At 36.2% G+C, this 57,671-nt stretch carries 40 protein-coding genes and 1 pseudogene (1 of these 41 only partly in view); 32 read left to right on the top strand and 9 right to left on the bottom strand.

Translation table 11 applies throughout. From position 1 onward, the window contains the following. A protein-coding gene (locus tag ACQKNX_RS16075; protein ID WP_427429753.1) for a hypothetical protein crosses the window boundary here: on the bottom strand, window positions 1-472 show its 5' portion. 1,103 nt of this gene lie to the left of the window's left edge; only the first 472 of its 1,575 coding nucleotides appear in the window; the start codon lies at window positions 470-472; its stop codon lies beyond the left edge, outside the window. Between the two features lie 228 nt (window positions 473-700). On the opposite strand from ACQKNX_RS16075, the gene ACQKNX_RS16070 reads away from it, so the two are divergent. From ACQKNX_RS16070 to ACQKNX_RS16020, 11 genes and pseudogenes are all read left to right on the top strand, one after another. Next, window positions 701-1,165 (top strand): transcriptional regulator, encoded by a 465-nt coding sequence (locus ACQKNX_RS16070; protein WP_427429752.1) that lies wholly within the window; start codon window positions 701-703, stop codon window positions 1,163-1,165. A 191-nt stretch (window positions 1,166-1,356) separates the two neighbouring features. Further along, window positions 1,357-2,205 carry a flagellin gene (locus ACQKNX_RS16065; RefSeq protein ID WP_427429751.1) on the top strand — a complete coding sequence of 283 codons (849 nt, stop codon included), beginning with the start codon at window positions 1,357-1,359 and terminating at the stop codon, window positions 2,203-2,205. A 265-nt stretch (window positions 2,206-2,470) separates the two neighbouring features. Continuing rightward, window positions 2,471-3,544 (top strand): nuclease-related domain-containing protein, encoded by a 1,074-nt coding sequence (locus ACQKNX_RS16060; protein WP_427429750.1) that lies wholly within the window; start codon window positions 2,471-2,473, stop codon window positions 3,542-3,544. 168 nt (window positions 3,545-3,712) lie between these two features. After that, window positions 3,713-4,984: a nucleotide sugar dehydrogenase gene (locus ACQKNX_RS16055; protein WP_427429749.1), complete on the top strand. Its 1,272-nt coding sequence runs from the start codon at window positions 3,713-3,715 to the stop codon at window positions 4,982-4,984. Then, window positions 4,981-5,697 (top strand): WecB/TagA/CpsF family glycosyltransferase, encoded by a 717-nt coding sequence (locus ACQKNX_RS16050; protein ID WP_340820952.1) that lies wholly within the window; start codon window positions 4,981-4,983, stop codon window positions 5,695-5,697. The genes ACQKNX_RS16055 and ACQKNX_RS16050 overlap by 4 nt, the downstream gene beginning before the upstream one ends. Before the next feature lie 461 nt (window positions 5,698-6,158). After that, the gene (locus tag ACQKNX_RS16045; protein ID WP_427429748.1) at window positions 6,159-9,683 is read left to right on the top strand and encodes an S-layer homology domain-containing protein; all 3,525 of its coding nucleotides are present in this window, start codon (window positions 6,159-6,161) and stop codon (window positions 9,681-9,683) included. A gap of 879 nt (window positions 9,684-10,562) precedes the next feature. Continuing rightward, window positions 10,563-12,458: a hypothetical protein gene (locus ACQKNX_RS16040; protein WP_427429747.1), complete on the top strand. Its 1,896-nt coding sequence runs from the start codon at window positions 10,563-10,565 to the stop codon at window positions 12,456-12,458. Between the two features lie 450 nt (window positions 12,459-12,908). Beyond that, window positions 12,909-14,738 (top strand): annotated as a pseudogene (locus tag ACQKNX_RS16035) (bifunctional metallophosphatase/5'-nucleotidase); the annotation flags it as partial. A gap of 91 nt (window positions 14,739-14,829) precedes the next feature. After that, window positions 14,830-19,566, top strand: a complete 4,737-nt coding sequence (locus tag ACQKNX_RS16030) for an endonuclease (RefSeq protein ID WP_427429746.1) — start codon at window positions 14,830-14,832, stop codon at window positions 19,564-19,566. Window positions 19,567-19,891: 325 nt separating this feature from the next. Further along, complete coding sequence (locus ACQKNX_RS16025) at window positions 19,892-20,443, top strand: DUF3990 domain-containing protein (protein WP_427429745.1); 552 nt, start codon at window positions 19,892-19,894, stop codon at window positions 20,441-20,443. Then, the gene (locus ACQKNX_RS16020; protein ID WP_427429744.1) at window positions 20,430-20,651 is read left to right on the top strand and encodes a hypothetical protein; all 222 of its coding nucleotides are present in this window, start codon (window positions 20,430-20,432) and stop codon (window positions 20,649-20,651) included. Before ACQKNX_RS16025 ends, ACQKNX_RS16020 begins: the two co-directional genes overlap by 14 nt. Before the next feature lie 100 nt (window positions 20,652-20,751). Here ACQKNX_RS16020 and ACQKNX_RS16015 read toward each other — a convergent pair whose 3' ends face one another. Beyond that, the gene (locus ACQKNX_RS16015; protein ID WP_427429743.1) at window positions 20,752-20,946 is read right to left on the bottom strand and encodes a hypothetical protein; all 195 of its coding nucleotides are present in this window, start codon (window positions 20,944-20,946) and stop codon (window positions 20,752-20,754) included. A gap of 203 nt (window positions 20,947-21,149) precedes the next feature. Between ACQKNX_RS16015 and ACQKNX_RS16010 the strand changes: the two genes are divergently transcribed. Then, window positions 21,150-22,148, top strand: a complete 999-nt coding sequence (locus tag ACQKNX_RS16010) for an acyltransferase family protein (RefSeq protein WP_427429742.1) — start codon at window positions 21,150-21,152, stop codon at window positions 22,146-22,148. Between the two features lie 201 nt (window positions 22,149-22,349). Here the strand turns inward: ACQKNX_RS16010 and ACQKNX_RS16005 are convergent, their stop codons facing one another. Continuing rightward, window positions 22,350-23,438, bottom strand: a complete 1,089-nt coding sequence (locus ACQKNX_RS16005; protein WP_427429741.1) for an NAD(P)-dependent alcohol dehydrogenase — start codon at window positions 23,436-23,438, stop codon at window positions 22,350-22,352. Window positions 23,439-23,560: 122 nt separating this feature from the next. On the opposite strand from ACQKNX_RS16005, the gene ACQKNX_RS16000 reads away from it, so the two are divergent. Beyond that, the gene (locus ACQKNX_RS16000) at window positions 23,561-24,457 is read left to right on the top strand and encodes a LysR family transcriptional regulator (RefSeq protein ID WP_427429740.1); all 897 of its coding nucleotides are present in this window, start codon (window positions 23,561-23,563) and stop codon (window positions 24,455-24,457) included. Window positions 24,458-24,726: 269 nt separating this feature from the next. On the opposite strand, the gene ACQKNX_RS15995 is transcribed toward ACQKNX_RS16000, so the two are convergent. Then, the gene (locus ACQKNX_RS15995; RefSeq protein ID WP_427429739.1) at window positions 24,727-25,908 is read right to left on the bottom strand and encodes a DHHW family protein; all 1,182 of its coding nucleotides are present in this window, start codon (window positions 25,906-25,908) and stop codon (window positions 24,727-24,729) included. 10 nt (window positions 25,909-25,918) lie between these two features. After that, window positions 25,919-27,343, bottom strand: a complete 1,425-nt coding sequence (locus ACQKNX_RS15990; RefSeq protein ID WP_427429738.1) for an MBOAT family O-acyltransferase — start codon at window positions 27,341-27,343, stop codon at window positions 25,919-25,921. A 569-nt stretch (window positions 27,344-27,912) separates the two neighbouring features. On the opposite strand from ACQKNX_RS15990, the gene ACQKNX_RS15985 reads away from it, so the two are divergent. The 3 genes from ACQKNX_RS15985 (at window position 27,913) to ACQKNX_RS15975 (ending at window position 34,884) form a co-directional block, all read left to right on the top strand. Continuing rightward, window positions 27,913-30,960, top strand: coding sequence for an S-layer homology domain-containing protein (locus tag ACQKNX_RS15985; protein ID WP_427429737.1), 3,048 nt, complete (start codon window positions 27,913-27,915; stop codon window positions 30,958-30,960). Window positions 30,961-31,217: 257 nt separating this feature from the next. Further along, the gene (locus ACQKNX_RS15980) at window positions 31,218-32,711 is read left to right on the top strand and encodes an S-layer homology domain-containing protein (RefSeq protein WP_427429736.1); all 1,494 of its coding nucleotides are present in this window, start codon (window positions 31,218-31,220) and stop codon (window positions 32,709-32,711) included. Window positions 32,712-33,036: 325 nt separating this feature from the next. After that, on the top strand, window positions 33,037-34,884 hold the full coding sequence (locus ACQKNX_RS15975; RefSeq protein ID WP_427429735.1) for a tetratricopeptide repeat-containing glycosyltransferase family 2 protein: 1,848 nt from the start codon (window positions 33,037-33,039) through the stop codon (window positions 34,882-34,884). A 150-nt stretch (window positions 34,885-35,034) separates the two neighbouring features. Here the strand turns inward: ACQKNX_RS15975 and ACQKNX_RS15970 are convergent, their stop codons facing one another. Beyond that, complete coding sequence (locus ACQKNX_RS15970; protein ID WP_427429734.1) at window positions 35,035-36,291, bottom strand: HlyD family secretion protein; 1,257 nt, start codon at window positions 36,289-36,291, stop codon at window positions 35,035-35,037. Next, entirely contained in the window at window positions 36,288-36,812 is a 525-nt protein-coding gene (locus ACQKNX_RS15965) for a hypothetical protein (protein ID WP_427429733.1), read from the bottom strand. The genes ACQKNX_RS15970 and ACQKNX_RS15965 overlap by 4 nt, the downstream gene beginning before the upstream one ends. Before the next feature lie 528 nt (window positions 36,813-37,340). On the opposite strand from ACQKNX_RS15965, the gene ACQKNX_RS15960 reads away from it, so the two are divergent. From ACQKNX_RS15960 to ACQKNX_RS15940, 5 genes are all read left to right on the top strand, one after another. Beyond that, on the top strand, window positions 37,341-40,832 hold the full coding sequence (locus tag ACQKNX_RS15960) for a hypothetical protein (RefSeq protein ID WP_427429732.1): 3,492 nt from the start codon (window positions 37,341-37,343) through the stop codon (window positions 40,830-40,832). 79 nt (window positions 40,833-40,911) lie between these two features. Further along, window positions 40,912-41,568, top strand: a complete 657-nt coding sequence (locus ACQKNX_RS15955) for an S-layer homology domain-containing protein (RefSeq protein ID WP_427429731.1) — start codon at window positions 40,912-40,914, stop codon at window positions 41,566-41,568. 191 nt (window positions 41,569-41,759) lie between these two features. Next, on the top strand, window positions 41,760-42,842 hold the full coding sequence (locus ACQKNX_RS15950; RefSeq protein WP_427429730.1) for an S-layer homology domain-containing protein: 1,083 nt from the start codon (window positions 41,760-41,762) through the stop codon (window positions 42,840-42,842). 139 nt (window positions 42,843-42,981) lie between these two features. Then, a complete protein-coding gene (locus ACQKNX_RS15945; protein WP_427429729.1) occupies window positions 42,982-43,281 on the top strand; it encodes a hypothetical protein in 300 nt (99 codons plus the stop codon). A 333-nt stretch (window positions 43,282-43,614) separates the two neighbouring features. Then, the gene (locus ACQKNX_RS15940) at window positions 43,615-45,000 is read left to right on the top strand and encodes a sigma-54 interaction domain-containing protein (RefSeq protein WP_427429728.1); all 1,386 of its coding nucleotides are present in this window, start codon (window positions 43,615-43,617) and stop codon (window positions 44,998-45,000) included. Window positions 45,001-45,308: 308 nt separating this feature from the next. Here the strand turns inward: ACQKNX_RS15940 and ACQKNX_RS15935 are convergent, their stop codons facing one another. Both ACQKNX_RS15935 and ACQKNX_RS15930 read right to left on the bottom strand, forming a co-directional pair. Beyond that, window positions 45,309-45,809, bottom strand: coding sequence for an Abi family protein (locus ACQKNX_RS15935; protein WP_427429727.1), 501 nt, complete (start codon window positions 45,807-45,809; stop codon window positions 45,309-45,311). Continuing rightward, a complete protein-coding gene (locus tag ACQKNX_RS15930; protein WP_427429726.1) occupies window positions 45,796-46,332 on the bottom strand; it encodes an Abi family protein in 537 nt (178 codons plus the stop codon). The genes ACQKNX_RS15935 and ACQKNX_RS15930 overlap by 14 nt, the downstream gene beginning before the upstream one ends. A gap of 882 nt (window positions 46,333-47,214) precedes the next feature. Here ACQKNX_RS15930 and ACQKNX_RS15925 point away from each other — a divergent pair. The 11 genes from ACQKNX_RS15925 to ACQKNX_RS15875 all read left to right on the top strand — a co-directional run bounded on the left by ACQKNX_RS15925 (window position 47,215) and on the right by ACQKNX_RS15875 (window position 57,245). Further along, the gene (locus tag ACQKNX_RS15925; RefSeq protein WP_427429725.1) at window positions 47,215-47,991 is read left to right on the top strand and encodes an SDR family NAD(P)-dependent oxidoreductase; all 777 of its coding nucleotides are present in this window, start codon (window positions 47,215-47,217) and stop codon (window positions 47,989-47,991) included. A 22-nt stretch (window positions 47,992-48,013) separates the two neighbouring features. Next, complete coding sequence (gene gcvPA / locus ACQKNX_RS15920; RefSeq protein ID WP_427429724.1) at window positions 48,014-49,402, top strand: aminomethyl-transferring glycine dehydrogenase subunit GcvPA; 1,389 nt, start codon at window positions 48,014-48,016, stop codon at window positions 49,400-49,402. 22 nt (window positions 49,403-49,424) lie between these two features. Further along, window positions 49,425-51,011 (top strand): aminomethyl-transferring glycine dehydrogenase subunit GcvPB, encoded by a 1,587-nt coding sequence (gcvPB, locus tag ACQKNX_RS15915; RefSeq protein WP_427429723.1) that lies wholly within the window; start codon window positions 49,425-49,427, stop codon window positions 51,009-51,011. A gap of 11 nt (window positions 51,012-51,022) precedes the next feature. Continuing rightward, window positions 51,023-51,769, top strand: a complete 747-nt coding sequence (locus ACQKNX_RS15910; protein WP_340820924.1) for an SDR family NAD(P)-dependent oxidoreductase — start codon at window positions 51,023-51,025, stop codon at window positions 51,767-51,769. 27 nt (window positions 51,770-51,796) lie between these two features. Beyond that, window positions 51,797-52,618, top strand: a complete 822-nt coding sequence (locus tag ACQKNX_RS15905) for a transporter substrate-binding domain-containing protein (RefSeq protein ID WP_427429722.1) — start codon at window positions 51,797-51,799, stop codon at window positions 52,616-52,618. A gap of 115 nt (window positions 52,619-52,733) precedes the next feature. Next, window positions 52,734-53,429, top strand: a complete 696-nt coding sequence (locus tag ACQKNX_RS15900; protein ID WP_340820922.1) for an amino acid ABC transporter permease — start codon at window positions 52,734-52,736, stop codon at window positions 53,427-53,429. Beyond that, on the top strand, window positions 53,404-54,126 hold the full coding sequence (locus ACQKNX_RS15895) for an amino acid ABC transporter ATP-binding protein (RefSeq protein WP_403058106.1): 723 nt from the start codon (window positions 53,404-53,406) through the stop codon (window positions 54,124-54,126). Before ACQKNX_RS15900 ends, ACQKNX_RS15895 begins: the two co-directional genes overlap by 26 nt. 29 nt (window positions 54,127-54,155) lie before the next feature. Further along, window positions 54,156-55,805, top strand: coding sequence for a M20/M25/M40 family metallo-hydrolase (locus ACQKNX_RS15890; protein ID WP_427429721.1), 1,650 nt, complete (start codon window positions 54,156-54,158; stop codon window positions 55,803-55,805). A gap of 410 nt (window positions 55,806-56,215) precedes the next feature. Beyond that, window positions 56,216-56,860 (top strand): sigma factor-like helix-turn-helix DNA-binding protein, encoded by a 645-nt coding sequence (locus ACQKNX_RS15885; protein WP_427429720.1) that lies wholly within the window; start codon window positions 56,216-56,218, stop codon window positions 56,858-56,860. Continuing rightward, window positions 56,841-57,002 (top strand): YvrJ family protein, encoded by a 162-nt coding sequence (locus ACQKNX_RS15880; RefSeq protein WP_427429719.1) that lies wholly within the window; start codon window positions 56,841-56,843, stop codon window positions 57,000-57,002. Before ACQKNX_RS15885 ends, ACQKNX_RS15880 begins: the two co-directional genes overlap by 20 nt. Before the next feature lie 6 nt (window positions 57,003-57,008). Continuing rightward, window positions 57,009-57,245 carry a helix-turn-helix domain-containing protein gene (locus ACQKNX_RS15875; protein WP_427429718.1) on the top strand — a complete coding sequence of 79 codons (237 nt, stop codon included), beginning with the start codon at window positions 57,009-57,011 and terminating at the stop codon, window positions 57,243-57,245. Window positions 57,246-57,671: the final 426 nt, after the last annotated feature.

The raw sequence follows: 57,671 nt of genomic DNA, 5'->3' as shown, positions 1-57,671 counted from the left end.
AGCCTTCTAAAATGCGACCAGACGGTAACAGACGTTTCATTACTTCATCGACCATCAACTGCCAGCTTTCAGGGCTACGTTCATCAGCCAATGATTTTAACTGCACTGATTTTTGGGAGCGCCAAGCACTAGACCAGTTTTGTACCGAATCAAAGTACTGATAGAGAGCAAGTAGTGCGCCAACCTGATGTCGACACCATTTTTGTTGGGGACAGTTACAGCTTAAAGTCCCGTGAGCAAAATCAATTTCTACAGTTGCAGGTCTCACATCCTGTACGCTTGCATATAATATAGAACTTGCTCCATTAAAACGATCAAATACGATAGATTTGTTACGTACAGAAAAAACTGCACGACGCATAAGTTCCTCGTCTTCGCTAGAGGACGGATGTAAATCCTGCTCAGCTTCTTTTAATTTAGCAAGTATAAATTGTTGATATTCCTTAGCTAGTTGCGAAATAGACAAAGCCATAACCTCACTCCTCTCAATTGCATTGGCCAATGACTTTAGCTTTAATTTGGATGATAAAAAATGTCATCCGTAGTATTAAGGAAAAAAGACTGTCTTTCCATTATACGATTAAAATGCGGACATGATAAGCTGAATGATCAGAAAGAAAAAATTTGAACATAAGATGGTTAACAAGTACGTTTATTTGTGTTAAAATCTGAATAATCAGATAACGAGGAGGGATGAAGGATGATGCAGGTTCAGTACATGAAGCCGTTCTACACGAAAATTTCTGGAGATAAATTGCGTCTCGTATTTGCTTATCAATATTTCTCAATATTAAAAGAGAATGAGATTTTTCATTTCATTCCAATCGAAGGGAAAGAAATGATTATCAACTTGCATACACAACAAATCGAAAATTTATCTGAGGTATTTGTTTTCCAAAAAGGGAATCGTTTTATTCGATTACCACTTTATCAACTATTACTCATTACAAATGTTCATGAACATTTAACACCAATTCTTGAAAGCGCTACACCAAAGCCACAATTACCCCTTGTCTCTTCCGCAACTGTTGGTGAGATAGATCAGCTTATTACAGAAATTGAGCAAAGAAATATTGATTATTTAATAGATCAAGCATTATTAGATTACAATGAAGCTCTCTTTTTTGAGCTATTACAACAAAAGAGCACACAATTCGGAGGTTAACAAAAATTGAATACTAGGTACAGCAAATGAGCACCCACTTTTCACGAAGAAGAAGCGGGTGCTTTAACATATTAAATGGAGTTTTAAACGTCTCTTTATCTTCAATTATTTGGATTTATTACCAATAGTACTTAAAAGCGATTGGCTGACACCGATATAAATAAAAATATTGTTCGCATGGGGGTGGGGAGATGTTAGGAAAGTGGTCTGCTACGGGAATGTCAATATTAAATAATATGAATAATCATTATAGTGCAATGAGTAAGGCGATGTTGCGAATTTCTTCGGGCTACCGCATTAATAGTGCAGCCGATGATCCGGCGGGTCTTGCGATATCTGAAAAAATGCGCGCCCAAATCCGCGGATTGAATATGGCATCGAAAAATATCCAAGATGGAATTTCACTTGTGCAAACAGCTGAAGGTGCGCTTAATGAAACGCATGCAATGATTCAAAGAATGCGAGAGCTAGCAGTACAAGCATCCAATGATACACTAACCGATAGTGATCGTCAGCAACTCGATAAGGAATTTCAAGAACTAAAAAAAGAAATTCAGCGTCTTTCAAGAGATACAGAATTTAATACAAAGACATTATTGAATGGTGATCATGCGACCAATGGCATCAAGATTCAAGTAGGTGCAAATGCAGGCCAAAACATTGAGTTGTTCATTAAAGATATGGGATCGGTGGCACTTGGTTTAGACGACACAACTTCCATTGCAACACGGGATGATGCAAACAAGGCAATTTCAACGATGGACGAGGCATTAAAGCGAGTATCATCGGAACGTTCAAATCTAGGTGCAATGCAAAATAGACTTGAGCATGCATATAATGCGAATATGAATACAGCAGAAAACTTAACCGCTGCGGAATCACGAATTCGCGATGCTGATATTGCGAAGGAAATGATGAATATGGTGAAATCACAAATTTTGCTACAAGCTAGCCAATATGTACTGGCACTTCACATGCAACAGGCACATTCAATTTTAAAATTGCTAGAAAGCGGAACAATAAGGAATCCCAGATACTAATGGCGATTCCTTGTTGTTTTTTGTTTTAGATGGAATCGCCGATAGAATTGCACGAATCGCCGATGACCCGGAAGAAATCGCCGATAGAAGTTGGTGAATCGCCGATGACCCGGAAGAAATCGCCGATAGAAGCCCACGAATCGCCGATAAACCATTTGTTTTAACAAGTTTAGTACCCGTAAACCACAGTAAATTTTTAATTTCCAACAACCTATTTTTCTACAACTTTTATGCTGTTATAGTAAAAAGAAAAGGAGTGAAGTTATTGATTGTTAAACCTTTTGCGCCATCATCGCTGACATTGGGATTGCAAGCGCTTGTTCGACGATTGCATCCTTCACATCCACAGTTCACAACCTTACAACAGGAGCTGAAAAATAAGGAAGCTGGCGATTTTGCAGAATATTATATTTTGAAAGAGCTAGAAAAGTTGCCACAGCTAAGTGACTGTCACATCTTCCACAATGTTATGCTTCCTACGGTACTCCCCATGCAAATCGACATTTTAGTCATTACATCAAGCGGTATTATTATATTAGAAATTAAAAATATACGTGGTACTGTCCATTTCAAAAATGACCCACGCCAGTTAATTCGTACTTTAGATACAGGAGAAATTCAAGTTTTCACGCATCCTGAAATTCAGCTAGAACAGTATATTCAGGCAATGCACTATTTTCTGAACGAGTATCATATTACAATACCGATATATGGAGCAATTGTTTTTCCTTTTAATAATGTAGAAATACATCGAGAAGGTGAAGGGCTACCAATAGTAATGGGAAGAGAACTCCCAATGTATTTGCATAAGTTATTAGCGAATAATAAGGGGATAGCTACAACTGAAATAACAAACATTATTCTGTCACAATTACAACATAGTAAGCCTTATCCGCTTTGCAGATATTATCAAATTGATCCTAATGCTTTGCAAAGAGGCGTTTTTTGCGAAAATTGTGGGCACTTTGGGATGGAAAAACGGAAAAGAATTTGGTTATGCCAGAGATGCCAGCACCGATGTACTGATGCACATGTACAAGCACTAAAAGATTATTACATGCTTGTTGGAGATACGATAACGAACAGGAATTGTCGGGAGTTTTTGAAAATCGAATGTAAACATGTCACAAAAAGATTATTGCAAAAAACATTACAACCAAGTTGTAATTCAGGCAAACTTACAGAGTATAACTTGTCGTGTTTATTGGAAACGCCAATAAAAGTTACTGAATCGCCACTAAAAGTGAGAAAATCGCCACTAAACGTCCCGAAAACGCCACTAAAACCTAAACAATCGCCATCAAAAACCAATCAAATCACTTCCAAAAAGCTACGATAAACCCAACAAAATGTAAAAAGCACACAGAAAATACTGCGAAATAACAAATTGATTCACACTTTCCCTTGAAAGATGTATACTATAATGCAGAACAAAAATGTGAAAATGCATTTTATTGACCATATAAAAATTTACTACTCGTTTTTGAAACGGAAGGAAGAATAGAGAATGACGAAATCAATTTGTGTCGTTGGACTTGGCTATATCGGATTACCAACGGCTGTAATGTTTGCCAACCACGGCATAAAAGTACATGGGGTTGACGTAAACCCAGCAGCAGTAAAAAGTATTCAAGAGAAAAAACTTCATATTGAAGAAAACGGTTTACAAGAACGCCTAAATAAAGCAGTAGATGAAGGATTCTTAACAGCGTCAACGACACCACAAGAAGCGGATGTTTTCATTGTGGCTGTACCATCGCCAATTAACCCTGACAATACAGCGAATTTAGAATATGTACGTCAAGCAACGGCATCGATTGTGCCTTATGTAAAAAAAGGAAATTTAGTAATTCTTGAATCGACAGTACCACCGAAAACAGTAGAGCACATTATGCTACCTGAACTAATCAAAGCAAACTTGGAGTTCGGCGTTGATTTATTTGTAGCACATTCACCAGAGCGTGTAATTCCTGGTCGCATTTTTGAAGAATTAGTGAACAACGACCGTATCGTTGGTGGGATTGATGAAACATCTTCTCAAATGACAAAAGAGCTTTACCAAACATTTGTAAATGGCACAATCCATTTAACTGATGCAACAACAGCTGAATTAGTAAAAGTAATGGAAAACACATACCGTGATGTCAATATTGCTTTTGCCAATGAGCTTGCAAAAATGGCTGAAAAATTAGACGTAAACATTTGGGAAGCAATTAAATTTGCTAACTATCACCCACGTGTGAATGTACACTTCCCAGGTCCTGGTGTAGGTGGACACTGTATCGCAGTAGACCCATGGTTCTTAGTTGAGCTAGGTGGCGAGCAAGCACAAATTATTCATATGTCACGTAATACAAATGACAGCATGCCAAGATTTACAGCACAAAAAACACAAGCGATTTTAAATGAAAACAAAATTGCAGGTGGCAAAGTAGCTGTGCTTGGACTAGCCTTCAAAGGAAACGTTGATGATATGCGTGAAAGCCCATCAACAATCGTTATTGATGAGCTACAAAATCTAGGCTTAGACGTGATTTCTTATGATCCACACATTAAAGAAAACAAACATGCTACACAAACACAAAGCTTAGAAGAAGCAACAAAAGATGCGGACATCATTGTTGTGCTAACAGATCACAATGAGTTCAAAGCATTTGATGCAGCGAACATTACTGTAAAAACAAAAATCGTCTTTGATACGAAAAACTGCTTAAACCGTGAAAAATGGCAAGAGGCTGGCTTCCAGTTCCACTTACTAGGGGATGCGAAAAACCGATGAAAGAAACAGTACTTGGCATCAACGTCAATACGGAAGGCTACGATGAATTAATGGATATGGCATTTGAGCGCATTGAAAACAAACAAAAAGCGCTCGTCGTTGCCATCAACCCAGAAAAAATTATCAAGGCAAAAGAAGACCCAGCACTAAAGAAGCTATTAAATGAAGCAGAATTTCAAATTCCAGATGGTATTGGTGTTATTCTTGCTTCGAAAATTCAAAAAGGGCAAATTCGTGAACGTGTTACAGGCGTCGATATGATGATGAAGCTTTGTGAAGAAGCGGCAAAAAGAAGCAAGCCAATTTTCCTTTACGGAGGTAAACCTGGTGTTGCCGATGCAGCAAAAGCAAAGCTAGAATCACTATTTCCTTCTATTAAAATAGTTGGCGTACAGGACGGCTATGAAAAGGACGAACAAAAGGTCATCGATCGTATTAATGAAGCACAACCGGATTTACTATTTGTCGCGATGGGCAGTCCAAAACAGGAAAACTGGATTAACACTAATCGAGACCGATTGCACCCAACGATTTATCAAGGAGTTGGTGGATCGTTCGATGTGCTGGCAGGTACAGTAAAACGTGCTCCGGAAATTTTCCAAAAGTTTGGTCTTGAATGGTTTTACCGTTTAATGAAAGAACCTAAGCGCATCAAGCGTCAGATCGCACTACCACTTTTCTTATTGGAAGTGGCAAGGCAAAAACGTCAATAATTTTTAAAAATTGGTATTGTCGTTTTAAATTGAAAGTGTTAGACTGTAGGTGTATAGGAATTTCCTCTATGAAATAATAGAATTCCCTGCAAGGAAACAACGGTTGGTAGCCCAAGCGAAAAAAGCTCAAGCATTTATATGCTTGAGCTTTTTTCGTTTTATCAAATAACTTAATTATCCAATATTTTATATCATTCTAGAAAATATGAACAATAGAATGGAAGAAAATTAGATTTTGTTGGAAAAGTTGCATATTTTCACTTGAAAAAAAACGCCTAATAGCCGACAATGGTAAAAGAGAGTTCGATGTCCACTATTTTCCGGAAGTGAATTAGTAATTTTCCCAAAATATGATTGACAACTTTTAGGGATACAACTATACTTTTATGTGTAGTTGTTTATTTACTACATAACTATGTAGTAGAGACATAATTTTTTAACTTAGAGGAGGAAATTTTTCTATGGCTAACCAACCAAAGAAATACAAAAAATTCGTAGCTACGGCTGCAACGGCTACTTTAGTAGCTTCTGCTATCGTACCAGTGGCTTCTGCAGCAGGATTCTCAGATGTAGCAGGTAACGACCACGAGGTAGCAATCAACGCACTTGCTGATGCAGGTATCATCAATGGATACGCTGACGGCTCATTCAAACCAAACCAAACAATTAACCGCGGTCAAGTGGTTAAATTATTAGGTCGTTATTTAGAAGCACAAGGCCAAGAAATTCCAGCTGACTGGAATTCAAAACAACGCTTCAACGATCTACCAACAACAGCTGAAGCTGAATTAGTTAAATATGCTGCACTTGCTAAAGATGCAGGCGTATTCAACGGTTCAAACGGCAACTTAAACGCTGCTCAAACTATGCAACGTCAACAAATGGCAGTAGTTTTAGTACGTGCTATTAAAGAAATCGCTGGCGTAGACTTAGTTGCTGACTACAAAAAAGCTGGTTTCGTAACTGAAATCTCTGACCTAGAAAAAGCTTACTCTGCTGAACAACGCAATGCTATCGTTGCTTTAGAATACGCTGGTATCACTAACGTATCTAACTTCAACCCAGGTAACAGCGTAACTCGCGGACAATTTGCTTCATTCTTATACCGCACAATCGAAAACGTTATTAACACTCCTGAAGCTGGTGTTGCTGCAGTTAAAGCTATCAATAGCACAACTGTTGAAGTAACATTTGACGAAGAAGTTGAAAACGTACAAGCTCTTAACTTCTTAATCTCTGATCTTGAAGTTAAAAACGCTGCTATTAAACAAACAAACAAAAAAGTTGTTGTATTAACAACTGCTGCTCAAACAGCTGACAAAGAGTACACTGTATCTCTTGGCGAAGACAAAATCGGTACATTCAAAGGTATCGCTGCTGTAGTACCTACTAAAGTAGATATCGTTTCTAAATCAGTACAAGGTAAACTTGGTCAACAAGTAACTGTTAAAGCACAAGTTACTGTTGCTGAAGGTCAATCTAAAGCTGGTATCCCAGTAACATTCAACGTTCCTGGTAACAACAACGATGCTGTTAACCCAACACTTACTGGTGAAGCGGTAACTAACGATGAAGGTATTGCAACTTACACTTACACTCGTTATACTGCAAAAACTGACACTGTAACTGCTTATGCAACTGGTGATCGTTCTAAATTCTCAATTGGTTATGTATTCTGGGGAGTTGACACAATCCTTACTGTAACTGATGTAAATGAAGGTACATCTGTTAACAACGGCGCTAACAAAACTTATAAAGTTACATTTAAAAATTCAACAACTGGTAAAGTTGAAGCTAATAAAACATTCAACGTTTCTGTTCTTGAAAACATTGATGTTACAGCTGATAAATTACAAAATGTAACTGTAAATGGTACTGCTGTAGCTCAATTAAGTAACGGTACTGTAGTTAAAACAGCACAAATTACTACTGATGGAAATGGCGAAGCAACATTTACAGTATCAGGTACAAATGCTGAAGTAACACCTGTAGTTTATGAAGCGGCAGCTATTTATGATGTAAATAATAAAGTATCTTCTTATTCTTCAAAATATGAAGCATCAGCTTTACAAGCAACAGCTTCTAAAGTGAAATTTGGTGCACTTCAAGCAGAATACACTATTGAACTTAAACGTGATGGTGGAGAAGTTGCTGCTATCGGAGATACAAACGGTGGACGTAAATATAACATCGTTGTAAAAGATAAAGATGGTAAAGTTGCTAAAAATGAAATTGTAAATGTTGCATTTAATGAAGATATTGACGGAGTAATTGCGACTAATACTAAAGCTAAATTCATTAAAGTAGATTCTGATGGAGTTCAATCATTCTACGGAGATGTTGCTGATAAAGATGGCAACAAAGCTAAGCAAATTGTTGTAAAAACAAATGATAAAGGTGAAGCTTCATTTGTAATCGGAAGCACTGAAGTTAATGACTATGTTACTCCAGTTGCATGGATCGATATCAACACATCAAATGCTGCAGATGGAAAATTAGATAAAGGTGAACCATCAACTCTAGGTTCGATTTCTTACTTCCAAGAACAATATCTAGATGGTGCAAAAATTTCTTCTTATGATGCTACTAATAAAAAAGTAGATAAATTCAAAGATAAAGAAGAAGCAACATTTAGACCATCTTTAACAAACCAAAGTGGTAAAACTTATAACGCAACATCTGTTGATTTCAAGTCAGTTACTTATACTGTTACAAACACTGGTGCAAATGACATTGAGGTACTAGACATTGCAGACGGAAAATGGAAAGTAGTTTCTCCAAACCGTAACTTCACAACTTCAACAACATCAACATCAACAACAACTGATTTGAAAGTTCGTTCAGTAGACGGAAAAACTAATTCTGTAAAAGTATTAGCTACTGGTAATGCTAAATATACTGAAAGAAATTCAACAAATGAAAAAACGTATGCATTTACTTCTAAAGAAGCTACAGCTTCATTCGTAAAAACAAGTGAAGTTGGAAACACTTATACAGGTATTGTAAAATCAATCAATACTGATAAAGAAGAACTTGTAATTAATGACAAAGATGCAGTGAACTATGATGGTGAATCTGGTAAAACTTATGTTTATAAAGGTTTAGGTGGATCAACAATTAGTGATGTTGATGCATTTATCGAAATTCTTAAAAGTGCAGAAGTTACTGTAACTTACAATGTTGAAGGTAGCACAGTAACATTCACTATTATTAATATTAATTATAATGGAGCTAAACCTGCAGATACTGCTGAAAAAGATAGAGTAGAGGCTGGAAAAACTTTAACTAATGCGATTCAAGCAGAAACTACTGCTAATTTAGTTGAAGCAAATTATACACCTGCATCTTGGAAAGTATACTCTGAAGCATTAGCAGCAGCAAAAGCTGTAAATGTAACAACTGCTTCAACTAGTGCTATTAAAAAAGCTACAACTGATTTAGCTAATGCTAAAAAAGGATTAGTACTATCTGGCGCAGCAGAAGCTGCTAAAGAAGTATCTAAAAAAGCTTTAAGTGATGCGATTGCTGCTGTAAAAGCAGATGAGTATTATACATCTGTTGCAGCTGTAAAAGCTCTAGTGAAAGTGGCTACTGATGTATTAGCTAATGCTTCTTCTACAAAAGCTGATTATGATACTGCAAAAACTGATTTAGAATCAGGTCTTAAAGCATTAGAAAAAGCGGCGGCAGTGGCTCCAACAGCTATAACTTCTGTAGATGGAAATGTTGTTACATTCACTTTCACATCTAACGTTTCAGTTGCTGCAGGTACAAAAATCACAATTGGTGGTCAAGAAGGTACTGTTGCTTCAACTACAGATTCAAAAGAATTAAAAGTAACATTTGCTACTCTACCAACAATTGATAGTACAGCTAAATTTGATGTTAAAGTAGCTTCTACTCCTACACATTTAGCTGGAGATTTCAATTACACTGTGACATTCACGGCGGCAGGTTCAACTTGGACAGTAGTAAAAACTTCTTAATAAAACTAAACGAAACGTTACTTTATAAACTAGCTTGCTAGTGAAATAAGTGGATTTAGACCCTATAGGAAGAACTTTAATTAGTTTGGCTCTATGGGGTCTTCTTCTAACTATCGTGCTTGTATTCATCAGGGTAGTTCTGATGCGTGGGAAACAGTTCCGTTTGCTCACGAGCCTAATCCTCCTGCATCCAATGCGAGTGTCTATCCGCTCAAAGGGATGAAGTCAGGTGAAGTCGTACTTAGGTGAAATTCCTAAGGCGGGGCTCTTTAAAAAACGACTATGGCTAGGACAACGAATCCATGTAGGCTGTATGTGTCGATTATGCGTGCGAAATTGCTAGGGGTTCATGTATAATTCTGTCATCTGTAATGATGATTGGGTCATCTGTATATAATTTGGAACTGTTAAACGGATGGTGTGCATACTGTATAGTGGGAGCCTAAGGTCTTTAAAATGAGGGAACAAGTCGATGGAACGTTTGAAGTCTTTTCAGAAGAGGTTCGGTAGAAAACCTATGATACTGAAAAGATGGCAGCAGGTTCATAGTAGTGTTGATTGCTAGCCGTTTGGACTTGTATGGTAACATACGAGAAGGGTAAAACTAGCAGGAGCGAAGGAACCTAGTCAGTAGTAGTTCAATAAGAAACTTATTTCCCCAAAAAATTTGTTTCTTACAATCAGTAATTTCATAGGAGTAATCACATATATGTGGTTACTCCTTTTTTTAAGTTGTAAATACTGAATAGTCAGACTATTATTGAGCACGCCGTATGCGGTGAAAGCCGCTTGTCCGGTGTAGGCTCGAATCGAAAGCCATTGTACATGGTATAAGACGAGAATAGCGCAACCACTTTCAATGTAAATAATGCACTATCATTGTCTACAGCAATCTCAACTGTTAAAGATGGAGACACTATTAAATTAACAGGTTCTTTCGCAACTAGTCCCATCACCATTAGTAAATTAGCACACTTAAATTTAAATGGTTATACTTTGACAGGTGATGTAATAATCTCTAGCAATACAGCAGGAACGCTAAATATCTCTGCAGGAAATATTACTGGTAATTTAACAGTAAATACTGCTAATGCTACTGTAAATAATGCTGCAACTGTTACTGGAACTATCACAATCAATAATGTAAGTGGAAACACATGGAATGAGAATGTATCAGGGAATAACTTAATATTCAATGATCCAGATGCAGGTACAAAACTTGTATTAGGTGCAACGGCACGTGTTGCAAGTATTACATTAAATAGACCTGCTGTAGTAACTATTCCTACTGCTGCTTCAGTTGGGACATTAATAGTAAATACCGCAGGATCAACAGTAAATAATGCTGGAGCGATTACCGAAGTAGAAAAAAATGCGGATGTTGTAATTAACGGAAATGCACCTGCAACGGTTAAGCCAGGTCCAGGTGTTGTTACATCGGTAGGAACTCAAGCCGAATTAGAAAGTGCTCTAAACAATGCAGCAGTTCACAACATTAAATTCACTAAAAATATTGTAACTTCATCACAAATTCTTGTGAAACAAGCAAATAAAAAGATTGATGGTGGAAACTTTCAGTTAATTGCTAAGCAAGGTATGACTTATGTAGAACCAAACAAATCAGTGTTAACGGTTCTAGATGCTACAGGTGTGTCGATTTCAAACCTTACTGTAGATGCATCGGCTGTAAATACTGCCAACAAGTGGGATGGGCTCTACGCTCTTCAAGTGTATAATGCAACTGACGTCAACCTTGATAGAGTCACAGTTAAAAATGCAGATGCAGGGCTGTTAGTAAATGGTTCACAAGTGAAGGTCAATGCCATTACGACATCTGGTAACGAGTTTGGTGGTATTGAAGTATCACAAGGAAAAGATGTTACTTCATCTTCTACATTAACTGTTGCTGGAAACAGTACACATACGAATGAAAATATCTACATTTGGACAGTTGGTAATAATGCAACTGTAGTAGATGCTGCGAACCAATATAAATTTGCTAAAGATATTAGACCAGGCAAAGAGTTATATACAAACTATATTCTTGCTTCAGAAAATAGAGATATACCTTTTACCGTAATAGAGGTGCCAAAGAGTTTTACAAGTAAAACACTAACAAATCTAGATTTTTCTACTGTACAAGCAACACAAGCACAACTAGTTAGTAAACCCGTTACAGTAGGTGATTTTACTGGTAGTAAAAAAGATTTTACGATTCGTGTGCAAAAAGGAGCACGAGTGGATGATATTCCTGTAACTGTTTCTTGGAAGCTATCAACTGATTTCTCAAAAGGATTAGCTATGGGAAGTGTAGTAGAAAGTGCAATTCAACAATTTTATGTTGATAAAGACATGGCGAATGGCGATTCACAATATACAGAGTTAATGTCTCGCCCAGTAATGGCGACAGGGAATTATGAAAATGACCAATTTTATATAGGGACATTTTCTACAGGTTCTCAGGCATCAATTACATTACTAGGAAACGATTGGGCGTATTTCTTTGATAATAATCAAGCGCATGGAACAGATGTCGATAAATCTAAAAATCGTGCATTTACAATTAGTGATAAGACAAATACAGTAACAATTAATTTGGCTTCTAATTTTGCGACGATTGATGACTTAGTAAAATATATAAATAATCGTCTGAAAAATGCAGATGTAAAAGCAAATGCAGAAAAAGTAGGTACTGCACAATTTAAAATTACATGTACATCAAATCAAGGAGACTTAATAATTGAGGGTCTAAACAAAAATGATTTCTTTGAATAAATATTAATATATTTAGTGCCTATTAATAGATAATGATAGTTTAAGCCCTAACATCAACTACAGGTGTTAGGGCTTTTTTTAACTAACAAATTTAGTAGCAAATGTTCAATGTAGGATGTTTGACAACATTATATAAGTGCTAGTTGGAGATAGTGAAAAAGCGAAATCGTTACCTACTTATTATTTAGGAAAAGTGAAGCTACAGTTAACAATTGCACTATTTTTCCATGTTCATGTATTACTAAAAATAGTATAAATTTACAACTTATAAATATTTTTTAAATAGTGCATTAACACTAATATGGTTTCATATATATGTACTGGGGAAATAAGTTTTACTACTATTGATGGCACGCCGTATGCGATGAAAGTCGCTTGTACGGTGTAGGCCCAAACCGAAAACCGAGATAGAGAGATAGAGAGATGGTATAAGGTGGGAATAGCAAAGGTAATTTTAATTTGTCGTTAATGCATTCTAACGACACTCATGCGAATTTAACTAATATTGCTAGAAAGGTGACAGCAGTCAAGGAGGTTAGAGCGAAAAAACCAAATGCATTACTAGTAGATGCTGGAGATGTATTTTCTGGATCTTTATACTTCAATGAATTTAAAGGAAAAGCTGATTTGGCGTTTATGAACTTAATGGGTTATGACGTGATGACGTTTGGTAACCATGAGTTTGATTTAGGATCAAGTCCTGAAGGGCATCAAGCGTTAGTAGATTTCATTAAAGGCGCTCAATTCCCATTTGTTTCAGCTAACGTTGATTTTTCTAAAGATAATAAGTTTACTGGGTTGTTCTCAGATTTAATTTCAAGTGATCCGAAAAACGGCAAAATCTACAATGGGATCATTAAAGAAATTAACGGTGAAAAAGTTGGTATTTTTGGTTTAACGACTGCTGAGACAAAAGATATTTCTTCTCCTGGTAGTATCGAGTTTGAAAACTATATTGAAGAAGCGAAAAAAGCAGTTAAAGCTTTTGAGGATAAAGGCGTTAATAAAATCATTGCCCTAACGCATATCGGTTACGACGATAATCCTGCATATGATAACGACCTAATATTAGCGAAATCAGTAGCAGGCATCGATGTGATTGTCGGTGGTCATAGCCATACGCAACTTGATAAACCTGTTGTAGTCGATAAGAATATGAGTGGACAAGCGAAAGATAAGACAATTATTGTACAAGCGTATCAATACAATGATTATTTAGGAACATTGGATGTTACCTTTAATCCACAAGGTGTAGTCATTGCACATAATGGGGCTTTATTAAAAGTGGCAGAATATGCAGAGGATGCAAATGCTGTGGCGACATTAAAACCATTTAAAGATAAAGTTGATGCGGTTTCTAAATCTGAAACAGGTGCAATTGCAACAGTAGCGCTTGAAAATCCACGTGATAATGGTGATACGGCAAAGCCGAGTGTTCGTAAAAATGAAACGCCGTTAGGGAATGTTATTACAGATGGCATGCTTGCAAAAGCGAAACAATACAATCCAAATGTAATTATGGCGCTACAAAATGGCGGAGGTATTCGTACAGCGATTAATCAAGGACCAATAACGGTTGGTGAAGTTATTTCAGTTCTACCATTTGGTAATACATTAGCAACGGTGACTTTAACTGGAGCGGAATTAAAACAAACATTTGAAAAAAGTGTTTCACTTTATCCACTTGAAAATGGTGGTTTCCTTCATGTTTCAGGTGCAAAGGTAGAATTTGATTCTTCTAAACCAGCAGGTCAACGTATTGTCAAAATCTCTTACAAAGATGCTCAAAATAACGATATTGCAATTCAAGATAATAAAACGTATACAATCGCAACAAATGCATTTACTGCAAAAGGCGGAGATGGCTTTGATGTTTTGAAAAAGGCATATGAAGAAGGACGCGTAACGGATTTAGGTTTATCAGACTGGGAAAATCTCGCTGAGCATTTAAAATCTTTAGTTAATGTCAATCCGAAAGTTGAAGGTAGAATCGTAGACGTCGCTAATAGTCAACAGCCTGATAAAAATGTTGATGGCGCTGATTTCTCTGGAACTGCTGGACAACCTAAAGTTTACGAAGGAAATGTAACAGTAAGTATCTCAAATATTGCTTCTTTAGGAAATGCAGTTGTGAAAGGGAATTTAATTTTAACTGGCACTGTGCCAGCGCAATTCTCATTTAACAATCTACAAGTTGGAGGCAATCTTGATCTTTCAAAATTAACTGGGGATCTCTTTAATTTTGATGGAGTTACTGTAACTGGAGATACAATTCTATAAGTATTGCAAAGCCTTCTCCTAGTGGGATGGAGGCTTTGTATTTTAATGTTAACTACACTCGTTTGTCCATATTGAAAGGGGAACTTTTTGGATGTATAAAAAGAACTGGAGAAAACCAATACATGCTTTTTTAGCGACAAGTCTAATTGCGAGCGCTGTTGTTCCTACAGCAGCACCCCTAAATGTCAAAGCCGCTACGTTAGCAACTGATTTAATTATTTCGGAATACATTGAAGGCAGCAGTTTTAATAAGGCGATTGAAATTTATAATGGTACTGGTGCAACAATCGATTTAGCAAATTATACGTTAGAGATGCATACAAATGGTGTAGCAATTGCTGATAAAACAGTGGCGTTATCAGGAACATTAGAACATGGAGCTACGTATGTGGTGCATCATAAAGATGCAAATGCAGCTATTAAGCAATTTGGAAATATGGAAAATTCGACTGTTATTAATTTCAATGGAGACGATCCAGTCGTATTAAGAAAAAATGGGGCAATAATTGATTCTATTGGGCAAGCAATTGGAGTAAAAATAAATTTTGGTGTGGATGTCACATTAGTTCGAAAAAGCTCAGCCACATCTGGAGATACAATCATTGACGATGCATTCAATCCTAGCGAGTGGGATGTGTATCCTAAGGATGACTTTACACATATAGGCAAACATTCAATGGAAGGCGGAGAAGTAGGGCCGATTGTTAAGGTAGGCGCAGTAACAGCTTCTACACCTTCTGGAACGGTAGCGACTGGTACTGCAATTGCATTAGCTTCAGCAACGGAAGGCGCAACGATTTATTACACAACTGATGGTACAGAGCCGACTTCGAACAGCACTTTATATTCGCAACCAATTGTTATTGATAAAACAACAACAATAAAAGCAATTGCTGTAGCAGAAGGATTAGATAATAGTGATGTACAAACTTTCAATTATACAGTAGTTGGACAAGAAGATATTCTTTCTATCGCTGATGCAAGAGCAAAAGCTAACGGAACATCAGTAACAATCAAAGGTGTTGTGGCAGGGAAACTGAAAAATTCAATTTCTGTGCAAGACAGCACGGGTGGTATTGCGGTTCGCCCGACTAGCTTAAATGCGAATGTTGGTGATGAAGTAACGCTCAAAGGTACGTTAGCTGATTACAGAGGATTGCTGCAATTAGATGGAGCACAAATGATCGATAAAGTAGCGGGTGTTGGTGAGCCTACTGCGAAACTGGTAACAGGAGCAGAGGTAAAGGAAGCCAATGAATCGCAACTCGTTACTGTAAAAAATGTCACGCTGTCAGCGGTGAGTAGTGGAAACTATACGGCAAGTGATGGTAGTAATTTCATTGTGCGTGATGAAAATAATATACTTGGCTTAACTGTAGGCACAACATATGAATCGATTACAGGTATTTTGCAACAGTTCGATAATGATTACCAACTGATTCCTCGTTCTGCATCTGATATTGTGGTGGATAGCGCAGCGTTAAAGCCTGCTATCGCATCTCCTGGAAGTGGAACATTTGTGAATAAAACTACAGTTACTTTAGCTACATCGACAGCAAATGCAGAAATCTACTACACAGTAGATGGCTCAAATCCAACTGTAGGTGGTACGAAATACACAACGCCAATCGAGATTACTCAAAACACAACATTAAAAACAGTTGTAAAAGCGAGTGATGGTAAATTTAGCGAAATTATGACATATGACTATGAGATTACAGATGCTTTGCAGATTCATAATATTCAAGGGGAGGGGCATACTTCTCCATTTGTGGGTAAAACAGTTGAAGGTATTCAAGGAATCGTGACGTATTCATTTGCTTTAAACGGAAGTACGTATTATACGATTCAAACGCCTGATGAATTGGCGGATAATAATCCAAATACATCTGAAGCTATCTTACTTTATAGTGGGAAAAATGCTTGGCCGATTCAAGTAGGGGATTTAGTATCTGTAACAGGTAAAGTCGATGAATATGCGTACGATGGCTATAGTGATGCAAACCAAACAGATTTAAAAACAACGCAAATCAATGTTCGTAATGATCAAGGTGGGAAAGTAGAAAAAATAAAGAGTAGCGTAGCATTACCAAAAGCCATTAAAATTGATGAATTAAAAATGTCATTTAGCAACATTGATAGTGACAATCTTCAAATATTCAACCCAACAATTGATGCCATTGATTTTTGGGAAAGTATTGAAGGTATGCGAGTGGAAGTGGGCAATGTCAAAGCTGTCTCTCCACAGGAGCACGGGGATTTAGTGACGGTTCTAGAAAGTGAACCAACGAATACACTTCATGGTGGCGTCTTGTATGAGGAAGGGAAGACAAACCCAAATCGTATTCAATTCAGATTAGAACCAAACGGAACAGCTCGTGATTTCGAAGTTGCAACAGGTGATAAGTTTAAGGGACCTATTACGGGTATCGTTGGCTACTCTTATCAAAACTTTAAAATCTATGTGCCACTAGATGAGATGAAACAAGCACATGTAAAAGGGACTGCAAAACCTGAGACAACAAAGATTGTTAAAGCGGAAGACAAGTTAACAATTGCTTCTTATAACTTAGAAAACTTCTCTAATAATAAAACGTCGACATCAGATGATAAAGCACGTAAATTAGCACGCGCAATTGGTGTCGATATGAAAACGCCGGATATTGTAGGAGTAACGGAAGTACAAGATAATAACGGCGAATCGACTGGTGATTCGAAAGCAGATCAAAGTTATAAACGATTGATTGATGCCATTAAAGCTGCAAGTGGCGTTGAATATAAGTATGTCAATATTGACCCGGTGAATAATGCAGACGGTGGTGCACCAAACGCAAATATTCGTGTTGGATTCCTTTACAATCCAGAAAGAGTGAAGTTGAAAGAAGGTATCCCAGCAGGCGATGCGACTACTGCCGTTAGTTATCAAAACGGTAAGTTAACGTTAAACCCAGGTCGAATTGATCCTACGAATGAAGCATTTAATAGTAGCCGTAAACCGTTAGCTGCACAATTTGAATTCCAAGGTGAAGATGTGGTCGTTATCGCTAACCACTGGAATTCTAAATCTGGTGACACGCCATTATTCGGAGCAAAACAGCCACCGGTTTATGGAAGTGAAGTGCAACGTAAAAAAATCGCAACGATTGTAAATAACTTTGTTAAAGACATTAAATCAAAAAATGCAGATGCAAACATTGTATCTTTAGGTGATTTTAATGACTATCAATTTGCTGATGCGCTTAAGATTCATGAAGGTGCTGAGATGACAAATATGATTAATAAAGCGGAAGACGCTGATCGTTACACGTATTTATATCAAGGGAATTCGCAAGTATTAGATCATATTTTAGTTTCTAATAATCTTAAAGACAATACAATCATTGATATTCTTCATATTAATGCAGACTTTACTGATATGGCAGGCCGTGCAAGTGACCATGACCCTGTAATGGTCCAAATTGACTTGAAAAAAGGTTCTACTGTTGAACCGATTGAAGTTGAGATCACTTATAATTTAACAAACTTTAAAACAAACAAATTAACAATCACAAAGCCTAGTGTGGCATTACATTTAGATGCTAAATCTGTTATCACTGAGGGCGTGTTCCTAAAAGGGAAATATGCTGAGCTTCACGGTGAGGGCTTTAAAACGACAAATGTTATCATCAATCCAGATCAAGCAGGTGCCATTGTTGACTTAAAAGGCAATACCTTTAAAAAGATCACGATTGACGGTAAAAATGTAAGTGAAATTAGAGGCGCCGACAAAATCGACTTAAAATTGATTGAACTGAAAAATGGTGCAACGTTTGACCAAATTAAATTTACGAATTCTAAAGGGGATCCCATTGTGGATCCTTCTTTACCTTCTGAGAACAAGCAACCAATCATTAAAAAACCTTTTACAAATAAAACAGTAGCTGTAGGTACGGCAATTACAATCGATTTAACGGAACATTTCGCTGATCCGGATAATGACGCACTGACATTTACAGCTACAAAAGGTACTATAAATGGCAACATATTAACGCTAAATTTAGAAGCGGGTAGCCATATTGTTGGCATTACTGCATTCGATGGCAAGAAAAGTATCACTACCAATTTTAGTGTTACAGTAAACGCTAACGACTATTATGCAGCTGCCTATGACAAGGAAGGTCAAGCGCTAAAAAAAGCCCTTCACGATATCATTTCTAAACAAAAGGTACTGTCATATGATGATGCTTGGGATGCATTAAAATATACAGATGAAGATCCAAATAATTTAAATAATGTACTGTTATTTTACTCTGGGAAATCAAGCCCTAAATCAAACAATGGCGGAAAAGTAGGAAACTGGAACAGAGAGCATACGTGGGCAAAATCACATGGTAATTTTGGAACGAGCAATGGACCAGGAACAGATATTCATCATTTACGACCTACAGATGTTTCAGTGAATAGCTCGAGAGGAAATTTAGATTTTGACAATGGTGGCAGTCCAGTGTCGGGTTGTAATGGTTGCTTGAAAGATTCGGATTCATTCGAGCCGCCTAATAATGTAAAAGGTGATGTAGCACGTATCTTATTTTATATGGCAACTCGTTATGAGCCAGGCGATAAAGTTGACCTTGAATTAAATGAAAAAGTTAATAATGGGACAGCTCCTAATCATGGTAAACTTTCTGTCCTTTTACAATGGCATCTACAAGATCCCGTAGATGAATTTGAAAAACGAAGAAACGACAGAATATATGAAGTTCAAGGTAATCGCAATCCATTTATCGATCACCCGGAATGGGTAGAAACGATTTATGGTAAAAAAACGGCATTACAGATGGCGAATTAACCAGAATAATCTATTGGTAGCCCACTTTAATTGGATGTGAAGTGGGCTTTTATTTTTTTAGGACAAGTACCTGACTGTTATATGGATGAAAAATTATAAACCCAAATCTTCTGGAAGATATGGAGAGCTTCAAATTAAGCGATTTAACAGGAATATGAGCGGCAGGTAAAAGTACAATTGAAGTGAATTTCTCAAGGAACAATGTTGGGAATTTTCTATACTGTTCCTTTTGTATGATATTTTAGAAGTATTTCAGAATATGATATAATATGGGCAAAATACGAGTGGCTAGCGTTCGTAAATAAACGGTTATTATAGGGTAGAAATGATGGAATCTTATTTATTTTGCTATCACGGTACAACTAAACGAGATGGAGTAAATATTGAGCAGAGTATAGATTTGTCGAGAGTGCGTTATCGTACAGATTTTGGAAAAGGCTTCTATGTAACGAATAATTTGAAGCAAACTAAAAAGTGGGCAATTGGAAGAGCTAAAGATGAAATGGTTGATGGACGATTGCTGGCTGGTACTGAACCAGTAGTTGTGTATTTCCATTTAGATATTAAAAAGTTAATGAGTTTAACTACTAAGCAATTTGAGCAACCTACAAAGGAATGGGCTGAATTTATTTTCAATTGCCGAAGTACTGGCTTCAAGAATGAACTATATCACGCTTTTGATTATACGCTCGGACCACTTGCAGATGGGCGTACCAATATTCTAGTGCGAAAAATGCTTAACGGAATAATTACTCTCGATGAATTTTTTGATAGTATCAAGCCATTGTATATAAAGAATTCACAGTTAGCGCTACATACAGAAGCAGCAATTGAATGTTTAAAAATGGTGAGGGTGAAGGAAATTGAAATGGACTGATTATACATTTAATGAATTAGATTTGGAGCTTGTCTTTTTGATTCGAGATGAGTTAAAAAAAGTTTTAGGTGAGCAAGCTGATGAAGCGCTCATGACATCAGGTTTCCTCCATCGTTTACAGGAGGATCCGATCTATGTTCATCACTTTGACGAAGACTATTGGGTGAGCCATATTATAAAGCGATTTCAACAATCGATAGCAGGTTAGATGAAAAAAGTGTTAGATTGACTACGGTCAATCTAACACTTTTTCGTTCTCTTTTAATGTAATAGTGACTGGCACGCTTATCGCGCTTCTACTAATTTCTTCAAATAACTTCGACGCGACGGATAATGAAGAAGCTTCCTATAAAAAGTAGTAAAAATATACTGATGCCGATTGCGGTCATTTCATAAAATGACGTTGAAATCAAACTACGCATTGCCAACATCACACAAGCTAATAGAATGCTTGCAAATGTAAAAGGGATAAAAACGAGCATTGCCAATTCTTTTGTCACCACGGAACTTACCTCTTTCACAGAAAGACCAATTATCACTAAATGTTTTCAATATACTCCAATTTTTTCATATTTGCTATCCTATACGAAAACATTGTGAAATGAGTTAAAAAGCTTGCTGTAGTAGATGCCAAGTACGACCATTGCATTAATCGACATTATATGACATGCTTAATAGAGATATAAAGTACTAGGAGAATGTTGTAGTGATTAAAGAATGGGATTTACTACGTGTGGTGGCATGCCTATCCATTTTACTATTGCATACATCATCGTGGGTAATTATGGAGGTTGGGGCAGAACCTGAGCAACCGTTGTATTTGTTTTTACGAATTGCGCTGTGCTATGCAACACCGACGTTTATTGTGTTATCCATTTTAATATTGTCGAATCGTTATCGTGAAAAGCTACCGACTAATTTTTGGTCGAGTCGCATTCAATATATTTTTGTGCCTTTTTTAGTGTGGGCTTTTTTAGATGCGTTATTGGTTGAGTCAATTTACCAGAAGGGCTTGCTATGGGACAAGTATTATCACAATGTTGTGTCTGGCGAGTTTGTTGGCTGGTTTGTCGTAGTCATTATGCAGCTGTATATGGTGATTGCGCTGATAAAGCGTTTCAAGTGGTCGATTGCCTGGTTTTTACCCCTTAGTGTATTGATTACACTTGTTCATCATGCAATCATTTTATTGCCGTATCCAATATTTGAGGACAATGTGATGGTTATACGCTTGCTGTTTACGGGCTGGCTCGGTTATTTTGCTGTAGCATATGCGATAGGCGTTTATTATGAACAATTAGCCGTGCTGGCAAAGAAGTATCGCGGAGCGACCATTGTTTTTGTCATACTATCTGCGCTGTTCTTATATATTCGTGTGCAACTTGGCTACATAGAGGTACACTCGAGACGGCTCGATTTAGTGCCACTTGTCGTAAGTGTTGTACTTTATGTGATTGCTTGGGGACAGTTAATACCATCGACGAAAGTTGTACGGATTATTAGTCAATATGGATTTATGATTTACCTTATCCATTGGGAGGTTTTACGCCTATCAACAAGCTGGTTCGTAGCGCATTTTGATAGCACACTGACGCGTGTTCCACTGCTTATGCTGTGGACGCTTGTTGTTTGTATTGGGCTGACAAAGCTACTGTCATACCTGCCATTTAGTCAATGGATTGTCGGAAAACTAAAGAAACGGTAAAAGCAGTGATTTCTAAAGTAGAAAGCACTGCTTTTTTGCTTGTGGGGGCGAGTCACTCGAGAGAAACGCCGGTAAACCCGAGAGAATGGCCAAGAACCCTGTGAATCGCCACTAAACATGGGTGAAACGCCACTAAACTCAATCAAATCGCCACCAAACCTGAGTGAAACGCCACTAAACACCGAACAAGCACTGAAACCTTTATTGAATACGTAAAATCGGTTTAATTGCCTCGCCATTTTTTGATGCTAAAAATGCTTCATTGATTTGGTCAAAATCATAGAATTTCACCAATTTATCGAATGGGAATTGCCCAGCTTTATAGTAGTCCACTAATTGAGGGATAAATACATTTGGTACTGAATCACCTTCAATTACACCCATCATTGTTTTACCTTCAGCCATGATATCATTGTGCACATCGATAGTCATTTCTGGTGTTACACCAACTACTGCTGCAACGCCTAGTGGACGTAGGGCTTGTAAACATTGACGAACTACTGGAGGAACGCCTGTTGTATCGACTGCGTATTTTGTACCACCGTTTGTTAATTGTTTAATTTCTTTTACAACATCTACTTTTGTTCCATTAAATGTATGTGTTGCACCTAACTCTTTTGCTAATTTTAAGCGTGAATCGTGTACATCCACTGCAATAATTGTTTTACAGCCTACAATTTTTGCAGCCATAATAGCACTTAAACCTACAGCGCCAGCACCATAAATAGCAATTGTTGAGCCGAACTCGGGCTTGATTTTATTTAAAACAGTGCCAGCACCTGTTTGTATACCACAGCCTAAAGGTCCAAGTAATGCTAAATCCACATCTTTATCTACTTTTACAACATTACGTTCATGTGAGATTGCATAAGTACCGAACGAAGATTGACCAAAGAATGTTGAAAGTGGTTGGCCATCTTTAGATAAACGATGTGTGTAATCATCATGTGTACCGCCAAAGTTTAAATCGTTGAATGTTTCACAAACTGTTGGATGACCTGTTAAACAGTTATCACAATGTCCACAATGCGCAAATGAAAGTACAACGTGATCACCTTTTTCTAAACGAGTTACACCTTCACCGACTTCTTCAATAATTCCTGCTCCTTCATGTCCAAGAACAGCAGGTAGTGGGGCGATTGCTGCATCACGTGCAACAGCATCTGTATGGCAAACACCCGTACTAACAATTTTCACTAACACTTCATTCGCTTTTGGACCTGCTAGTTCTACTTCTTCAATAATAAAATCTTGGCCTTGACCAGGCGTAACTGCTGCTTTAATTTTCATATATTCATTCTCCCTTTAGTACAGATTATTGAAATTCGCTATCATTGTAATCGTTTGCAGAAATCGCTACAATATATTCAAATCTATATCTATATTCATTATGATTCATAAGGGGAAATACTATGCAACTTTTACAGTTACAATACTTTTTAGCTGTGGCGAGGACGGAGCATATGTCTCAGTCTGCACTTTCTTTAAATATTACACAGTCATCATTAAGTAAAACGATTGCCAAATTAGAAGATGAAGTAGGTGTCCCTTTATTCGATCGAAATGGTAAGAAAATTCGTTTGAATAGTTATGGAAAGTATTATGCGCAGGAAGTAGAGAGAGCATTAAAAATCTTACAAGAAGCACATGAAGAAGTACTAGAAATGGCTGATATAGAGGAAGATCGTGTTTCTATTAGTGTGATGAGCTCTACAATCCTACCGCCCATATTTAGAAGTTTCTATGATCGTAGACCGAATATTCGAATTCAGCAATCCATTCTCCCCGATTCAGTAGCAAAGGAACGTCTAATTAGTGGGGAAATTGAGTTGTGTGTTTCCAATACACCGATTACAGGAACTGATATTGAATGGCTTCCTGTTTTAAAGGAACGATTAGATTTAATTGTTCCTAAAAATCATAGACTTGCACAATTTGATGAAATTGATTTACTAGAAGCAAAAGACGAACGTTTTATAGGATATAAATCTGGATTAGAATCGGTTAGCATGTTTGAAAAATGTTGTTTACAAGAGGGGTTTACCCCAAACATTGTCTTTGAAGGAACGGAAATGTCGATTGTTTTACAGCTTGTAAATGAAGGACAAGGGATTACATTTTATCCGCAGTATTCATTTTTAGGTGAACAACTAGCGAATACTAAAATCATTCGCTTGAAAAATAGCCACTGTTATCAAATGGTAGGGTTTGCTTGGTTAAAAAACAAAAAGTATTCCTATGTATCAAAGCAATTCCGTCAACATATGATTCAAGCTTTCATAGACATTCATAATAAAAATAATAGATAAGAAAAAGGCGAATATAGTATTCGGCTTTTCTTAATTAATATATTCGATAGAACCCGGAGAATCGCCGATAAAATCATAGAAATCGCCGATAAAGTCGACGGAATCGCCGGTACCTCGGCAGAAATCGCCGATAGCATCGTGGGAATCGCTGGTACCTCAGCAGAAATCGCCGATAGCATCGCGGGAAACGCCGGTACCTCGGCAGAAATCGCCGATAGCATCCCGAAAATCGCCGATACCCCTGTGCTAACTAAAAATCAAACTAATTTTTATTCAGGCATTAATTTTAAATTGCGATCATTATAGGCAAGGACGACATAATCTGGTTGCATGCTTTGTAAGTAAGAAATGATGTCCTTTTCCAAATAACGTAAGTCTAAAATGGTTACGGTTTTAAAGTGACTTGCTACATGAAATTGGATGGTGTTAAAGTATGAATCTTTAATGACGACGAGATGTTTGTCGCTGTCATAGTTTTGGTTGACGAGAGTGAGCTCAGCGAAGTCGCGACTGTATGCTTCAGCGTAGTTTACAATTGCATCGGGACTCATCTGTTTTGCGCGACCGTACACTGCTTCGTATGGTGCAGTGACTCCACCTTCAATCGTACCGTCATAAATAGTAAACTGTGTTGCGAACGAAGCGGGCTCGTTGTAGCAAATTTGTTCATTATTATCGACGGTCATATACAGTATTTTATTCCAAGAGCCGGCGAATTTATTTGGTAAGCAAAATGTATTGGCCTCATCAAATGGAATTGTTGGTATCGTCTCGCCAAGTCGTTTGCTTAGTGTATTGATTAGTGCCTCGTAACCGGAGTATGCACCTTGTATTGTCCAGTGATGATCTGTTTTAAAGAAGTTGCGCTCTGCAGAAAAGTCGTCCTGCATTTCATCATATAGACGAATATTGTCTACACCAGCAGCTGTGACAAGTTTGTGCAGTTTGGTGTTATTGGCAATACCAGCGTCTTCAGGCATATAGCTTGGACTTGGCTCCCGTGAATAGGTTGCCTTCGCCGGTAGTGAGTAAAATGTAAACGGAATATTTTTTTCGGCTAGCCCTTCGCTTAAACGTTTTAAATCAGAGGCAAAGGAAGCTAGCTCTTCTTCAGTTTTTGCTGCGGCTGGTTTGGAAATAATCCAGCCACTTTTATCATCTACTGCGTACTTATCATTTAAATAAGTTTTGCCCACAACACGCTGAAAGTTAACATAATTGCGCATCCATGTATCTCGAGCAGGAAATTGATCGGAAATATAAGATTCTACCTGTTTGGACCATTGCCCCGAAAAGATTTCCTGTGGACTTGGCGTGATATTGGCAGATTCTAATGGACGGTTTTCCATCTCTGATTGCGGACGATCCACTGTTAATACATGCACGACGAAGCCACCGAAAATGATGCAAAAAAATGTAATTGGTAAAAGTAACGTTTGTATTTTTCGCATGATGTCCCACCTAAAATCTAAAGTAAATGAATGGATTATGTGTTGCGTTCACTAAAAACATCGTGATAAATAACAAAAGAGCTCCATAGTAAATTGTTTGCGTAATGCGTAGCCCCCAGTCAAATGATAGGGAAGCGGTAGCTTTTTGTTCGCTCCAATTTTGATAAAGTTTATAGATTGGCATCGCAAATATAATAGCGATAACAAAGTAAATAGCATAATCCTTCGTCAGTAAAATCGTTTCATAGTTGTACAGTGCAGCGTCTGATAACCCAAATAACGTTTTGATAAATGCAAATGCATATGTAAAGTCATTTGCTCTAAAGAAAACCCAGCCGATCATGACAATAATAAGAATATACATATGTCGGACTACACGTGGAATACGCTCCAACCATTTCAACAATACCCATTTTTCCAAGCAAATTAATATCCCATAGTAAAAGCCCCATGCCATAAAGGTCCAGCTTGCACCATGCCAAAAACCGGTTAGTGTCCAGACAATAAGTAAATTACGATATAACTTCCATTCGTGGCTAACGCGACTTCCACCAAGTGGGAAGTAGACATAATCTCTAAACCAACTGCTGAGTGAGATGTGCCAGCGACGCCAGAAGTCTGTAACTGATTGAGCGATATAAGGATAGTTAAAGTTCTCTTCAAATTTAAAGCCAAAAATACGTGCTAACCCAATTGCCATATCACTATAGCCAGAGAAGTCGAAGTAGATTTGTAGGGAGTATGCAAAAATTCCAATCCATGCAGTACCAGTTGTTAAGTCCCCACCAGATAAACTAAATACGTGATCGGCTACTTCGCCCATTGGATTTGCGATAAGTACCTTTTTCGCTAAGCCTTGTACAAAGCGACGCGTCCCAATCATCCAATCGTCTGCTGTAGAGAGTCTTTTTTTTATTTGCTCAGCTACCGTTTGATAGCGAACAATAGGACCTGCAACGAGCTGTGGAAATAATGTAATGAAAAGTGATAAATCTAAAAAGTTGCGCTGTGCCTTTACGTCCTTGCGATAAACATCGATAACATAGCTAAGTGCTTGGAACGTGTAAAACGAAATGCCGATTGGCAGAGGTACAGCCTGCCATTCAATGGGCTGTGCCAAATAATTGTTAATAATGTCTACGAAAAAGCCAGCGTATTTGTAATAGCCTAAAATGGCTAAATTACTAACAATAACTAACCAAAGAAGTGTTTTTCTCTTAGACTGTGAAACTGTATTTTCAATGACAATGCCTAGCACATAATTGAGCACAATAGACAGCATCATTAAAAGCACATATTTCGGTTCACCCCAAGCGTAAAAGAACAAACTAGCCAACAGTAAAATCGTATTGCGTAGCATCTTTGGAGAGATGAAGTACACAACAATTACTAATGGCAAAAAGACATATAAAAAAATAAGACTACTAAATACCATTTCTGTCAAATCCCCATCTCTGTAAATGATAGAACTTTGCGAATTGCCGAGGTCGTTGATAGCGCGGCGAAATCGCCAATAACCCCAATCGAATCGCCACAAACCCTTTTTAAATCGCCACAAAACCCAGTCATACCGCTGATTGAAGCCCATTAAATCCTAATAGAATATAGTGACTGTCACTATATTCTGGTTTCCATAAAATCTTAATCCAGTTTTCCAAGGGAATTAATGAATAAATTACCTATATTATTGTAACGTAAATTCATCATTTGTTCACTATTCCTTTAAGTGAGAAAATTGTCTTAGCTAAAAATATATGGAAGGGAAAAAGTCTCAATACCTATGGGTAAAATGGTATATTTTTCGCATAAAAGCAACGCTTGTCTACTAATTGTTGGATGGTAAAACAATATATATAAAACTAAAAAATGTATGTATAACCAATAAAGTATTACTGTTACCACATCTTTCATTCCAGATATTTCACATAGATATGTATGTTCTACTTCTCTTATAATAGAATCGTAGTCATAAAAGTGGCTAATTTATCTAGGAGGTTTTTAGACATGAAACAAAAATATAGCAAATGGGTTGTCGGCGCAGCATCAGCAGCTCTAGTAGCATCAGCAATCGTACCAGTAGCAAGCGCAGCAAGCTTTTCTGATATTGAAACAAGTGATCACAAGGACGCTATCTTAGCATTAGCGGACGCTAAAATCGTAGGAGGTTACACTGACGGTACATTCAAACCGAACGCAGTGGTAACACGCGGTAACGTAGCGAAATTCTTAGGTAAATGGTTAATTTCTGAAGGATATGAAATTCCAGCTGATTACAAAACAGAAGCTCGTTTCACTGACCTTCCAACTTCAGCTCCAGACCAAGAATTACTACAATATGCAGCACTTGTTAAAGATGCAGGCGTATTTAAAGGTTCTAACAACCAATTAATGTACACAAACAACATGAACCGTGAACAAATGGCAGTAGTATTAGTACGTGCTATTAACACTGTTTATGGTGTAGATTTAGTAGCAGATTACAAAGAATCTGACTTCAAATCTGCTATCACAGATTTAGACAAAACTACAGCTACAGAAAACCGTGAAGCGATTATCGCTTTAGAATATGCTGGACTTACAAACGTTAAAGCGTTCAACCCTAAAAACTCTTTAACTCGTGGTCAATTCGCATCATTCTTACACCGTACAATCACAAACGTTGGTGAAGCTGTTTTAACTGTTAAAGAAGCTAAAGTTGTTGACGCAACTACATTAGAAGTAACTCTTTCTGATGACACTAAACACACTGTAAAATTAGAAACTCCACTTGTAGAAAACAAAGAAACTAAAGTAGAGTTCGAAATTGACGGTAAAACTTATTCAGCTGTAGTTACATATGAAGTAACTGAAGTTAAATTAGAAGCAGTAAAAGCAGTAAACGCTAAAACAATCGAAGTACAATTCAACAAAGCAGTAGAAGATACTACTAAAGCTAAAGTTGAATTACTACGTGGTACTTTCAAACAAAACGTAACTCTAGTATGGTCTGAAGATAAAAAATCAGTTCAATTAGTAGGCGCTACAAACTTCCAAGCAGCTGATTACACTGTAAACATTGCTGGTTTAACTGAAAATGTATTAACTAGCACAGTTAAAATCGAAGCTCAAAAAGTAACTTCAATTGAAGTTTTAGACGAAGTAGCTGTAGTTGACAAAGCAGTTCAAACTGACGGTACATTCGCTACTGGCACAACTGCAACTGTTGGTTATGTAGTTAAAGACCAATACGGTACAGACATTACAAAAACTACTGCTTTAAAAACAAATGATAACTCTAATGCAACTGTTGCTGCTGATTCAGCTAAAGGTGTAATTAAATTATCAGGCGCTGTTGTAGAAGGCAAAAAAATCGGTGATATCGTACCAGTAGTATTATTTGATGCTGCAACAGGTACATCAGTTTCTAAAACTGTAAAATTATCAGCTGAATCTACAGTTTCTTCTATCGAAGTAGCTGGTGTTTATAACGCTAAAGGTGAAGAAGTAGTTTTAAATGATTCTTCTAAAGCTTCTGATGCTTATATCGTATTAAACCTTAAAGATCAATATGGTAAAGAAATTACTGATGCTGCTAAAGCAACAGGTTTAGTTATCACAAACACAAACACTACAAACTTAACAATTGCTAACACTGTTTCTAAAGTAAAAATTGGCGATAAAGATAAATTAGTAGTTGCATTATCTTCAATCTTAAAAGCTGGCGACACTGATGTGTTATTAATTTCAACAACTAACGGTCAAACAGCTAAATATACTGTTAAAGTTGCAGAAACTTCTACAACTAATGCAATCTCTGTTTCTCAACCAGAAATCGCTGTTGCTGAAGAATCTACATTAATCCCATTAACAGTTACTGATAAAGAAGGCAACGTAATCACTAACAAAAAAGTATTAGCTGATGCTAACAAAGGTATTAAAGTTGGCGGTACTACAGTTGCTGAATCAGCTCTTGAAGTGAAAGATGGTCAAGTTTACTACAAAACTACATTCAACACTGCTGGAACACAAGCATTAGTATTCCAAACTTCAACTTTCAAAGTTGCTACTATTACTGTAGATGTAAAAGCTAAAGCAGTACCAACTGTAGTTCGTGGACTTAAAACTCCTTTAGTTATTTCAACTTCTAAATCTCCAGTTACAATTACAGCAAAAGATCACTTAATCATCGAAGACCAATATGGTCGTGAAATGAAAAACTCTGCTGAACCTGTAAAAGTAACATTAGTTGGAACTTCAGACGTAGTATCAGTAACTGGAAATCAAGTAACTGCACTTAAAAACGGAACTGCAACATTAAATGTGGCACTTACAACACAAAATGGCACAATTGATTCTGCTGTTGAAGTTAAAGTACAAGTTACTGATGGTACTGAATACAATGGTTATGAAATTGCTGAAATTGGCAAAACTAAAGTAGCAACAGCTAAAGATATTACAGTTAACGGTTTACTAAACGGTGGTAAAGTAGCACTTGCTGACAGTGAATATACTGCAACAGTACAAGGTGGTAAAATTACTTCACCAACAGCAGTAACTGGTGGTAAAGTAACGATCGCTGATACAGATTTAAACACTGATTCAGCAACACCAGCTAACAAAATTGACACAGAATTCACATTAAAAGTAACAATTAATGCAACTGGTCAAGTGTTAGAACAAAAATTTGTTGTTTCAGCTGACACAGAGAAAACACAAGATTTCTTCTTCACAGCATCAGAAACAACAGCTGACTACAACTTAGCTAAAGCTATTACAGAAGCTTCATTAGTATCTGGTTCAACTGTAGCAAACTTAAAATCTACTGGTGATGCACCAGCAGTAGTAAACGTTGCAACTGTTGACCAATATGGTAACAAAGTAATTTCTGCACTTGTAGCAGAAACAGTTACAATCGTACCTGAAAAAGTAACAGATGTTAAAATTTCTGGTAACGGTACTGCAGCTGCAACAGCTACATTAAATGCAGATGTTAAAGAAGCTAAAGTAACTTTAAAAATTAAAGTTGGTAACGCAACAAAAGAATTAAAAGTAACAATCGTTGCTGCATCTTAATAAATAGCTTAAAACTATAAACTAGTTTACTAGTAACTAGCCTTGTGATTAGATGAAACTTTTTGTTTCATCATGGTCACAAGGCTTTTTTGATGGAGAGAAATCCCTGTAAATGAAGCAATACTTCTAGCTAGGGGTATTGCTATTTATAGTAAGAATAGCATCAAAATACATAACTATAGAAGAATATGAAACTTTTACTATTACCTCCACGTATTATCAAGTATGATAGATAAAATGTGTAGGGGGATGAGCGGATGAAGCGTAACAGTTTATTTCAAGGAGCAATCGTTGCGGCATTAGCAACAAGTGCCATTGTCGTGGTGCCGACAGCGCAGGCAGCAGAAGGTTTTAGCGATGTTGATCTGTCGAAAGAATATGGAGTAGCGGTAAAAGATTTAGCAGCAAGAGGTATTATCAATGGATATTCAGATGGTACATTCAAGCCATTTGCTGATGTTACGCGTGGACAAGTTGCGAAAATTTTAGCTAACTTATTGGCGTTAGATACGCAAAACGTGATAGATCCACACTTTACGGATGTTCAGCAAAGTGATGAATACTATGGCGCAATTGCTGCTTTAGCAAATGAAGGAATTGCGTCTGGCTTTGCGAACGGTAGCTTCGGTGTGAATCAAGCTATTACCCGCGAACAGTTAGCGAGTATGTTAACGTCTGCCTACCAATTAGTCAATAATGCAGAAGATTGGACACTGCCATTTACAGATGTTGTGAAATACTCCGATGCGTATTATGCAATTGGACCTTTGTTTGAACACAACATTACAAAGGGGATTACAACGACTACATTTGGTTTAAAAGAAACAGTGAAGCGTTCGCAGCTCGCATTGTTTATTCAACGCATAGAGGCGATGCAAGCGAATCGTGTTTTACAGAAATTTTCTGCAAGCGAACTTGGTGCAAGTCAACTTGATGCCTACTCTTATGACAATATTGCGACTGATGGTGAACATGAATTTTTCAACATCCACCAAACAACAAATGGTGTAACAGTAGAGGCATTGCGAGAAGGCTCGGGCTACTTCGTGTTAATTGGCTACAATATGGATAAGGACGAAAACTATGAGGTCGTCGAGACACAAAAATATAAGATTGTTGTTACAGAAGTAGACGGCAAACTCCAGCTCAATTGCCAGCAAACGGATGAAATAACACCTGGTGTAGCACTGCTTTTTGAGGAAGAGTTAGGTTTTAATCCGGCTCACATTCAGCTAACAACTGCAAACGGTTATGAGGTAAGTGATAAAGTCTATGTGTATCAACCATTTAATTTTGATGGTTGGGAGGAAGAAAGCATTCCAAAAGGCGGCAATTACGAGTTGAGGCTACTACAGGCAGGAGATTATATTGCGGCATTATCTGATGGTAAAGGTAAATCTGTACGCGTCGGCATTCGTGCTGAAACGGATGGTTTTGATATGTATACTTCTGCAGCTGTTGAAATAAGTAGCGAATTCATTCCAACAAGTGAAATAGGCTTTACTGTTAAGGATGTTAACATCGAGCAATATACAGGAGCAACGATTGATCACAAAATTGTTGAGGTTGAAAATTCAGCAGATGGTGTAACAATTAAACGAGTTGGAAAAGGAGATGCCCTTTTTGCCATTCGCCTAAACGGTACAAATGGTGAGAAACTTTACGTACACGGTATGATGTACGAAGTAAGTGGTATAGCATCTATGTACTACGAGCTAGCAACGCAACAAAATATGGAAAATTCATGGTGAACCGCCGATAGACTGCCGGAAACCGCCGATAAAACAACTGGAATCGCCGATAGAACCCTTGGAATCGCCGATTAAATCCAGAAAATCGCCGTTACCCCTAGGTAGATGGAGCTCTCTTATGTGATGATAAGTCAATTGTCGTTGACTTTTGCATCATACAAGAGGGCTTTTCTGATTTCAAGCCCCCGCAAAACCTTCATCACTGTAACAAATCAAGTGAAATATGAATATTGATATAACTATGACCATTGTTCCTAATTCACTTTAATACAAAATAAATTGTTAGCATTATGTTTTCCAAAAGCATCTAATGAAGGAGGATTACATGAAACCTCATATTTTAATTGCTAGCCCTGTGCGACAAAATCCATATATTTTGGCTTATTTCTTAACTTCACTACAATCGTTAAATCAAGATGAACTTGTAGTGGATTTTTTATTTATAGATGATAATGATGATAAACAATCGACAGAACTTTTAGCGTCATTTCAATCAAAAAGCGAGCGTGTAAAAATTATTAAAAATGATCAACAAAATGATATTTATATGAAAGATGATAAAACACATTATTGGACAGATTCACTAATAGAAAAAGTAGCAAAAATGAAAGACTCTATTATAGAGCATGCTATCGAATTCAACTATGATGGATTATTCCTTATCGACTCAGATTTAATGCTGTATCCGAATACACTACAAAATTTATGGGATGAACAAAAAGACATCATTTCAAATATTTTCTGGACCGAATGGCAAAAGGATATAGAAGCGTTACCCCAAGTTTGGATGATGGATGAATATACATTATATGAAATAAAAAATGGAGAAAAATTGGAACCAATAGAAATCGCAAATAGAACGGCAGCTTTCATAATGCAATTAAAGGAACCAGGTATATATGAAGTGGGTGGGTTGGGTGCATGCACATTAATAAGTCGAAAAGCACTTTTAAAAGGCGTTCGTTTTAAACAGATGAAGAATTTATCTTTTTGGGGCGAAGATCGACATTTTTGCATAAGAGCAGCTGCACTAGATTTACAGTTATTTGTAGATACGCGTTTTCCTGCATTTCATATTTATCGAGATTTCGACTTACTTGGTGCTCAAAAATTTAATAATGAAATCCTCACCGGAAAAAATGAAAAAGCAACAGTTAGCTTATGTATGATAGTTAAAAATGAAGAACAAGTTTTAGCACGTTGTTTATCTTCCGTTCAAGGACTTGTTGATGAAATCATCATTGTAGATACTGGTTCATCAGATAAAACGAAAGAAATCGCAAGGCAATACACAAACCATATTTATGATTTTGAATGGATAGATGACTTTTCAAAAGCACGTAATTTTTCATTTAGCAAAGCAACAAAAGACTATATTTTATGGTTAGATGCAGATGATATTTTACAGGAAAGCGAAAGACTACATTTTTCGAGCGTAACAAAAGAACTAAGCTCTAAAGAAGTGGACAGTGTAATGATGGATTATCATTTAGCCTTCAATCATAATGGGGAGCCGACATACAGCCTTAAAAGAAACAGACTAGTAAAACGTTCGTGCAATTTTACTTGGGTTGGTGCAGTCCATGAATACTTATCTGTTCATGGCAATATAATACAGCGTAATATAGCGATTACTCATCGTAAAGAGAAAGCATATACAGACCGAAATATAAAAATTTATAAACAAAGAGAAGAGCAGGGAATGGAATTTTCGGCGCGTGATTTATTTTACTATGGAAATGAATTAAAAGATCACGCCATGTACGAAGAAGCGGTAGAAAAATATAATCAATTTTTATTAACAAAACAAGGTTGGATAGAAGATGAAATAGCAGCTTGCTTGAAGGTAGCGGATTGTTATGAAATGCTACATGCTCCTGATAAACAATTGCAATATTTATTTAAAACATTGTCATATAGCATGCCTCGCCCAGAATGTTGTTGTCGCTTAGGTGCAAGGTTTTTAGTAGATGAGCAATATGATCAAGCCATCTATTGGTATGAGCAAGCAACAATAGTAAAAAACCAACCGAAACAAGGCAATTTAATCGACCATGCAGCTTGGACTTGGCTACCGTATGTTCAATTAGCTGTCTGTTATGAGCGATTAGGACAATATCAAAAAGCTGAAGAATATAAAGAAATAGCACTACAATACAATGCTACAAAATAAGAATGGTTTTGTGCGTAGAAGTTGCATAATTGTTTGAGTGCCTGGCACCTCTCGTGGACACTTCAAGCGTCAAAAAAGGTAACAAGAGTGAACATCTCTTGTTACCTTTTTAGGTTGAAGCTAGGTCTGACTAGCTTCCTTAATTTTGTTTTAGAAAATAATGTATTTGACGTAGTCTTTCCAGCCAATTTCTTTGAAGTTTTGCCATTCTATTTTTTTTACAGGCATTGAGCAGAAGGAGCGTGCTAAAATGTTGCGTTGTTCATTAGCTAGAATTGGTGTGCCTTCGTCGAAGTAACTTGTGAAAATCGTTGAATTTGTAGTTGAAAAGTCAACGTCAATATCTTCAAGACGGATTTTTCCGTTTTCATCGATAATATATACGCTCTTGGCACCTTTTGCTTTTTTAACCCAAGAAGACTTTACTTTATACGCATCGAGCGATTCGTTAACAACAATTGAAGCTTGACCGACTGTTGAAAATGGAATATTTTCTAATACATCGTCCTGTTGTAACATTACTTCATAATTGGTTGGTTTCGGCAGTTTCGCCGATTTTGCTAATTCATTTGCCCATGTAGAGTCATGATTTGTTGCGATCATCTGTTTTTCAAGTACTACACCAGATAAATCATCTTTAAAATGTTGTAAATCAAAATTTACCGTTTGTCCCGCTAAAACCTTTTGCCATTCATCCTCAGATAAGTAAGCAAACATTGCTTTTTCAGTTGAATAAATTTCAAATGTCACCGTACCAGCTTCTTCGATAATGTTGGAAATAACGCCATCAACAGGGCTAATCACTCCTTGACGTGCTTGGATTTGTGCAATTTGAGCATCCATTACGGAAATTTGACGTGTCGCTTCCGCAATATGACGGTTTAAAATAGCGACAGCTGTTGATGGTGAATTTTGTTGGCCTAATTCTAATTTAACTGTGACATTTAATTTATCACTAATTTGGTCTGTATTGATTGAACTTTTCGGATTCGTTTTGTCTCCGAATTCAGATTCTACTTGTGATAAAGCAGATTCTAAATCACTTAATTCGGTTTCATATGCATCCCGTTCTGCTTCTAACTTCGTTAATTCATCGTCGACTTCCTCTGTTTTATAGGTAGCTAGAAGATCGGCAGCTTTGATGTCCTGCCCACGCTTTACGTTTACTGCTGATAAAGTTTTTGCATCTGCAGAAATTGTATACGTTTCTGCTGGCGCAACAATCGCATCCTTTTTCACCGTTTCTACACGGTCACCGGCAGTAGCTCGTTGAAATTCATCAACAAAATACGAACGCGCTACTTTACTATTATCCTTGAAAACGAAGAAGGCATTCACACCAACTAATAGCGCTATCACGATGATACTAAGGCTTGTCCAAGGTCTGGATTTAATAATACGCATCATCCTAACCCCCTTGTAATCCATTCTTGTAGTGGTAACACGCTAATCATTCCAACAATAACTGCCATTACTAGCTGGAGTACGATAATTTTTGCTAATAGTACTTTACGATCGGACGCTTCCTCCCATTTTGAAAGGAAAGTAAAGTGAACAATAATCGTCAGCACAGTAGTTATCGTTAACTGATTAATGATGAATAGCACAACATCCTTATCCAATACTTGCTGTACAATAGGGGCAAGTGAAAAGAAGGAGAACGATGTAGAGTAGCCAACTGCATAGAACACTGCAAATAAAATGGCTTTTTCGATAAGCAAAAATGCTACCACATATAACTGCACTTTTTGAATCCATTTGTAAGGAATGTCCGTTAATAGATGTAATATATATGTAACGCCATAATAGTGGAAGCAAAAATAAATGATTCCCCAAACAATGGCTCCGACCATTGATAGCAAACGGGCTGTATAGTATTCATCCTGGTGATTCATTGCAAATAATGATGTTAAGCTTTCAGTGCCCATACCCCAAAACTCGCGTATCATAAAAAGGAGCAAAAAGAGTATGAAAACCGTGAATGATCGTTTTTTATAGCCCCTTATTTCTCCTGACTCAATAGCCTGTGTAAAGTTCGTGGGGTGCGTTAAGCTATGCCAAAACTTGTAGTGATAAAACATATCTAGCTCCCTTTCTAGTAAATTAAATATTAAAGATGTAGTATACACCTAGTTACTGGTAAATGACATAGTATAAATGCTAGTTTTTTTAAGGAATTTTCTCGATATGGTGGGACTTTCATTAGGCTCAATTCCATATGATCGATGCGGGATAAATGCGTCTTATACAATTATATAGTATCCTAACAATAACTTCCTTTAAAAAGTCTATTCTATCTAAAAATAGCAATTATCTGTAAGTTAGTAAAGGAAGTACGCGAGTTTACTAGATTAGCTTGAAATCAAGTTACGAATACCGATACTTAATATAGTAGATTCGCAATAAATGATACATATCTATGTTCCTATATAACGTAATAAGAAAGGATGAGCAAGTTGAAGAAGCCTTTAAAAGTAGGTGTCCTAACAAGCCTTTTATTAACACCGACTGCACTTGCAAATGCGCAAGAAGCACAACCGCAAACAGGAGCACAAGCTGAGCAAATAGCTTATGTGAACACCGTAGCTGCAACTGATACGAGAAGTAAAACAATTGAACAATTCGGTAAGCTTTCAGAAACATCAACAGCAAATGACATGGTCATTGCAGATGGAGATGTAAAAGTATTAAGCACTACTGATTTCAATGAAAATGAACGAGCATTTATTGAAGCAAAGTATGAATATGTAGTTGCACAACGAGAGTTCGTTAAGAAATTAACTGATATTGGTAAAAGTATCAATGCATTATCTTATACAAGTAAAACATTTATAGCGGATGTTGCAAAAGTTCAGAAAGACTATGAAACATTTTTAGGATCAGATTCAGATGCCAATTCCTATCTTGCTGTTCAACAAGATTTTAAGGACGCTGTAAATACTGCATTAGAAGCTGAGAATGCAAAGGGCATTGTATCGGCTGTTCGTGGTACCTCTCTCCAATATGGCTACGACGAGTCCGAGCGTAACAATTATTTTAAAAAGAACGGTGCAGATATCGCAAAGCTTGCAAAAATGAATGACGATGCAACTGCGGCGAAAGTAACAACTGCTAAATTAGATGCTTTTGTTAGCGTACTAGAAAATACGTCATCAACTTCTACTCAAATCGCTGAAGCAGCAACTGAAGTAACGACAAGTTACAGCACACTGACAGCTGATCAAAAGAAAATCATTACTGCCTATAATCCAAACAATACAACAGCTACGCCATATAAAAAATATACAGATGTGTTAGCGAACTTATCATCAGCAGATAAAATTGTCGCAAGTATTACGCAACTGATTGCAAAAAAACCCGAGGACTTCCCAAATGCAGCAAGCTTTATTAGTGCTGTAACAGCCATAGAAACAGCATACAATAATTTAAAGGATGCAGATACAAAGCGCTTAGTATCAAATTACAATGACCTTCAGCCATATCAAGCAGCAGTCAATGTTTCTAAGCAAATTACTGCATTACGTATTTCCAACACTGATGCCTATCGTACTGCAGTAACGGCGGCAAAAGCGGAATACGATCAGCTTTCTAAAAAAGACTTTGTGAAAAATGTGACTGATTTACAATTGGCTGAAGCTAATATTGCAGCTGCAAAAGTAATTGAAACACTTATTTCTGACATTGCTACAGCGCCAGATGTAATCACTAAAATTGAAGAAGCGCGTGCAGCCTATAATACGCCTGTAGCACCCGATGGTCAAAAAATCGATGCAGCTAGTGTTAAAAAAATCGTTAACAATTTGGCAGAGTTAACGAGCTGGGAAAGTTCAAATAAAGCAGTGTTAAATGTCATTACCCTTGTTGAAAAACTAGATCCAGCAGCGAAGGATTATACAAAAAAGGCAAAGGCAGCTAACACAGCATACTTAAAATTGGATACATCAAAGCGTGAGTTCGTAAAAAGTTATAAAGCTAATAAATTAAAAGACCAAGTAGATGCGATGAGCCTCATCGATCCTATATTGGCTTTAAATACTTCACGTAAAGATTTCAAAGAAACCGTTGCTGCCTTGAAAGCAGAATATAATAAACTATCACCTGAAGCACAAAAATTAGTAATGAACTACCCAGCTCTATTAACAGCGGAAAGCTACATCACAACAGCTCAGCAGTTTGATGATAAAGTAATAGCGTTAGCTAATGAATCAGATGCTACATTTGTCGCAAAAGTAGTGGAGTTGTCTGCAGAATATAAAGCGATGGACAAAAATGCGAAAAAATTAGTGACGCAATATAAAACATTAACGACGTACGAGAAAAACAATGCCAATGTTGTAAAAGTTATTAATTTAATCGCTGCTTTAAATCCAACGAACAAAGACTATACGAAAAAGGTAGTAGCAGCTCGTAAAGCTTTTAATGCATTGGATACAGCGTCCCAAAAGCGTGTGACAAACTATGAACAGTTAACAGCTGTCGAAGATGTGGCATCTTTAATTGGCTTAATTGAAACATTGAAGCCAACGAGCAAGACATTTTTAAACGATTTAAAAACCGCTCGCGCAAATTATGACGCACTGCCTCAAGAAAAACAGCAAGCAATCATCAACTATGAAAAGCTTGTGACAGCAGAAACAGAGCTAACTTCTGCGAGTACTGTCATTGTTTTAATCGATGCGGCAGTTCCTGGAGAAGAAAATTATTTAACGAAATTAATGAATGCCCGTGTTGCTTATGACAAATTAACAACAGGACAAAAAAAGCTTGTCTCAAACGTAAAGTTATTAACGGATCGTGAAAAACAAGTAAAACCAATATTAAACGTTATGGTGCAAATAGATAACTTAGACCCAAGCTCAAATAGCTTTGTTAGTAAAGTCAATGCAGCACAAAAAGCGTATGAAAAATTGACAAAAGACCAAAAGGCTTATGTCAGCAATATGGCAACGCTGCAAAGCTACGAACCGTTAGCAAAGGTTATAGAATTAATTGGCAAGCTAAAAGCTTCGAGTAAAACGTTCCATACTGATACTGTACAAGCACGCGCATTATATGATGCACTAAGTAAGGAAATGCAACAGTATGTTTCAAACTATAAGCAGTTACAAGCTGCTGAAACAAGTATTTTAGGTGCAGGGAATGTTCAACGAATGATTGAAGAATTACCATATATTGAGCCACATCAATATGTAAAACGCATTGAGGAAATTCGTGCAGCCTATAATGCATTACCTAAAGAGCAACAAATGGCAGTCGAAAATTACAAAGCATTACAAGACCAAGAAAAAATTATTAAGCCAGTTATTAGCGTTATCAATGAGATTGATAAGCTGATGACATCGAAAAATATGGACAGTCAATATCAAAAGATTTTAAAGGCGTATGATAATTTAAATGCTACACAACGCAAATACGTTTATAATGAGCAGTTGCTTCTGTCATTAGATAATGTCATTAAAGTGTACAAGAGTATTGCGGCTTTAAAACCAAGCGATAAAATGTACTTTGGTATGATTGAGTCCGTACGGAAAGATTACGATAGTTTAAATACAACAGATAAACAAAGAGTATCGAATTATTCCATCTTACTAGAAGCAGAGAAAAACATGAGCGAAGTGAAAAAAGTTGTGGAGCTCATCGCTAGCCTTTCTCCAACATCTAGTACGTATATCCAAGATGTAGCGAACGCAGTAGCGGCGTATAAGGCACTGGACTCCAAAGTAAGAGGGCAGGTTATCAATTACGATAAGTTGAAAAATGCTGAAAAAGATATAGCTGCAGTTTTAAAAGTAGTGGATGCTATTGCAGAACTAGATCCTGATGCAAAGACATTTGAAAAGAAAGTCATTGCTGCACAAAAGCTATATAGTTCACTATCACTGGAACAACAAGATTTAGTGTATAACTATCGTATTTTACAAGAGCATATAAAGGAATTAGGGCTGTAATAAAGAATGAAGAGAGGGCATGTCCCTCTTTTCGTTATTTTTTTATAGAGGTCAATCAATGTAAAAGGGGCGAAAGACAATGGAAATAAAGCAAAAATACGCATGGGCGTTTGCTACGGCTTTAGTTGTGGCACCTTGTGTTGCAGTCATTCCTACTCAAGCAGCTGCAATGCCATTTGTAGATATTAAAAAAAGCGATAGTGAGAGGGAGCTATATAATGCAGTTAGCGAACTGTATAGTAAAGGAATCGTATTTGGTACAACGTCTACAACGTTTAGCCCATATCAACAATTAACACGTGGAGAAGCAGCTTATTTTTTAGCGCAAGCACTTCATTTACAAACGAGCAATGTTGAAAATCCTGGCTTTAGTGATGTCCCAACCTCACATCAATATTATGGATCAATTGCAGCGCTTGCAGCTAATGGTATTATCCAAAAAGGTACGCATTATAATCCAAATGCTTCCATTAAACGTAGTCAAATGGCCAAAATGTTGACATTGGGTTTTCATTTAAAACAAGCGACATCATTAACTGCGCCCTTTACAGATTTTACAAAGGATGCTGAAACCGATCGTTATATTCAAACGTTATTAGATTATGGAATTACACAAGGTACAAGCTCTACGACATTCTCACCATATACGGATGTCCGACGTGGTCAAATGGCTTTATTCCTTTATCGCATGTTACAAAAAAATGACGATGACTTATATATTATTGGAGTTGAATAGAGAGACAAACATCACTCTTAGGGAAGGAAGATCTATAGAGTGATTTTTTTAAAATCGTTGTAGGAAAAAACAGGTAATAATGGTATGTTTATATATAAGGCTTATGGGTAAAGAAAATCAATTATCCGATTCTCGATGAGAAGCCGGAACTTATAAAAAACGCACGCCATACATATAAATAGGAGGTAGCTATGTTAAAAAAAGTATCTAGTATTGTCGGAATGTCGCTTATTTTGCTGGCTACTCCATTTGCCTTACCTCTAGCAAATAGCTCAGACGTTGCATTAGCGGCAGAGACGGCAAAGGATGTTTCGCCTTCACATTGGGCGAGAAGCTCGATTCAGCATATGTTAGATAAGCAATATATGACAACGTATCAGGATGGTACGTTTAAGCCAGAGCAAGCGATTACAAGAGCGGAGGCAGCAGCTGCCATAGCCCGTTCTATGCAACTGAAGATGGATGTGCCTGCTGAGCCCAAATTTGTAGATTTACCAGCAGAGCATCCTTATTATAAGGAGATTTGTGCACTAGTAGAATTAGGGATATTGCAAAATGGTGATTGCTTTAACCCCGATGCACCTTTGAAGCGCATGCAAATCGCTAAAATGTTAACGCTTGCATATAAAATTGAGGTAGATTCTCAAAATGATAGTAAGTTTAGTGATATTAATGAAGGCCATTGGGCGAAAGACTATATTGAATCACTTGCAGATGTCGGTATTATTAAAGGGGTCAACGCGAAACAATTTGCACCTAATCTATTAGTAACACGTGCGCAATTTGCCTCCTTAGTGGAACGAAGCTTGGACTTTACAACGGCGCTAAAAAATTATGAAATAGCCTATGACTATTTATCAAAAACTTATATTCCGACAAAAAACTACTCCGCGACAATGGCTAACGATGTGTTAAATTTAGTTAACAACGAAAGACAAAAAAGAAAGCTCCCGTTGCTTACCTATGATGGAGCTTTAACACAAGTCGCCGTTATTAAGGCACAGGATATGGTGAATCGACATTATTTTGAGCACGAATCACCTTACTACGGCATGCCCTGGGATTTAGCTACTTTATTCGATTATCCATATACTAGTTTAGGAGAAAATATAGGTAGAAATATTCCAAGTCCTGAGGCGGCTGTGAAAGCATGGATGGCATCGCCATCTCATCGTGAAAATATTTTGCGAGAACATTATACAAATACTGGGGTAGCGATTGCAGTAGATAGCAAAGGAATTTACTATTGGGTCCAGCTGTTTTCTAGTCAATGACTTGTGAATGGGTAATCGTCTGTGGCAAAACAAAAGACCACACTATGTGGCTACTAAACGAAGCTCTACCAAAAATGGTAGGGCTTTTCTATTGTACTAAGGAGTGGGGTGAATAAATGAATTAAAAGAACAAAGCCACTTGCCTGATTGGTATGTTGAATTAAGAGAGAAGATAAATTGGCAATCACAGTCCAATAGGTCGGGAGTTTGGACATATTATGAAATATTAAATGATTCTTCTGCCGCCACATTTATAGGTAGGCTGAATGCAAAAGAAGAAAATGAAACCCTTATTATGTATATGATGGGGATAAATAAATATAGAGATGAAACCCTAATGGAACATATTGATAAATGGATTTGGAAAAATGAAGAGAGGATTTACGGATATGTAACTGACGTATTTATAAGCAATAAAGATTGGTTTTATCGTATCTAACTCATAAAGAATATGTTAATCGAACTTCTACAGAAAGTGAAAATCGCAAAGTACTTCACAAATGTGGGAATGGTGTTTTTTCCATACTACTCCCCTCAAATTCAAATTTAAAATAACTATTTCTGATAATATTCGACTTCTAATGTCCGTATTTGTTGAACGATTTTTAAAGGAACGGACCTTTTTTTGCTGAATGTATGTATATATTAGAGATGGATGTCATGTCTAATATAGCCGTATAAAGCGTTCCCACCAGCGAATGTAGAATTATAAAGTTAAGGATATTTTCGTGTAAAATTCCAATAACTTAATTTACTTCTGAGAGGTGATGTTATGTTAAATGGTGAAAAGTTAGTACAATCTATAATTATTTTATATGGAGACTTGTTACAAGTAGAAGTCGCTTATTTTAATGCTAAAGGGAAAATTTTAGCAACGGATGAATATAGAAAAAGAAAAGGAGAGCAAGTACATTTACCCTTTTTCCAAAAGTACTATTCTGAGCCATTTCAATACGTGCAGAGACCTGGGAAAATGAAAACATGTTCTGGGTGTAGGTTCCAAAACAATTGTCCTTCCAAAGTAGAAATACTGATGAACTTAGTGAAAGATGATCGGCATTTTGGGTATTTAACATTTGTAAGTTTTACAGATGAAGGTGAAAAGAAATTATCTACTGAACAAAAGAAATACCAATACTGGTTAGCTCGTTTAGGTGAAATTGTTATTAATGTTCTAAATAATGAGGGATCTTATTTATTATTTGAAACAAAAAAAGGATTTGATACAAAATATGTACTCGGGGATGCGCCTTATTTTCAATTTATTAAAACCAAGCTAAATAGCATTGCGAATAGTTCATCGTCTATTGTCATTACCGGAGAAACGGGGACTGGAAAAAGTTTGTTAGCTAATCATATTCATTCAAACAGTATTACGCATAAAGGGAAATTTGTAGAGTTAAACTGTGCTAGTATTCCAGAAACTTTATTTGAAAGTGAATTATTTGGCTATGAGGAAGGGGCATTTACTGGCGCTAGAAGAAAAGGAAAACAAGGATATTTTGAGATTGCAGATAAAGGTACGTTATTCCTTGATGAAATTACGGAATTACCATTGCACCTTCAAGCTAAACTATTATCTGTTTTACAGAATGGTCTTATTTATAGAGTGGGAGCAATTGAACCTAGAAAGGTAAACGTAAGAATTATTGCTGCAACAAATAGACCTTTAGAGGAGATGGTGAAAAGAGGAGAGTTTCGTGCAGATTTATACTATCGATTAAATGTTATTCCTTTAACTTTGCCACCATTAAAAGAAAGAAAAGGTGAAATGGAGTACTTAATTTTTACGTTACTAGAAAAAATTCAACATAAAACAGGTAAATACATTAAGGATTTTACAGACGAATTTTTAGATGAATTGAATGCTTATTATTGGCCAGGCAACATACGAGAATTAGAAAATGTTTTAGAATACAGTATGGTAATGGAAGATTCTTTGCAATTAACGAAAGATAGTTTACCAAGCTATATTATTGAATATAATAGAATGCAAAATACTCACATCAGGCCACCTAAACTGTTAAGAAATATGGAAATGGAATTAATTAACCAAAAACTATCTGAATACGGAAATGATGCTGCAGGTAAGGAACGTCTTGCAGAAGAGTTAGGTATCAGTACAAGGACTCTTTATAGAAAATTAAAAAGTAATTAAGAGGGCAGTTGATTTCAGCTACGGACGGGCGCTCTCCCCGGGTACGTATTGCGCTATTCCCGCAGGGGCGCCGTGGATTTTCCTTTGGCAAGTGGAATTGTTTGAGTGCCTGGCACTCAAGAATAAATGTAAAACTCACCACGCTTTTTGCACAGATAAAAAGAAAAGAGATGCTCATTTGAGCATCTCTTTCTGACTATACAGTTAACCTTTTAATCGGATAACTCGCCGTCACGCACGATATATTATATGTTTAAATAATAACATATATGTTTTAATTAATAAAGAAGAATAAAACTTTAAAAAGGTTAACTCTTCCCTATACTGAGCCATTTAGAAAGTTTATTTTCTCCCATTCTTTCGAATATTTTTATCATTATCTGTCTTTCTCTTTTTGAATTACATCTTTTATAATAAAAATCATTAATTAATTTCCTTATATTTTTTAAATCTTCGAATTGCGAAATAACTAGCAAAGTATCATAAAGCTTTAATTCATAATAAGTAGGTAATCCTCGGATATTAGTTTTTGTTCTTAATCCTAAATCATTAAGCATACCTGCATCTATTCTTATATTATTTGCCGTACGGTATCTATTAACTAGTTGGTAATGTGCACAAGTATTACGTAAGTCAATAAAAATCCTTATTGAATTAATAAACTTTTGTTTATCTATGTACTTCATTCCCATATCTTCAATGACTTTTTCAAATAGATCCTTTTCAAATCCTAATAAAAGTTTGAATACAGCACCAAATTCAAGGACTTTAATTATCATCCAAAAAGGTGGAGAATTATAAGTAGACAAAAAAAGTGTATTTTGCCTTGCTGAATTCAATAAAGTTTCTATACTTAATACCGTTATACCAAATGTTAGTTTTAAATAATTTGTGGTTCGTAATAGGTTTAGCAATATCGCTAGGTAAACTTAAATGATTATTTGCTGGATTTGTGTAATTGCTCAATTCAATGTAACATTCTGCATCGGCAGCAGTTAGAAAATATTTTTCGCAAAATCTGTATGCCATTGATGTTTTTAAGCGAGTTTCAAATTTATCCAAAAGCTTAATAAGCTCAATGTTCAATTTTTTATCAAAATCATACAACAATAAAAAATCTTCAAAGTAATAACCATCATATTCTTTATCTACAGCTTTAGAGTCCTTTAATAATAGTGTTTCAAAGCCATTAATTAAATCAAAATAATTCTTTTCTAGTAAATGAAGTTTAGCCTTTTGTTCGTCTCTAATGATTAATTTTCTTTCTTTTAATAAAGCAATCTGTTCATCTAAAGATTTAAAAGTTTTAGTTACATGTAATCGGTTGCTCATTTCATCGCCCCCTATATTCTCTCTATACTAATAAACTATTCATTTTCTTAGATTTTTATTCTACATTTATATATAAATTTCTATTTTATTTTCAATTTTATTGTTTTATTTTGTAGATTGTTGCACTTGAAACTCCTGTATAATTGCCGAATACCATTTCGTTTTTCTTCAACCATCCAAGACAACGATTAAGTACAATTTCTCTTACTAGTTTTCCTATGCTCTCTAAGTTTAAATACTTTCTTGTATTTAATATAAACAACAAATAAATCACAAAAACGTAACTTTGATTAAATTCATGGTAAACTGGGAGTCGAAATTTTTGATGATTCTTTTTTTGTGAAAATTCGATTGCAACTAAAATGCTCTAACACCTTAATTTTTTTATCTAAATTTTGCTCGTTTGAACTAACTCGTCCATCTACCCAATTACCAATTGTTATCTAAAATCATATATTTTTTTATGCTTATTTTACCAGAAAGCTAAATCATTAATGATTTTATTCTAAAAGCGCAATATTCTTTTAGAAAACAGTCTTTTTCATTTAAATGCTTTTTTCTACTTCTCTACAAACTCTTCTATATTTATAGTTCCGTTGTTTCCTTCATAACAAAACTTCATACATATGTTTTCATCTGTCGTTACAATAGCAACTTTTTAATAACTAAAGTTACTAGTTCCAGTATTTATCACTACAAGTAAACGCCTTTCCTAATTATCAACTCAAAAAAATTTAATATGACAAAAACGGCATTTGAAATGACAGCCGTGTCAAAAAATAATGATTTTATTATTTATGAATCTCGTAAAATCAGCTTTTTAAACTTGGCATGATTTTTGCATTATATAAATTGAGAAACAAAAAAAGGGGGTACATTTATTTGCTAGATTACTTTGAATTAGGTGGGAAGATTGCGGTAGTAACAGGGGGAGCTTCAGGAATAGGTCTTGCAACCGCTAAATTACTAAGTGAGGTGGGGACTAAAACAATCATTCTTGATATCGATCAGCAGAAAGGCAAAGAAACAGAAGAAACGCTGCGGGCTGCAGGTTTAGATATTGAGTTTGTAAAGTGTGATGTAACGAACTCACAAGATTGCCAGCGTGTGGCGCAGTTAATAGAAGAAAAGCATGGAAAAGTCGATGTGCTCTTTAATAATGCAGGCATTATTCGTAGAAAAACAGTGGTGGACTTAGAAGAATCTGATTGGGATGCGGTAATTAATGTTTCTTTAAAAGGAGTTTATCTTCTTTCAAAATATTTAATTCCCCTTATGCGAAACCATGGCGGCGGCAGCAGTATTATCAATACCGGATCTGGCTGGGGTCTAAAAGGTGGAGACAAAGCGGCATCTTACTGCGCTGCGAAAGCAGGGGTTGTAAATTTAACAAAGGCTATGGCTATCGACCATGGATCAGAGAACATTCGCGTAAATTGTATTTGCCCTGGAGATACAGATACGCCGCTACTTCGGGGAGAGGCAAAACAATTAAATATAGAAGAATCTAGTTTTCTTCGTAGTTCAGCGGTTGATAGACCATTGGCAAGGTTGGGAACACCTGAAGATATTGCGAAGGGGGTACTATTTCTTGCAAGTGGTTTATCTGCTTGGGTTACAGGAACTACATTAACCGTTGATGGTGGCGGCTTAGCATAAAAAATTATAGGAGGTATTTTATATGAGTAAAAAAGTTCATCCATACATTCCAAATATGGTACCTGAAGTAAAACAAGAAATGTTAGACGAAATTGGTGTGCATTCTATTAAAGAACTCTATTCTTGCATTCCTGACGACTTACAGTATAAAGGAACAATGAATATCCCGAAAGCTTTAAATGAATTGGAACTACGACGACATATTGAAAGTTTATTAAATAAAAATATAAGTACGAATGAATATCTTAACTTTTTAGGGGCTGGTTGTTGGCAACATTTTATTCCGGCAGTATGTGATGAGGTCAATCAAAGAGCTGAATTTTTAACTGCTTACGCGGGTGAACCATACGAAGATCATGGACGTTTCCAAGCTTTATTTGAATACCAAAGTCTTATGGCAGAGCTTGTCGATATGGAAGTAGTGAATGTGCCAACATTTGATTGGGCACAGGCGGCAGCTACATCAATTCGTATGGCTAGTCGTATTACTAAACGTACGAAAGTTTTACTTGCTAGTACAGTTTCACCTGAGAGAAAAAAGATTATTACAAACTATGGAACACCTCAATTAGCATTTGAAGATGTGCATTTTAATCTTAATACAGGATTAATGGATTTAGCAGATTTAGAAAGGAAATTATCTAATGATGTTGCGGTGATTTATTTCGAAAATCCATCCTATTTAGGATTTATTGAATCACAAGGGCAAGAAATTTCAAATCTTGCAAAAAAATACGGTGCAATAATCGTAGTTGGGGTTGATCCAATTTCACTTGGAATACTGGCACCACCAAGTCAATATGGAGCTGATATTGTATGTGGAGACCTTCAACCACTAGGTATGCATATGAATTTTAGTGGAGGGCAAGCAGGTTTTATTGCGACACATAATGATCCGAAATTCGTTAATGAGTACCCATCGCGATTATTTGGCATTATTCCGACTATAAAACAAGGAGAGTATGGTTTTGGTGATATTGCATATGACCGTACATCTTTTGCAGATAGAGAAAACGGTAAAGAATCTGTCGGTACACAAACAGCTCTATGGGGCATTACAGCAGGTGTTTATTTATCGTTAATGGGACCAAACGGTATGTATGATTTAGGTCAAGCAATCATGCAAAATAGTCAGTACGCAGTAATGCAACTTAATAAAATTCAGAACATTAGAGGTTCGAGAATTACGTCGCCATTTTTCAAGGAATTTATTATCGACTTTAATGATACAGGGTTAACAGTAGAAGAAATCAATGCACAATTATTAGAGCACAAGATTTTTGGAGGGAAGGATCTATCGAAAGAGTTTCCTCAATATGGTCAGTCGGCACTTTATTGTGTAACTGAAGTGCATACGAAAGAAGATATCGACAAACTAGTAAGTGTTTTATCAAAAATTGTGACGAAATAATGAGGTAGAAAGGAGTATTAGCATGTTAAAAATTCAAAGACAGTCCGTCAATATAGATTTTCATCAAGCTAAGTGGAATGAGCCTATTATTTTCGAGCTACATCAACCAGGTGAAGTTGGAGTCGAAGTACCGCAGGCTTCACAAGAAGTTGTAGATGTAGTGGGCGATGGCGTTTCAGTTCTACCGCAAAATATAAAGCGAGCAAGTAAGCCGAACTTACCAGAAATCGGCCAAGCCCGTATATTACGCCATTATGTTCGTCTTTCACAAGAAACATTAGGGTCGGATTTTAATGTTGAAATTGGTCAAGGTACTTGTACGATGAAGTACATTCCGAAAATTAACGAGTTACTAATTCGTAATTCTAAAATAATGGAACTACATCCTCTGCAAGATGTTCGTACTGTACAAGGAATGTTAGAAATCATTCATAACATGGATTTAGCAATGCGTGACATTTCAGGTATGGATGCATTTTCATTCCAACCGAGTGGTGGCACACAAGCACTATTTGCGATGGCATCGATTGTACGTAAGTATTTTGAAGTTAAAGGTGAGGCAGATCAACGTAATGAAATTATTACAACCATTTTCTCTCATCCATCTCAAGCAGCAACGGCAGTTGTGAAGGGATATAAAATTATTACTTTACATCCAGACGAAAATGGATTCCCTAATATTGAAAAGTTAAAAGAAGTTGTATCCGAACGAACAGCTGGCTTTGTTGTAGCCAACCCAGAAGATACAGGAATTTACAATTCGAAAATTAAAGAATTTACAAAGATTGTACATGATGCAGGTGGTATTTGTTACTACGATCAAGCGAATGCAAACGGTTTATTAGGAATTACACGTGCTAAAGAGGCAGGCTTCGATATGTGTTTCTTTAATTTACACAAAACATTCGCAGCGCCACATATGTGCGGGGGACCAGCAACAGGTGCATTAGGTGTAACAGCGGAATTAAAACCGTATTTACCAGGACCGATTGTTGAAAAAAATGGTAATCAATATGTATTAAATGATCAATTAGAGCATTCAATTGGGAAAGTACGCGCTTTCCACGGCGTAGCACAAACTATTTTACGTTCTTATGCATGGATTCGAGCATTAGGACAAGAAGGACTTAAAGCAGTGGCAGAAACAGCTGTGTTAAATAATAACTATTTATACAGTAAAGTATCGAAAATTCGAGGCGCAAGTGTACCTTATGTACAAGGGCAACGCCTGGAACAGGTTCGTTATAGTTGGGAGCAGTTGGAGAAAGAAACAGGTGTTACAACAGAGGATGTACAGCGTCGTATGACAGACTTTGGTTTGCATTACTGGACAAGTCATCATCCATACATTGTGCCACAACCATTCACACTAGAACCAACAGAATCCTATTCTAAAGCAGACTTAGATGAATATATCCAGGCACTTGAACAAATTTCGAAGGAAGCATATGAAAATCCAGAAGTAGTGAAAAATGCACCGCAAAATAGTACCATTCATCAATTAATCGAAGCAGATTATTTAGATAATCCTGCTAAATGGTGTACTTCGTGGCGGGTATATCAAGAAAAGGTGAAAAATGAAGCGGAATTAACAAGTTATAACCGTTAGGGGGTAATTTGATGACAACAAGGCATAGTAGTTTAAAAAAGAAGAGAGTAGTCATTACAGGAGGAGCAAGTGGTATAGGATTAGCCACAGCACAACGCTTTGTCGAAGAAGGTTCTGTCGTCGCTATTTTAGATATTAATGAAGAAAGTATTGAAAAGTCTATAAAAGAAAACAAAGGAATTGCGAAAGGATATGTAGTGGATGTTAGTAACCCTGCAAGTGTAAACGCTGTCTTTAAAAAAATTAAAGAGGATTTAGGGGGAGTGGACGTTTTTATAGCGAATGCAGGTATTAGCGTTCGCTCTAAATTCCTTGATATTAATCCAGAACAATGGAATAAGGTTTTAAACATTAATTTAAATGGTGTGTTTTATACATCTCAAGCCGCTGCAAAAATCATGGTTGAACAGGGGAAAGGCGTTATACTCATGACAGCCTCTACAAATGGTGTTACGGGACATCCATTCTATGCAGACTATAACGCTTCAAAAGCAGGCGTTAATCTTTTAGCAAAAACGATGGCATTAGAATTGGCTCCGATCATTCGAGTGAACACAATATGTCCAGGGTATGTATTAACACCGATGCAAATGGCTGAGTATACTCCTGAAATGTTAGAGGTTGTAAATGAAGGTATTCCTTTAAAACGGCATGCAGATCCAAAAGAAATAGGGGCGTTGTATGCCTTCCTTGCTTCAGATGAATCTGCTTATATTACAGGGCAAACAATTGCCATTGATGGTGGAGAATTAGCTTAATCATAAAACGAGGGGGATTGGTATTTTATGAAGAAAAGTCTATTCTATTTTTTATTGGTGTTAGTTGCTTCATTGATGGTCGCGTGCTCTGAAAAAGATTCGAATGAAAAAATTGAAACTTCTGCAAGTAGTGAGGGACAAGAAAATAGCACAACATCTGATATGAAATTAGTGAATGATGGGAAGTTAACATTTGCAATGAGTGGCTTACTAAAGCCATTAAATTATAAGGAAAATGAAAAATTAGTTGGTTTTGATGTAGAAATTGGCAATGAGATTGCAAAGAGAATTGGCCTTGAACCCAATCCTGTTACAAATCCATGGGAAACGATCCTCCAAGGGTTACGTGGAGAGAAATATGATGCAATTATAGGGAGTATGACAGCTACTGAGGAGAGAGCAAAACAGGTTGATTTCTCAGATCCATATTATATTTCGGGCGCCACAGTATTTATTTCAAGTAAAAATAAAGATATCAAATCGTTAGATGACTTAAAGGGAAAGACAATCGGTGTTATGCAAGCTAGTACTTATGTTGAAGATGCAAAAAAATATACAGATAAAATTAAAGAATTTCCTAGTGAGATATATGCATTACAAGACCTTCCTCCAGGACGTTTAGACGCAGTAATTACAGATAAAATTGTAGGGATTTCCGCGATGAAAGAATCAGGTTTAGAAATTCAAACAGTAGGAGAAGAAATCAAAAGAGAAGAAATTGCAGTAGCTATTAAAAAGGACAATCAAGTGTTATTAGAAGCAATTAATAAAGCAATTGCAGATATGGTTGCAGACGGAACGTATAAAGAAATAAGTACAAAATGGTTTGGCAAAGATCTATTAGAGTAAACCAATCCTAAATTATTTTACCTAGTATTATAGATTAATTCTAGGTAAAATAATTTGAATATTCAAATATATTAATCTTCTATACCAATACACTTAAAGAGGTTAGGTGATTTATATGGAGTTTTTAACGAATATAGCATCGATCTTCCAAAAACATGGCATTGAATTTTTAAAAGCAACTATTTTAACAGTTGAGTTAACAGTAGTTTCTTTATTAATTGCTTGTGTTATTGGTCTGATTTTTGCCTTCTTCAAGGTTTCGAATATCAAGATATTAGAGAAGATAGCAAACGCTTATATTTTTATTATTCGTGGTATGCCACTTATCGTACAACTTATGTTCCTATACTACGGTATTTCTAGTATTTTTGTTCTTTCCGATTTTGCAGCAGGTGCTATTGCACTTGGAATTCATTCTGGGGCCTATATTGCAGAAATCTTTCGGGGATCTATTCAATCAATCGATAAAGGACAGATGGAAGCTGGCCGCTCATTAGGAATGACGTATTTTAAAACAATGAGACGAATTATTTTACCACAGAGCTTTAAGCGAGCTATACCTTCATTGGCTAATCAATTCATTATTGGATTAAAAGACTCTTCTCTAGTAGCCTATATCGCGGTTTCAGAATTATTTAACCATGCATTATCGGCTCAAGCGTATAACTACATGCCTTTAGAAACCTACTTTGTCGTAGGCGTATATTACTTGATTTTAGTTCTAATATTCACACTGTTGTTCAATAAACTGGAAAGCAGAATGGATGTTGGAAAGGAGAAAAAGCATGATAAAGTTGAAGTCGCTTTCTAAATCATTCGGTAAATTGAAAGTTTTAAAAGACATTAACCTTGAGATAAATAAATCAGAAGTAGTTGTTTTAATTGGAGCAAGTGGTTCGGGAAAAAGTACGTTGTTACGTTGTATGAATTTTTTAGAGTTATTAGATGAGGGTACTATAAGTATTAACGATGAGATTATTGATATAGAAAAAACAAACTTAAATAAAGTCAGAGAAAATATGGGCATGGTATTTCAACACTTCAATTTATTTCCGCATTTAAGCGTTTTACAAAACATAACTGAAGCACCCATACAGGTGAAAAAGCAAAGTAAAGATGAAGCGAATAAAAAAGCAATGGAGTTATTAACGAGAGTTGGGCTCGCTGATAAAGCTAACTATTATCCTGAACAGTTATCTGGGGGGCAAAAGCAACGGGTTGCTATTGCAAGAGCACTTGCGATGAACCCAAACGTTATGCTGTTTGATGAACCAACATCGGCGTTAGATCCTGAATTAGTTGGCGAAGTATTAGAAACAATGAAAAGTTTAGCAAGAGATGGTATGACAATGGTCATTGTAACGCATGAAATGGGCTTTGCAAGAGAGGTTGCGGATAGAGTAATTATGCTAGCAGATGGAAAAATAATTGAAGAAGGCCCTCCTTCAGAATTTTTTAAAACGCCAAAGGAAGAGAGAACAGCAAAGTTTTTACAGCAAGTTTTATAATCATTATTTTAAGTTAGGGGTTGTTATGAATGTTAAAAACGTATGATGAAGTTTTAAAAGTGACGAATGATCTTGTAAATATTGAAAGTATCGTAAATACCGAAGGCGAAATTGATATTTCAAAATCACTTGCTAAAACAATTACTAACCTTCCTTACTTTCAAAAAAATCCAGACTATGTGTTTACTTCACAAACGGTCGATGATGAGATTGAGCGATATAACGTTTTTGCTTTTGTAAGAGGGACAAAAGGAAGTAGCGCTAAAACAGTCGTATTAATGGGCCATACCGATACGGTAGGAATAGATGATTATAATAGCTTGAAAGAGAAAGCATGTTTTCCGAATCATCTTCAAGAAGCATTGAAAAACGAAAAGGTTCCTCCGTTAGTTAAGGAGCATTTAGAATCAAATGAATGGTTATTTGGCAGAGGAACATTAGATATGAAAAGCGGTGTGGCAAGTAATTACTATCTATTAAAGTATTATTCAGAGCATCCTGAAGAATTAAAAGGAAATATTGTGTTTTTTGCTGAGTGTGACGAGGAAGATAGCTCGCACGGGGTATTGTCAGGTTTAAATGATTTAAAAAAACTTAGAGAAGCGTATGGATTTGAATATGAGGCGTTAATCAATTCTGATTTTGTAGCGCCTAGGTATGAAGGCGATGAAAATAGATATATTTATAAAGGTAGTGTCGGGAAGCTACTTCCTTCATTTTATATAACTGGTGCTGAAAGTCATGTGGGGTCTAGCTTTGAAGGACTTGATCCTAACTATATCGCAGCAGAGTTAACTAGACAAATTGCATATAATCCTGAGCTATGCGATAAATCGTTAGGCGAAACGCCTATGCCACCAGTAACATTGAAGCAAACAGATTTTAAAGAAACGTATACTGTTCAAACAGCACTTGCTTCATATGTATATTATAATTTTTTTGTGCAATCATGGTCCCCTAAAGATGTTCTTGAAAAGCTAAAAAATCAAGCAGAAATTGCTTTTAATAATGTAGTTGATAACTTAAATAGTCATTATAAGAGATATTGTGAAATTAGTGAACAGGAGTATACCAAATTACCTTGGGAAACGAGAGTATTACTTTATGAAGAACTAGAGCAATCAATTATTTCGCAATCTGGTGAACGTTATAAAGAGCATATGAAGCAATTTAAAGAAGACCTATTAAAAAATAAAGAATTAGATGTACGTATGTTTTCTGCGAAAGTCGTAGAAGAAACATGGAAATGGGCAAAGGATAAGCGCCCTGCTATTATTATTTTTTATTCTTCACTTTATTCACCACGTGTAGAGGTGACTGGAAAAGATCAAAAAGAAAAAAATCTACTATTAGCTTTAGATTATGCTATCGAAAAAGTTCAACCACATTATAATAAGCCAATTGTACAAAGAAATTATTTCCCTTATATTTGTGACATGAGTTGTGTAGCGATACATGACGATGAAGATAGCATTCAATCCGTTATGAACAATAATCCAAGCTGGGGAACAAAACATTTTGTCGATTATAATGCTATTAAGGATTTAAATATTCCAGCAATTAATATTGGACCGTATGGTTATGATGCACATAACAGATACGAAAGAACTGAATTAAAATATACAATGGAAATTATGCCTAATATAACGAAACATGTAATAGATAAACTACTTAATTAATGTCTACAGTTATAACCGTTGATATTGCATTTAGAAGAGCTTTCAGACTATAGACAAACTCGAACAATTTCAAGTTTGTCTATAGTCTTATTAAATTGTGTGAAAATTGTTTGAGTGCCTGGCACATAAAGGTTGTGATTTTGAAGACTATTTATTCTATATATTATAAGAATAGGGGGGGATGAAGAATGGCAATATACTTCTAAAAGAAGTTGTGGAAATAATCTATGTCAACGAGTAAGAGTAAAACGTTAAAATAATTATTAGATGGGGAAACTAGGTTAAAGTACAAATAGTTTTTTTTTGAAAAAAGAACGTACACTCTTTTTTTTTTACTCAAAATAAGAACATATGCTCTGTTTTTTATTAGAGAGTGAATGTATGCTTCTTCCAAAGGAGTGCTTGAGGTGTTGGAAAATAAATGGGATAAAGAAAGAATAAAAAAATTTGAAGATGAAAATCGACAGCTATTAAAAAATGAGTTGGTAATATCCTTTTTGAAAATACCAATTCACAAAGAAAAGTACATGGAAACAATATCAAACCCTAATCAAGAGAATATGGAAGAATTAGACATATTTTTTAAACATTTCTATTTCAAAATCCGCTTTATTTCTCATATTTCTGCAACTCTAAAGTTTAATTCAATCAATTTCGACAAAAGATTGAGGCTTATACAATCCAGATTTTCTCTTACTTTAGATGACACCATTAATACTAGTGAAGGACAAGAAACATTTCTCGATTTAGTAGCTGACGAACAAGCAGAATACCATTTTAGTGACATAATTTTAAATGATGATTTAGGTGAATATGTAATATGCCCAATATTGTATGATGCATTAAATTTGTTGACTAAAAAGCAGAAGGAGATCATTAGTCTAGCTTATGCAGAAGGATTGAGCGATACGGAAATTGGACAAAGATTAAATAAAACGCAGCAAGCTGTCTCTAAAACCCATAAGAAAGCTTTGGAAAATATGTTGATTTACATTGAAAGGCAAAAGAATAATGGGGAAAAAAGGGGGATTTCTGATGATAACAGAACCATCTGATTGGATTATAATAATCGGAAATTTTGGATTTCCGATTGCAATGACATTTTATCTATTTATTAGATTTGAAAAAAAATTAGAAAATCTTGAATTAAGTATTAATAAGTTATCGGAACTTATAAAAAATTCAAGAAGGGACTGAAGGTAGATGTCACAGGAATTAATTGCCCTAGTAAAAAAATCGAAACACGATGATAAAGCTTTATTGACTGTAATAAATTATTTTGAGCCTATATTGAAACAGTGCCTTTATCAAACTCATCCACATTTTAGAGAGGATTTACGTCAAGATTTACTTATTAAACTCATCCAATCTATAAGAAAATATGATGTCAATTCCGTCCCAGGATTTTGGGATTTGAAGAAACGATATAATGACCAATAAAATTAGGATGATTACAATTAGTTCTAAAGCGGTCAAATGGGTATAAACTTTTGATCGTTTTAGTTCTAAACGGTTGTTTGCATCTTTAATAAATAAAACTTCGGTGGCATTGCCAAATAGTAAGGAACCGGTTTGTCCTCGGTTCAAATCCGAGTGCCCCCTAAAATTGTTGAAAATTGTTTGAGTGCCTGGCACTTTAAAGCACGCTCTATTGTAACAAAGCGTGGCTAATGTTACAGGAATGTTACAAAAAGCCGGAATATCCATTAATTAATACCCATATTTTAGCGTTGGTAAACCACAAAGCGTTGGTATATCAGCTTTTTTTTTGCTTTCAAAACCGTTACACAATTGAAAAATTAAAAGACCATCATTTGTGATAGTCTATGTATAGGCAAAAAAGTTCCTTGAGAGGGGTATAACAAA

Source organism: Lysinibacillus sp. NPDC093712 (genome assembly GCF_050280025.1).
Taxonomy (GTDB): domain Bacteria; phylum Bacillota; class Bacilli; order Bacillales_A; family Planococcaceae; genus Lysinibacillus.
The sequence above is the reverse complement of the archived record's forward strand: the minus strand, read 5'-3'. Positions and strand labels throughout refer to the sequence as shown.

Bases quoted from the DNA above. Each gene is read 5' to 3' on its own strand.
- ACQKNX_RS15930 (WP_427429726.1), bottom strand. From the start codon at position 46,332: ATGAGCAACCGATTACATGTAACTAAAACTTTTAAATCTTTAGATGAA.
- ACQKNX_RS16065 (WP_427429751.1), top strand. From the start codon at position 1,357: ATGTTAGGAAAGTGGTCTGCTACGGGAATGTCAATATTAAATAATATG.
- ACQKNX_RS15910 (WP_340820924.1), top strand. From the start codon at position 51,023: ATGACAACAAGGCATAGTAGTTTAAAAAAGAAGAGAGTAGTCATTACA.
- ACQKNX_RS16050 (WP_340820952.1), top strand. From the start codon at position 4,981: ATGAAAGAAACAGTACTTGGCATCAACGTCAATACGGAAGGCTACGAT.
- ACQKNX_RS15890 (WP_427429721.1), top strand. From the start codon at position 54,156: ATGTTAAAAACGTATGATGAAGTTTTAAAAGTGACGAATGATCTTGTA.
- ACQKNX_RS16005 (WP_427429741.1), bottom strand. From the start codon at position 23,438: ATGAAAATTAAAGCAGCAGTTACGCCTGGTCAAGGCCAAGATTTTATT.
- ACQKNX_RS15985 (WP_427429737.1), top strand. From the start codon at position 27,913: ATGAAACAAAAATATAGCAAATGGGTTGTCGGCGCAGCATCAGCAGCT.
- ACQKNX_RS15980 (WP_427429736.1), top strand. From the start codon at position 31,218: ATGAAGCGTAACAGTTTATTTCAAGGAGCAATCGTTGCGGCATTAGCA.
- ACQKNX_RS15965 (WP_427429733.1), bottom strand. From the start codon at position 36,812: ATGGGCACTGAAAGCTTAACATCATTATTTGCAATGAATCACCAGGAT.
- ACQKNX_RS15975 (WP_427429735.1), top strand. From the start codon at position 33,037: ATGAAACCTCATATTTTAATTGCTAGCCCTGTGCGACAAAATCCATAT.
- ACQKNX_RS16025 (WP_427429745.1), top strand. From the start codon at position 19,892: ATGATGGAATCTTATTTATTTTGCTATCACGGTACAACTAAACGAGAT.
- ACQKNX_RS15880 (WP_427429719.1), top strand. From the start codon at position 56,841: ATGATAACAGAACCATCTGATTGGATTATAATAATCGGAAATTTTGGA.
- gcvPA (WP_427429724.1), top strand. From the start codon at position 48,014: ATGAGTAAAAAAGTTCATCCATACATTCCAAATATGGTACCTGAAGTA.
- ACQKNX_RS15875 (WP_427429718.1), top strand. From the start codon at position 57,009: ATGTCACAGGAATTAATTGCCCTAGTAAAAAAATCGAAACACGATGAT.
- ACQKNX_RS15895 (WP_403058106.1), top strand. From the start codon at position 53,404: ATGATAAAGTTGAAGTCGCTTTCTAAATCATTCGGTAAATTGAAAGTT.
- ACQKNX_RS16000 (WP_427429740.1), top strand. From the start codon at position 23,561: ATGCAACTTTTACAGTTACAATACTTTTTAGCTGTGGCGAGGACGGAG.
- ACQKNX_RS15905 (WP_427429722.1), top strand. From the start codon at position 51,797: ATGAAGAAAAGTCTATTCTATTTTTTATTGGTGTTAGTTGCTTCATTG.
- ACQKNX_RS15955 (WP_427429731.1), top strand. From the start codon at position 40,912: ATGGAAATAAAGCAAAAATACGCATGGGCGTTTGCTACGGCTTTAGTT.
- ACQKNX_RS15995 (WP_427429739.1), bottom strand. From the start codon at position 25,908: ATGCGAAAAATACAAACGTTACTTTTACCAATTACATTTTTTTGCATC.
- ACQKNX_RS16055 (WP_427429749.1), top strand. From the start codon at position 3,713: ATGACGAAATCAATTTGTGTCGTTGGACTTGGCTATATCGGATTACCA.
- gcvPB (WP_427429723.1), top strand. From the start codon at position 49,425: ATGTTAAAAATTCAAAGACAGTCCGTCAATATAGATTTTCATCAAGCT.
- ACQKNX_RS16070 (WP_427429752.1), top strand. From the start codon at position 701: ATGATGCAGGTTCAGTACATGAAGCCGTTCTACACGAAAATTTCTGGA.
- ACQKNX_RS15940 (WP_427429728.1), top strand. From the start codon at position 43,615: ATGTTAAATGGTGAAAAGTTAGTACAATCTATAATTATTTTATATGGA.
- ACQKNX_RS15950 (WP_427429730.1), top strand. From the start codon at position 41,760: ATGTTAAAAAAAGTATCTAGTATTGTCGGAATGTCGCTTATTTTGCTG.
- ACQKNX_RS16045 (WP_427429748.1), top strand. From the start codon at position 6,159: ATGGCTAACCAACCAAAGAAATACAAAAAATTCGTAGCTACGGCTGCA.
- ACQKNX_RS16030 (WP_427429746.1), top strand. From the start codon at position 14,830: ATGTATAAAAAGAACTGGAGAAAACCAATACATGCTTTTTTAGCGACA.
- ACQKNX_RS15900 (WP_340820922.1), top strand. From the start codon at position 52,734: ATGGAGTTTTTAACGAATATAGCATCGATCTTCCAAAAACATGGCATT.
- ACQKNX_RS15970 (WP_427429734.1), bottom strand. From the start codon at position 36,291: ATGATGCGTATTATTAAATCCAGACCTTGGACAAGCCTTAGTATCATC.
- ACQKNX_RS15990 (WP_427429738.1), bottom strand. From the start codon at position 27,343: ATGGTATTTAGTAGTCTTATTTTTTTATATGTCTTTTTGCCATTAGTA.